Below are 57,671 nucleotides of genomic sequence, written 5' to 3' on the forward strand. Positions count from 1 at the left end.
TACGGGTCGTTCAATGCAATACGCTCAAGTTCCATAGCAAGCGCTAATTGAGGATCATTGATATTTAATGCTTCAAGAACTTCGTCACAAGTTTGTTTCATGACTTTTGCACGTGGGTCGAAGTTTTTGTACACACGATGACCGAAGCCCATGAGTTTAACTTCTTTACGTTTTACTTTTTCCATGAACTCGGCAACGTTTTCTACACTACCGATTTCATCAAGCATTTTAAGTACAGCTTCGTTTGCACCACCGTGAGCAGGTCCCCAAAGCGCAGAAATACCTGAAGAGATACATGCATAAGGGTTTGCACCAGTAGAGCCAGCAAGACGTACTGTAGATGTTGAAGCATTTTGTTCGTGATCAGCATGAAGCGTGAAGATACGATCCATTGCGCGAGCAAGAACTGGATTTACTTTGTAATCACGGTCAGCAGGGGTAGCAAACATCATGTGTAAGAAGTTTTCCGCGTAATTTAAGTCATTACGTGGATAGATGAATGGTTGACCTACTGTGTATTTGTAACTCCAAGCAGCAAGTGTTGGAATTTTTGCAATGAGACGAATCGCAGTGATTTCACGGTGATTGATGTCTTCAATGTCAAGGTTGTTGTGATAGAACGCAGATAATGCACCAACAACACCAACCATGATTGCCATTGGGTGAGCATCACGACGGAAACCATTGAAGAAACGGCTAACTTGATCGTGAACCATAGTGTGAGCACGAACTTTGGCATCAAATTCTGTTTTTTGTTCAGCAGTTGGAAGCTCGCCATTTAATAGCAAGTAGCAAGTTTCAAGGTAGTCTGCTTGAGTTGCTAACTGATCAATTGGGTAACCGCGGTGTAATAAAATACCTTTGTCACCATCAATGAACGTAATTTTAGACTCGCATGCAGCTGTCGCCATAAAACCAGGATCGAAAGTAAAATGACCTTCTTTCAATATGCTGCTGACATCAATTACATCTGGACCTAAAGTGCCACTGTAGATTGGTAATCCAATTTCTTTGCCATCAAGATGTAATACGGCTTTTTTGCCATTTGCTTCAGACATTCAATAGATCTCCTGTCCTGGTGAATGTTGATCTGACCCGAAATCCTAATGTTCTCATGTGCGAATCAGACGCTGTCAAAATTTGCTATAAGATTAGTGAGTACTGAAATTTTGTCAATTATACTTATGGATAAAAAATGACGATCCCACAGAGGGTTAGTCATCAAGACCCGAGCAAAAAAAGTCAGTAAAATCACTGCATCGGGATCGTATAATAAGTCAATTCAACAAGAACGTGCAGAAAAAAAATGAAGGATGAGTACAATTGTAAGCAAATTTTTAAATTAAGATTAAAAATGACAAGTCGGTAGAAAATGCCAATCCAATTAAAAAAATCATAAAACTCATGGTGTAATTTCAAATTGCTAATCAAAAAAAACTCTATTTTTATTGAGTTGTAACAAAGAATATTGGTGTTTTTTTAAGTTTAATTGTATAAAAAATAGCTAATTGAACTGCATTAAAATAATAAAAACTCTTATTTCTAGTAAAAATTGCTTTTTCAAATGTATTTTAGGTTGACTGATTTGGGTTGAATATAAGTACGTTTACTTATTTGAATTGTAGCTTTTATTGAAAATATGAGGAGTTACTAACATTTTTCTATTTATATGATGAATTTATAACTTTATCTTTAGTCTAAAACTTACTTATTTAAAAGAAATTTCAGAAAAAATGAAATTAAATAAAAAGTTATTTTAAACAATAACATGATGGAACTATGTATACCTTTTTAATAGGGTGAATAGGGTGATATCATTGTGAATGATTCTTATTTAATTGTTTTTTGCTTAAATGGGAAAGTTGATTGTTTGTATTTTGATACTTCGCGTTTTATAATTCAGTGTCGTTTATAGGTTAGGCATGAGCTGTGCTTGCCTAACAATGCCAGCTTTCCTTGGAATTAATTCAACAAACTCCGGTCGGAGTTTCTACCTACAGGATGCCCGCTGTGAAAAGCAACAGACCTGTCAATTTGTCCATGGGTCAGGTGTTAGCGGTAAATTTACGCTCACCCGTGGCTATTGCATCAATTTTACACCGTTTATCAGGTGTCATCGTTTTCTTATTAGTACCAGTTCTATTATGGATTTTAGATAAATCATTATCTTCACCAGAAGGATTTGACTACGTTAAAAATGTCGTGTTTGGAAATATCCTTGTACGTTTTATCGTTTGGGTATTTGTAGCCGGCTTATTATTCCACTTTATTGCTGGAGTGAAGCACTTACTTGCAGATTTAGGTTTTGCTGAAGAACTGCAAAGTGGTCGTATTGCAGCGACAATTTCATTGATCTTATCTGTGGTAGCCATTATCGCAGCCTTTGTATGGATTATGTTCTAATGAAAAGTGCTACAGGTTTAACTGGTTCAGGTTCTCGTGATTGGTTTATCCAGCGTGTAAGTGCGGTTGTACTAGCTGCCTATACTGTTGTTCTTTTGGGTTGGATTCTCTGCAAAGGCGGATTTGACTATCAACAATGGGCTGGTTTCATGATGACATTACCAATGAAGATTTTTTCTTTATTGGCAATTTTATCGCTTATCGCACACGCATGGATTGGTATGTGGCAAGTTTTTACTGACTATGTCACTACTCGTCAAATGGGTCCTTCAGCGAAAGGTTTACGCCTTGTACTGACGACGGCTGTCATTATTGCAGTGTTTGTGTACGCAATCTGGGGTATCCAGATTTTCTGGGCGAATTGATAGGAAGACATCATGGGCGCGATAACCCCTAAAGAAGATTATTCAAATATTCAAAACCTCACTTTCGATGCAGTTATCGTTGGTGGTGGTGGTTCTGGTATGCGTGCATCTTACCAACTCGCTCAAGCGGGTTTGAAAGTTGCAGTACTGACTAAAGTTTTCCCGACACGTTCGCACACTGTAGCTGCTCAAGGTGGTATCGGTGCGTCGCTAGGTAATATGCAAGAAGATAACTGGCATTTCCATTTTTACGATACAGTAAAAGGTTCTGACTGGTTAGGTGACCAAGACGCAATTGAATTTATGTGTCGTGAAGCACCAAAAGTTGTGTATGAACTTGAACACATGGGTATGCCGTTTGACCGTAACGCTGATGGTACAATTTACCAACGTCCGTTCGGTGGTCACTCTGCTAACTATGGTGATAAACCAGTTCCACGTGCTTGTGCAGCTGCCGACCGTACAGGTCATGCATTATTGCACACGCTTTATCAAAGCAACGTGAAAATGGGCACTCAATTCTTCGTTGAGTGGATCGCTCTTGATTTGATCCGTAACGAAGCTGGTGATGTTCTTGGTGTAACAGCGATTGATCAAGAAACTGGTAACATTTCAGTATTCCAAGCAAAAGCGACATTATTTGCTACAGGTGGTGCTGGTCGTGTTTACCGTGCATCAACAAATGCTTATATCAACACTGGTGACGGTCTTGGTATGGCTGCTCGTGCTGGTATTCCATTGCAAGATATGGAGTTCTGGCAATTCCACCCAACGGGTGTTGCGGGCGCTGGTGTATTGTTGACCGAAGGTTGTCGTGGTGAAGGTGCAATCCTTCGTAATAAAGACGGCGAACCGTTCATGGAACGTTATGCACCGACTTTAAAAGACTTGGCTCCACGTGACTTCGTTTCACGTTCTATGGACCAAGAAATTAAAGAAGGTCGTGGTTGTGGTCCAAAAGGTGATTATATCTTACTTGATATGACTCACTTGGGTGCTGAAACAATCATGAAGCGTTTACCATCTGTATTTGAGATTGGTAAAAAATTCGCGAACGTTGATATCACAAAAGAAGCGATTCCTGTAGTACCAACAATCCATTATCAAATGGGTGGTATTCCTACGAATATGCATGGTCAGGTGTGTTTACCTGAAGTGGGTACAGACAACTACACTAAACCTGTAAAAGGTTTCTATGCAATTGGCGAATGTTCTTGTGTATCAGTACATGGTGCAAACCGTTTAGGTACGAACTCACTTCTTGACTTGGTTGTATTTGGTAAAGCTGCTGGTGAGCACATTATCGATTACGTAACTAAGCATCATGGTGATGAATACGCACCACTTCCAACAGATGTATTGGGGCAAACATTAGCTCGTGTACGTAAGTTGGATGACTCAACTGCCGGTGAAAATGCTCAAGAAGTTGCTGATGCAATTCGTGATATCGTTCAAGATCACGCTGGTGTATTCCGTACTCAAGCATTGCTTGATAAGGGTGTAAAAGAGATTCTTGCTCTTGAGCCACGTGTGCGTAATATCCACTTGAAAGATAAATCTAGAGTATTTAACACTGCGCGTGTTGAAGCACTTGAAGTTGAAAACTTGTATGAAGTTGCAAAAGCAACTCTGATTTCAGCTGCTGCGCGTAAAGAGTGTCGTGGTGCGCATACTGTAGTTGATTATGAATTACCCGCTGATCACCCAACTTATTCATACGGTCGCCGTGATGATGAGTGGATGAAACATACGTTGTGGTATTCATCAGATAACCGTTTGGAATATAAGCCAGTGCGCTTCAAACCGTTGACTGTTGATGCAATTCCGCCAGCACCACGTACATTCTAATCGGGAGTATAAAGATGAGTAGAGGTACTCGTACATTCGAAATCTACCGCTATGATCCTGATAAGGATAAAGCGCCGTACATGCAAACTTTCAAGCTTGAATTGACTGATAAGCACCGTATGTTGCTTGATGCATTACTTGCATTGAAAGTTCAAGACGAAACGTTAACATTCCGTCGCTCTTGCCGTGAAGGTATTTGTGGTTCAGATGGTGTGAATATCAATGGTAAAAATGGTTTGGCTTGTTTAGAAAACCTGAATGATTTACCAGAGAAAATCGTAATTCGTCCATTACCAGGTTTGCCGGTAGTTAAAGATTTGGTTGTTGATATGAACCAATTCTATGATCAATATGACAAGATTCAGCCATTCTTGATCAATAACCAGCCAGCTCCACCTAAAGAGCGTTTACAATCTCCAGAAGAGCGTGAACATTTAAATGGTTTGTATGAATGTATTCTTTGTGCATGTTGTTCAACTTCATGCCCATCATTCTGGTGGAACCCTGACAAGTTCTTGGGTCCTTCAGCATTGTTGAATGCATACCGTTTTATTATTGATTCTCGTGATACTGCTACTGCAGACCGTTTGTCTCGTCTTGACGATCCATTCAGTTTGTTCCGTTGTAAAGGTATTATGAACTGTGTGTCAGTATGTCCTAAAGGTCTAAATCCTACAAAAGCAATCGGTCATATCCGTAATATGCTATTAGATCAAGCGGGTTAATTCTGCACAAATAGAAAGCGCACATCCTTGATGTGCGTTTTTTTTTAACTTTATAATGTAAACTTTAGACTTTGGTCGAAAAAGATGAGGTTTTTATATATTGCACCATATATTAAAAGATAAAATCGCATATGTATTTCGCCAGTTTATAGGTGGTATGTGTCAAAAAAATCAATCGTTCGTTAAGAACATGATACGATTTGCCACAAAGTTATAGGTGAAAAAAGCGTATACTAGTGAAATTAATTTAAGTAGCACGATCTTAGATCTGTGCTTAATTTTTATGGTTAAAGTCATTTTAGAAAAGTTAATTTTAAAGTTAATTTTTCTAAAAAGATTTGCAAAAAATTGCTCGGTTTTAATCGAGTATAAGGTGAGTGATGATGCCATTGAGGGTGTTGTGATTCATTAATTACCTATGGAGTTTCCTCTCTAGGTAGTATGACGCCCCATGGTCTTAAAGACCTGTTGGGTAAGTAATGCCTTTTTTACCAATTTGGCATTATGCATCATGGGTGTGCTTAAAAGGCAGCCTGTAATATTTTTTGCAATAGGAAATGGGTCCACAAATGCAAGAAGTTGCTGACGCATTGCGTCTTGACACTGAACTTTCCGCTGATAGTGCAGCGTATATTGAAGAACTTTACGAGCAGTACCTGTCTTCCCCAACCTCTGTAGCTGAGGACTGGCGCCAATATTTCGATAAATATCCAAAGGGTGACCAACCACACGGCGCTGTGCGTGAGCAATTCCTATTACTAGGACGTAATGCTAATCGTGTTCAACCTGTTGTACAAAGTACGGTAAGTACTGAGCATGAACGTCGTCAAATTGGCGTTTTACAACTTATTGCTGCTTATCGTAATCGTGGACATCAAAAAGCTAAATTAGATCCATTAGGTCTTGCTAAGCGTGAAGATATTCCTGATTTAGATCTTTCAGCACATGGTTTAACCAAATCAGATTTAGACACAGTATTCAACACAGGCAATCTTGAGATTGGCAAAAGCGAAGCAACGCTTGCTGAAATGATTGAAGCAATGGAAGCAATCTATTGTGGTTCAATCGGTGTTGAATATATGCATATCGTGGACACAAAAGAAAAGCGTTGGATTCAACAACGTCTTGAAAGTGTTCGTGGTCAGCTTAATTTTACAAATGATCAAAAGAAAGGGTTCTTGGAGCGTTTAACCGCTGCAGAAGGGCTTGAAAAATTCCTAGGTAATAAATACGTTGGTGCTAAACGCTTTGGTGTAGAAGGTGGTGAATCTTTTATTCCTATGGTGAATGAAATCATTCAACGTGCTGGTGCTGTTGGTTGTAAAGAAGTTGTTATTGGTATGCCACACCGTGGCCGTTTAAATCTTCTTGTTAATATTATGGGTAAAAACCCTGCAGACTTGTTTGGCGAGTTTGAAGGTAAGGCTATTCATAAGAAAGGTTCTGGCGACGTTAAATACCATCAAGGTTTCTCAAGTAATGTAATGACTCCAGGTGGCGAAGTTCACTTGGCATTAGCATTTAACCCATCTCACTTGGAAATCGTTGGTCCTGTAGTTGAAGGTTCTGTGCGCGCACGTCAAGTGCGTCGTAGAGACATCGGCGGTGATGATGTATTGCCAGTAATTGTTCATGGTGATGCTGCATTTGCAGGTCAAGGTGTGAACATGGAAACCTTCCAGATGTCACAAACTCGTGGCTATACGGTTGGTGGTACTGTACACATTATCGTGAACAACCAAGTTGGTTTTACAACTTCTGATCCACGTGATGCGCGTTCTACTGAATATTGTACTGACGTTGCAAAAATGATTCAGACGCCAATCTTCCATGTGAATGGCGATGATCCTGAAGCAGTAATCTTTGCTACTCAATTAGCACATGATTTCCGTCACGAATTCCGTAAAGATGTTGTGCTTGACTTGTTCTGTTACCGTCGTCGTGGTCATAACGAAGCAGATGAGCCATCTGGTACACAACCATTGATGTATCAAGTGATTGCTAAAAAAGCAACAACTCGTACACTCTATTCAGATCAGCTTGTTCAACAAAAAGTAATTGATCGTGCTGAAGCAGACCAAATGGTTGAAGATTACCGTGCAGATTTAGAAGCCGGAAACCATGTGGCAAACGCTTTGGTACTTGAACCAAATACGAAAATGTTCGTTGATTGGACGCCTTATTTGGGCCATGACTACACAGACGATTGGGATACTTCATTTGACTTAAATCGCTTAAAAGAATTAGGCGAAGGCATGAGCAAACTTCCGGAAGGATTTGTTATGCAGCGTCAAGTGCAAAAAGTAATTGAAGATCGTGTGAAAATGCAAACTGGTGAAATTGCATTGAACTGGGGCGCTGCTGAAACTTTAGCGTACGCAACCTTGATCGATGAAGATTACCTTGTTCGTATTACTGGTGAAGACGTTGGGCGTGGTACATTCTCACACCGTCATGCAAAATTGCATAACCAAGTTGATGGTTCAACATATATTCCACTTTGCAATGTCAAAGAGAACCAACCTCGTTTTGCAATTTACGATTCTTTATTGTCTGAAGAAGCTGTTCTTGCATTTGAATATGGTTATGCAACTACAATTCCTAAGAGCTTAATCATTTGGGAAGCGCAATTTGGTGACTTCGTAAACTGTGCTCAAGTTGTAATTGACCAGTTTATTGCTTCTGGCGAGACTAAATGGGAGCGAGTTTGTGGTTTAACAATGTTGTTACCACACGGTTTCGAAGGTCAAGGTCCAGAGCATTCATCAGCTCGTTTAGAACGTTTCTTACAGTTATGTGCTGAAGACAACATGCAAGTGATCACTCCAACGACACCTGCACAGATTTTCCATGCATTACGTCGTCAAGCTGTACGCCCAATTCGTAAGCCATTGATCGTAATGTCACCGAAATCTTTACTTCGTCATAAACTTGCTACTTCTACTTTAGAAGAGCTTGCAAATGGTTCATTCCAGACTGTAATTGACGAAATCGATCAAATTAACAAGTCAGATGTAACTCGTCTTGTACTTTGTGGTGGTAAAGTTTATTACGACTTACTTGAAAAACGTCGTGAACAAAACTTAACAAACGTCGCAATTGTACGTATTGAACAGTTATATCCATACCCAGAACAACGTCTTGCGGAAATCTTGGCTGCATATCCAAACGTGAAAGAACTTGTTTGGACACAAGAAGAGCCGAAAAACCAAGGCGCTTGGTTATTTATCGCACCGCGTTTATACGACGATATCTTAAAATCTGGCAAACAAATCCGTATCAGTTTTGCAGGTCGTGAAGCTTCTGCTGCACCAGCTTGTGGCTCACCGTACTTGCATGCAAAACAACAAGCTCAGCTAATTAATGATGCATTGGCAATCGAAGCTGAACAATCAGGAGATTCTCAATAATGGCAACCGAAATTAAAGCACCGGTATTCCCAGAGTCTGTTGCAGATGGAACCATCGCAACTTGGCACAAAAAGGTGGGTGAACCTGTATCACGTGATGAAGTAATCTGTGATATTGAAACCGACAAAGTTGTTTTAGAAGTGGTTGCTCCTGCAGATGGTAGCTTAGTTGCAATCATTAAAGGTGAAGGCGATACAGTTCTTTCTGACGAAGTGATTGCTCAGTTTGAAGCTGGTGCTGGTGCAGCGGCTGCTCCTGCAGTAGAGCAAGCAGTTGCTCAAACTCAAGCTGGTGCGGCTCCTGTTGTTGAGCGCACTGAAGCTGTATCTGGTCAAGCTCCTGCAGTTCGTAAAGCTTTGTCTGAAACTGGTATTGCTGCTGCTGACGTACAAGGTACTGGTCGCGGTGGTCGTATTACTAAAGAAGATGTGGCAAACCATCAAACTAAACCAGCTGCTAACGTTACTCCGTTAAGCGTAGCTGTTGGTGAGCGTATCGAAAAACGTGTTCCAATGACTCGTTTACGTAAGCGTGTAGCTGAGCGTCTTCTTTCTGCAACTCAAGAAACTGCAATGTTAACTACATTTAACGAAGTTAACATGAAGCCAATCATGGAATTGCGTAAGCAATATAAAGATGCGTTTGAAAAACGCCATGGTGCTCGTTTAGGCTTCATGTCATTCTTTGTTAAAGCTGTAACTGAAGCACTTAAGCGCTATCCTGCGGTAAATGCTTCAATTGATGGCGATGATATTGTTTATCACGGTTACTATGACATCGGTGTTGCAGTATCTTCTGATCGTGGTCTTGTTGTTCCAGTATTACGTGATACTGATCGTATGAGCTATGCAGAAGTTGAAGCAGGTATTGGTGCTTATGCTGCTAAAGCGCGCGATGGTAAATTATCTATCGAAGAAATGACTGGTGGTACTTTCACTATCACTAACGGTGGTACTTTCGGTTCATTACTTTCAACTCCAATTTTGAATCAGCCGCAAACTGGTATCTTGGGTATGCACAAAATCCAAGAGCGTCCTATGGCTGTAAATGGTCAAGTTGAAATCTTGCCAATGATGTATTTAGCGCTTTCTTATGACCACCGTATGATCGATGGTAAAGAAGCAGTAGGTTTCTTGGTAGCAATCAAAGAATTGTTAGAAGAACCAGCTAAACTCATCCTTGATCTTTAATTTCTTCGAATAATATTACCGAGATAGAGTGATCCTCTATCTCGGACCATGGAGATAAACAATGTCTCAACAATTTGATCTTGTTGTTATTGGCGGTGGTCCTGGTGGTTATGAAGCTGCAATTCGTGCTGCTCAACTAGGCTTTAAAGTCGCTTGTATCGAAAAACGTATTCACAACGGTAAGCCATCTTTAGGTGGTACATGCTTAAACGTAGGTTGTATTCCTTCTAAAGCATTACTTGATTCTTCTCATCGTTATGAAGATACAGTGCATCATTTAGCTGATCACGGTATTACTACAGGTGAAGTGAATTTTGATCTTGCTAAGCTTCTTGCTCGTAAAGATAAAGTTGTTGACCAATTAACTGGCGGTGTCGATCAATTGCTTAAAGGCAATGGTATTGAGTGGTTAAAAGGTACTGGTAAATTACTTGCTGGTAAAAAAGTTGAGTTTGTTTCGCACGAAGGTGAAACTCAAGTTTTAGAACCTAAATACGTGATTCTTGCGTCTGGTTCTGTACCTGTAAATATTCCAGTAGCTCCTGTAGATCAAGATATTATTGTTGATTCAACTGGCGCATTAAACTTCCAAGAAGTACCTAAACGTTTAGGTGTTATTGGTGCTGGTGTAATCGGTTTAGAGCTTGGTTCTGTTTGGCGTCGTCTTGGTGCTGAAGTTGTTGTATTTGAAGCAATGGATGCATTTTTACCAATGGCTGATAAAGCTTTGGCAAAAGACTACCAAAAACTTTTAACTAAGCAAGGTCTTGATATTCGTATTGGCGCTAAAGTTGCTGGTACTGAAATCAATGGTCGCGAAGTGACTGTTAAATACACCCAAGGTGGCGAAGAAAAAACTCAAACTTTTGACAAATTAATCGTTTGTGTAGGCCGTAAAGCTTATGCAGAAGGTTTATTGGCAGATGATTCAGGCATTAAATTGACTGAACGTGGTTTAGTTGAAGTAAACGATTACTGTGCAACTTCTGTAGAAGGTGTATATGCAATTGGTGACTTGGTTCGTGGTCCAATGCTTGCTCATAAAGCAATGGAAGAAGGTGTAATGGCTGTTGAGCGTATTCACGGTCATGCAGCTCAAGTGAACTATGACACAATCATTTCTGTTATCTATACACATCCGGAAGCGGCATGGGTTGGTTTAACTGAAGAACAAGCTAAAGAAAAAGGTCATGAAGTTAAAACTGGTCAATTCGGTTTTGCTGTAAATGGTCGTGCTTTAGCTGCGGGTGAAGGTGCTGGTTTTGTTAAGTTCGTTGCTGATGCAAAAACTGACCGTTTATTAGGTATGCATGTCATTGGACCTGCTGCATCTGATATCGTACACCAAGGTATGATCGCACTTGAATTTGTATCTTCTGTTGAAGATCTTCAGTTAATGACATTTGGTCATCCAACATTCTCTGAAGTTGTTCATGAAGCTGCACTTGCTGTAGATGGTCGTGCAATTCACGCGATTCAACGTAAGCGTAAATAAAATAAAGAGCGGTTCTCCGCTCTTTTTCACATTTGATGGTGTGATTAAAAAAACATCAAGGTGATAGAGTAGACAGCAATTTGCATATACAACATGAGAATGTTGCGCAAATTGAAGACAACAAACAAAGTTAAGTAGGTAACTAAATGAACTTACATGAGTATCAAGCTAAAGCGTTATTGAAAGAATATGGTATGCCGGTACAAGAAGGTATCTTGGCAACCAATGCAGACGAAGCAGTTGCTGCATTCGAACAGCTTGGTGGTAAATTCGCGGTAATGAAAGCGCAAGTTCATGCTGGTGGTCGCGGTAAGGCTGGTGGCGTTAAAGTTGCAAAATCTAAAGAAGATGTTATCGAATTTGCAAATAACATTATTGGTACTCGTCTTGTAACGTATCAAACTGATGCAAATGGTCAACCAGTAAACAGCATTATTGTTGCTGAAGACGTATACCCAGTTGAGCGTGAGCTTTACTTGGGCGCGGTTGTAGACCGTTCTAGCCGTCGTATTACTTTCATGGCTTCTACAGAAGGTGGTGTAGAAATCGAGAAAGTTGCAGAAGAAACTCCAGAAAAAATTATCAAAGTTGAAGTTGATCCATTAGTTGGCTTACAACCATTCCAAGCGCGTGAAGTTGCGTTTGCTTTAGGTTTGAAAGACAAGCAAATCAGCCAATTTGTTAAAATTATGGCTGCTGCTTACCAAGCATTTGTTGAAAATGACTTTGCATTATTCGAAATTAACCCACTTTCAGTTCGTGAAAATGGCGATATTTTATGTGTAGATGCAAAAGTTGGTATCGACTCTAACGCACTTTACCGTTTACCTAAAGTTGCTGCTTTACGTGACAAGTCTCAAGAGAATGAGCGGGAGTTAAAAGCATCTGAATTTGATCTTAACTATGTTGCTTTAGAGGGTAACATTGGTTGTATGGTTAACGGTGCTGGTCTTGCAATGGCAACAATGGACATCATTAAACTTTATGGTGGTCAGCCTGCAAACTTCCTTGACGTTGGTGGCGGTGCAACTAAAGAACGTGTAATCGAAGCGTTCAAAATCATCCTTGCTGATACATCTGTACAAGGTGTTTTAATCAACATCTTCGGTGGTATCGTACGTTGTGACATGATTGCTGAAGCGATTATTGCAGCGGTTCAAGAAGTAAACGTAACTGTTCCAGTTGTTGTTCGTTTAGAAGGTAACAACGCTGAATTAGGTGCTAAATTACTTGATGAATCTGGTTTGAAATTAATTTCTGCGAACGGCTTGTCTGATGCCGCAGAAAAAGTTGTAGCTGCAGTTAAAGCGTAAGGGGAGTATCAATCATGAGCGTATTAATTAATAAAGACACTAAAGTATTGGTACAAGGTTTTACTGGTAAAAACGGTACTTTCCACTCTGCACAAGCTTTAGACTACGGTACAAAAGTTGTTGGTGGTGTTACTCCAGGTAAAGGTGGTACTACTCACCTTGACTTGCCAGTATTCAACACAATGAAAGAAGCTGTACGTGAAACAAATGCAGATGCATCTGTAATCTATGTACCAGCTCCATTCGTTTTAGACTCTATCGTTGAAGCGGTTGATTCAGGTGTTGGCCTAATCGTTGTGATCACTGAAGGTGTTCCAACAATTGACATGCTTAAAGCAAAACGCTACTTAGAAACTAACGGTAACGGTACTCGTTTAGTTGGTCCTAACTGCCCAGGCGTGATCACTCCGGGTGAATGTAAGATCGGTATTATGCCTGGTCACATCCACCAACCAGGTCGTATTGGTATCATTTCACGTTCAGGTACATTGACTTATGAAGCTGTTGCTCAAACAACTAAGCTTGGTTTAGGTCAATCTACTTGTATCGGTATTGGTGGTGATCCAATCCCAGGTATGAACCAAATCGAAGCTCTTCAATTGTTCCAAGACGATCCAGATACTGATGCTATCATCATGATCGGTGAGATCGGTGGTACAGCGGAAGAAGAAGCTGCTGAATTCATCAAATCTAACGTGACTAAGCCTGTAGTAGGTTACATTGCTGGTGTAACTGCACCTAAAGGTAAGCGTATGGGTCACGCTGGTGCGATCATTTCTGGTGGTCAAGGTACTGCTGAAGAGAAATTCGCTGCATTTGAACGCGCGGGAATGGCTTACACTCGTAGCCCAGCTGAGCTTGGTTCAACAATGTTGCAAGTTTTAAAAGAGAAAGGTTTAGCTTAATCGCTTTACCCTAAATCTTAAAAAACACCGCATCTGAAAATGATGCGGTGTTTTTTTATCTATAAATCAAAAATAAAATTTCTAAAGAAGACAAAATAAAATGTTTAAGCAAAAAAATACGCAATGATTGGGGTGATCATTGCGTAGAACAACGAATCTGTAAAAACAGTTTCGGTTTAAGGAGAAATGTCGTGAGGTTCATATGATGTAACCTACATTACAAATAATAGAGATAGTTAAGAAATTCTTCATCGCTATTAGCGTTAATAAGTGTTACTTCACGTTAATAGGGTAAAAGCATGTGAATGAGAAGGAATATATTAGGAATTCTAAAAAATTGAGTCTGATGAGCCAAAAAAAGCCCCGAAGGGCTTTTAGTTTTTAAAGGAATTAGAATTTAAATAATCCTAAACCGTCTTTAACTTCATCTAATGTTTGTTGAGTAATAAGACGACATTTATCTGTACCTTGACGTAAAACATCCATAATGTAATCTGGATCTTTAGCAAGTTCTTCACGACGTTCACGGATAGGGGTGATCAATTCTTTCAAAACACCTTCAAGGCGTTTTTTAACAGTTCCATCACCTAGACCGCCGCGACGATAATGCGTTTTTAATTCTTCAACTTCTTCTTTATTTGGATCAAATGCATCTAAGTAAGTAAATACAATGTTTCCTTCAACCTGACCTGGATCTTCAATACGAAGATGATTTGGATCGGTATACATTGCATTTACAGCTTTTTTAATGTCTTTATCAGAAGCATTTAAAACAATGGTATTGCCTAATGATTTAGACATTTTTGCCTTGCCATCAAAACCAGGTAAACGTGCCATATTTGAAAGCAAAGCTTTACATTCAGGCAAAAGGTCTTGGCCGATTTGACGGTTTATTCGACGTACAATTTCATTGGTTTGTTCAATCATTGGAATCTGATCTTCACCCACTGGAACCACAGTCGCTTTGAAAGCAGTAATGTCAGCAGCTTGTGCAACAGGGTAGCAGAGGAAACCAGCCGGAATGTCACGCTCGAAACCGCGCATTTGAATTTCAGACTTAATGGTCGGGTTACGTTCTAAGCGTGCAACCGTCACGAAGTTAAGATAGAGCATGGTGAGCTCATTCAGTGCTGGCAAGCATGATTGTACGCAAATCGTGGTTTTTGTTGGATCAATGCCTACAGCTAAATAATCTAGAGCAACTTCCAAAATATTGCGACGGACTTTATCTGGATTATCTGCATTGTCTGTTAATGCTTGAGCATCTGCTAATAAGAGATGTTGATGATGGCTATCCTGTAAACCTACACGAGAACGCAAAGAACCGACAAAATGCCCAAGATGAAGTTGTCCGGTTGGGCGGTCGCCTGTCAAAATAATTGGACGCTGATCAACATTACTCATTATTTATTCCACTGTCTTATTGGCTTAATCAGGGGTAGTAAGCCCTGCAATATAAAAGATTGGCATTATTGTACGGGAAATAAAAAAAATTCGTCAGCGATTGGGTAAACTTTTCTTAAAATAATATTGTGAATTTATTCAGTAAAATTACAGAAATTCAAAAAAATCATCTTACAATAGCGTAATAAATACAAACTTGGATAAGAAATGGCAAGTGGCTTACTTTTATTACTAGATGATATTGCAACAATTTTAGATGACGTTGCTTTAATGAGCAAAATGGCAGCAAAGAAAACTGCCGGAGTTTTAGGTGACGATTTAGCCTTGAATGCTCAGCAAGTCACAGGAGTTCGTGCAGATCGTGAGCTTCCTATTGTTTGGAAAGTGGCTAAAGGCTCATTTGTTAATAAACTTATTTTAGTTCCTTTAGCATTATTAATTAGTGTGGTTGCACCTTGGCTCATTAACCCTTTGTTAATGCTAGGTGGCTTATTTTTATGTTATGAGGGAGTGGAAAAAGTTCTTCATACCATTATGCATAAAAAGTCCTCTACTCCTGAGGAGGCCAAAGCAGAGCTTGAAAACGAAGAATTAGATTTAGCAACATTTGAAAAAGATAAAATCAAAGGTGCTGTTCGCACAGACTTTATTTTATCTGCAGAAATTGTTGTGATCTCTCTGGGTACCGTTGCTACTGCTACCTTAATGACTAAAGTAAGTGTACTCAGCATTATTGCAGTTGTGATGACAATTGGTGTTTATGGCTTGGTTGCCATGATTGTTAAGATTGATGATCTTGGATTATATCTAACAGATCAAACGGCATCTTTTAAGCAGACTTTAGGTCGTGGCTTGCTCGCATTTGCACCTATTTTGATGAAGTTACTTTCTATTGTCGGCACTATTGCAATGTTTTTGGTAGGGGGAGGGATCATTAATCATACTATTCCTTTCCTACATCATTTAACTGAAAATACAGTGGACCATGTTGAGACTATACCAGCGGTAGGAAATATCATTGGTGCTTTAACACCGACACTGGTTAACTTTGTAATAGGACTGGTTGCTGGTGCAATTGTTTTATTAATTGTGAGCTTAATACAAAAAATGTGGCCAAAAAAAGCATCGGGTTCATGATGCCATTCTAAAATAAGAGGGAAATTATGCGCTGGAAAGGTCGTCGAATTAGTACCAATGTTGAAGATCGTCGAGGTGGTGGCGGTGTTAGAGCAGGTGGTATCAGCATTATTGGTTTGGTTGTTGCATTTGTTGCGTGGAAGTTTTTTGGGGTTGATCCCCAACAGGCTTATCAGGCAACTCAGCAGGTCACTGCATCACAACAGTCAAATGCAACTGCACCAGAAAGTTTAACAGCCGAGCAAAAAGAAGCCTCTGATTTTGTTGGAACTGTTTTGGCTGATATAGAAGATACGTGGACTCCTATATTTAAACAGTTAGGTAAAACCTATACGCCGCCAAGATTGGTGTTGTTTAGTGGAATGATTCAGTCAGGGTGTGGTACTGCCCAATCTGCAATGGGGCCATTTTATTGTCCGGCAGACCAGAAGGTTTATATCGATACAGAATTCTTTAAAGATATGCGTCAGCAAATGGGAATTTCTGGTGAGCAAAACCAATCTGAACTTTCCAGACAAGATCAGGCAGGCGATTTTGCTCAAGCTTATGTTGTTGCACATGAGGTAGGGCATCATGTTCAAACCTTGCTTGGTATTTCTTCACAAGTACAACAAGCGCGTGCACAAGTGAGCCAAAGAGAAGGTAATCAATTATCTGTTCGCCAAGAGTTGCAAGCTGATTGTTTGGCTGGTATTTGGGCGAGTCATAATCAGCAACGTACACAATTTTTAGAGCAAGGTGATATTGAAGAAGCGATGGATGCTGCTCAAAAAATTGGAGATGATTATTTACAGAAGCGCTCTACTGGTCAGGTTGTTCCAGATAGCTTTACTCATGGGAGTAGTGAACAACGAATGCATTGGTTTCAGGTCGGTTTAAAAACTGGCGATATCAACCAGTGTGATACCTTTAATAATGCAATCTAGGCCTAAACGGATGGGTCTTGTTAAAAGTATTTTATAAGCTCATCCATTTTTTTAGATCATAACTATAAATAATGTTAAGAAATTTAACAGAGTGATAGATTGTTCAATCAATTCGTTAAACTTGTGTCTTAGTTTTTGTTTTTTAAATTATGGCATTGTTAATGCCAGCTTTTTTGTTCAGTTTGGTCGATCTAGCAAAGTTTCTTTTATTTGGTCGTTGACCCGAAGAAGGGTATTCATGGGTAATTTTTTTCTACTACAAGCACTTACAGTGGTTTTTGCGCTCTCAATAGCCACCACGATTTTTAATAAGCGTATTTTGGGCTTTCCACAGGCTATTGGTGTACCTCTGGTTTCGGCAATTTTTGTCTTTATTTTGCAATGGGGGGCTAGTCTGTTAAATGGTAACGAATTTATTACCATCAATATTCACCATATTGAGGAAGTAGTACGTCATATCGACTTCTACGATTTTTTAATTAATGGTGTGATCTGTTTTATTCTAACTTCTTCAGCACTTAAATTTAAAATTTCTGATTTAAGAAGTTACTGGAAGCAAATCAGTATTTTGGCCACCATTGCATTAGTCATTTGCGCTGTTTTATTTGGTGGATTGCTCTATGGGTTCCAACTACTGGTTGGATATCATGTGCCAATTCTGGTGCTTTTACTTTTAGGCGCCGCTTTAGGGGCAACAGACCCAATTGGAATTAAAGGTGTACTTAGTTCGATTCGTGCGCCGCATCATTTGATTGTTAAACTAGAAGGTGAGTCACTGTTTAATGATGCAATGTGTATTGCATTATTTATGACTTTGCTCAATGTTTTACAAGGTGAACATTTTTCGTTGATAGCGACACTAGAAGCTTTACTCTATGAAATCGTTGTTGCGGTCGGAATTGGTTGGGCATTTGGGGTAGGGGTATTGCGTCTATTACGTGGTAAACACGAAATGGAATCTCTGATTCTCACAACAGCTTTGCTCGCGAGTGGAGCATATTTGGTTGCTTTGTTTGCTCATGCATCAGCACCAATTGCTTGTGTAATTGGCGGTTTAATTGTTGGAAACAAATGGAAAGAAATACGCGAAGAGCGAGAGATTCAAGAAATTAATCATTTTTGGCATACCGTAGAAGGAATTATCAACTCATTCCTGTTTACTTTAATTGGCTTAGAGTTATTTATTCTTGATTTAAACTTTAGCCTAATTTTAGGTGGTATTGTTGCATTCTTTATACTTCATATCTCTCGTTTTGCTGCCAACTTTATGGCTTTTGCCTTTTTCCCGAACATGCGGAAAATGAAAAGTTATAATGGTAGTTTAACCATTTTATCTTGGGGTGGGGTACGAGGCGGAATTTCACTTGCATTGATTTTGGCAGTTGCCAATATTCCGGCATTAAGTCCATATAGCAGTATCCTGATTGGCTATACTTTTATTAGTGTGTTGTTGTCAGGCATTGTATGTGGTCTAGGCCTACCAGCTGTGATGAATGCTTTCTATTACAATCCCAATGAAGAAACCGAAGGACTAAAAGGTCTATATCAAAGATTGTGTCATAAGATGAATCGGAGAGGCTTTCAATATATTGTTGGAGAGGATGCACTGGGTAGAGAAACGATTACCGTTTTTAATCCGGATATTTTGGTGGACCAAAAAACTGAAGATGGAATTGCAACAATGCACGACCCAAATAAGTTACAAGAAGTAAAACGATTTGAGAGTCCTGATAATTTCTAAATATTTTCAGTTTTAAATTTTATAAGATATTTAAAAATTAGGTTTTAGTGTAATAGTAAAATATTACCTAAAGCCTTTTTTTTCTATATATATAATTAATAATATATTTTATTTTATTAAGATATTAATAATTGTTATATGAATATTTTAATTAAGTGATATTTCAACAAATGGTAAATAATAAAATATTAAATTTGTTTTATATATAAAACGTTTAATGCAATTTTTAGTTAAATTAACACAAGAAAAACTTAAAGAAGACTTATATATAATTTGTATTAATTAAAATTTTTTCTATAGGTACTTTAGTATTTGTTTTTTTTATTTTAAAGTGTTTAATGTAAAAATGATCACATTACTTAATGTTTTTAAGTTGTAGGTCAAAAACTTGAAAACATTAAGTAAAAAGAATTATACATAAAATCATTTAAATCAATAATATAAAAGGAATACAGATATGCCTGAAATACAAATTATTGCCAAGGATAGTCACGACACCTTGTCAACCATCAAGGGAACTTCCGCATCGCTTACAGAAGCGTCGGTGGTATTAGTAAAAGTGGCTGCCAGTGATGTATTGGTAGTGAATAGGGAGGGAACCAATGCAGTCATTCGCCTTAAAAATGGCGAGACAATTGTTATTGAAGGCTTTTTTAGTGGAACAGCTGAGCCTAAAGATAACAGCCTTGTTTTTCAAGACGAAAATGGACAGTTAATCTGGGCAAAATTTAAAGATGCTGAAAATGATGCAGACGCGGATGCTGATGCCGATGCTGATGCTGACAGTGATGTTGAACCACAAGCACTCGTAGCTGAAGATTTACCAGCCGCTTTACCTGCAGAGGCACCACAAGAGTTGGTGTCTGATGTTATTTATCAGCCTATTTCTTCAATTGAACCATTGCTTTATCACGATGCGGGCATAAATCCATGGTTATGGGCTATCCCATTAGTTGCGGGTGGTATCATTGCAGCAGCATCAAACAGTGATAGTAATAATGACGACTCTTCAACACCTACCGACACAACACCACCAAATACGGACGGGGTAACTTTCTCTGTTAATTCCGTTACATCTGATAATGTACTTAATGCCTCAGAAGCAGCAGGTAATGTCACCATTACTGGTATTTTGAAAAATATTCCAGCAGATGCGGCCACTACTGCCGTTACAGTTGTTATTAATGGGGTAACTTATACTGCAACTGTTGATAAAGCAGCAGGTACATGGACAGTAAGTGTGCCGGGCAGTGGTTTAAAAGCAGATTCAGATCAAACAATAGATGCTACTGTGACGTTTACAGATGCAGCAGGTAATAGCAGCACTGTTAAAGATACGCAAAGCTATACAGTAGATACCACTGCACCGAATGTGCCAGTGATTGACCCGGTGAACGGGACAGACCCGATTACAGGTACAGCAGAACCTGGTTCAACAGTAACAGTAACTTATCCGGACGGTAGCACAGTAAGTGTTGTAGCTGGACCGGATGGTAACTGGACTGTACCGAACCCAGGTCTGAATGATGGCGATGAAGTTGAAGCAGTAGCAACAGATCCAGCTGGAAATACATCAGGACCAGGTACAGCTATTGTTGATGCAGTAGCACCAACAGTCGCTCTGAATGATGTATTGACCAACGACAGCACACCACCTTTGACAGGTACGGTAAGTGACCCAACAGCAACTGTGGTGGTGACTGTCGATGGTGTGAACTATCCAGCGACCAACAATGGTGATGGCACCTGGACACTTGCAGACAATAGCTTGCCTGCACTGACTGATGGACCACACACGATTACCGTGACTGCAACAGATGCAGCAGGTAATGCCGGTACAGACACGGGTGTCGTGACAGTAGATACGACCGCTCCGAATGTGCCAGTGATTGACCCGGTGAACGGGACAGATCCAATTACAGGTACAGCAGAACCTGGTTCAACAGTAACAGTAACTTATCCAGACGGTAGTACAGCAAGTGTTGTAGCAGGACCGGATGGTAGTTGGTCAGTAGATAACCCTGGTCTGAATGATGGCGATGAAGTTGAAGCAGTAGCAACAGATCCAGCTGGAAATACATCAGGACCAGGTACAGCTATTGTTGATGCAGTTGGGCCAAATACAGATGGTGTTAACTTTGCAGTTGACTCTGTCACAGCGGACAACGTGATTAATGCGTCAGAAGCATCAGGCAATGTCACAATTACAGGCGTTCTCAAAAATGTTCCGGCAGATGCGACGAATACAGTCGTTACTGTTGTTATTAATGGTCAAACGTATACTGCAACAGTAGATAAAGTTGCAGGCACTTGGAGTGTAAGTGTACCAGGTAGTGGCTTAACGGCAGATGCAGATAAAACCATTGATGCGAAAGTAACGTTTACAGATGCAGCAGGTAATAGCAGTACTGTTAACGACACACAAACATATACAGTTGATACTACAGCCCCAGCAGCCCCAGTGATTGACCCGGTTAACGGGACAGATCCAATTACAGGTACAGCAGAACCTGGTTCAACAGTGACAGTAACTTATCCAGACGGCAGTACAGCAAGTGTTGTAGCAGGACCGGATGGTAGTTGGTCAGTAGATAACCCTGGTCTGAATGATGGCGATGAAGTTGAAGCAGTAGCAACAGATCCAGCTGGAAATACATCAGGACCAGGTACAGCTATTGTTGATGCAGTTGGGCCAAATACAGATGGTGTTAACTTTGCAGTTGACTCTGTCACAGCGGACAACGTGATTAATGCGTCAGAAGCATCAGGCAATGTCACAATTACAGGCGTTCTCAAAAATGTTCCGGCAGATGCGACGAATACAGCCGTTACAGTTGTTATTAATGGGGTAACTTATACCGCAACTGTAGACAGCGTAGCGGGTACATGGACAGTAAGTGTACCGGGTAGCGGCTTAACGGCAGATGTAGATAAAACCATTGATGCGAAAGTAACGTTTACAGATGCAGCTGGTAATAGCAGTACTGTTAACGACACACAAACATATACAGTAGATACCACAGCACCGAATGTGCCAGTGATTGACCCGGTGAACGGGACAGACCCGATTACAGGTACAGCAGAACCTGGTTCAACAGTAACAGTAACTTATCCAGACGGTAGTACAGCAAGTGTTGTAGCAGGACCGGATGGTAACTGGACTGTACCGAACCCAGGTCTGAATGATGGCGATGAAGTTGAAGCAGTAGCAACAGATCCAGCTGGAAATACATCAGGACCAGGTACAGCTATTGTTGATGCAGTTGGGCCAAATACAGATGGCGTTAACTTTGCAGTTGACTCTGTCACAGCGGACAACGTGATTAATGCGTCAGAAGCATCAGGCAATGTCACCATTACAGGTGTATTGAAAAATGTTCCGGCAGATGCGACGAATACAGCCGTTACAGTTGTTATTAATGGGGTAACTTATACCGCAACTGTAGACAGCGTAGCGGGTACATGGACAGTAAGTGTACCGGGTAGCGGCTTAACGGCAGATGTAGATAAAACCATTGATGCGAAAGTAACGTTTACAGATGCAGCTGGTAATAGCAGTACTGTTAACGACACACAAACATATACAGTAGATACGACCGCTCCGAATGTGCCAGTGATTGACCCGGTGAACGGGACAGATCCAATTACAGGTACAGCAGAACCTGGTTCAACAGTAACAGTAACTTATCCGGACGGTAGCACAGCAAGTGTTGTAGCTGGCCCGGATGGTACTTGGACTGTACCGAACCCAGGTCTCAATGATGGCGATGAAGTTACAGCAGTAGCAACAGATCCAGCTGGAAATACATCAGGACCTGCAACAGGCGTTGTTGATGCAGTAGCACCAACAGTCGCTCTGAATGATGTATTGACCAACGACAGCACACCACCTTTGACAGGTACGGTAAGTGACCCAACAGCAACTGTGGTGGTGACTGTCGATGGTGTGAACTATCCAGCGACCAACAATGGTGATGGCACCTGGACACTTGCAGACAATAGCTTGCCTGCACTGACTGATGGACCACACACGATTACCGTGACTGCAACAGATGCAGCAGGTAATGCCGGTACAGACACGGGTGTCGTGACAGTAGATACGACCGCTCCGAATGTGCCAGTGATTGACCCGGTGAACGGGACAGATCCAATTACAGGTACAGCAGAACCTGGTTCAACAGTAACAGTAACTTATCCGGACGGTAGCACAGCAAGTGTTGTAGCTGGCCCGGATGGTACTTGGACTGTACCGAACCCAGGTCTCAATGATGGCGATGAAGTTACAGCTGTTACAACAGATCCAGCTGGAAATACATCAGGACCTGCAACAGGCGTTGTTGATGCAGTAGCACCAACAGTCGCTCTGAATGATGTATTGACCAACGACAGCACACCATCGCTCACCGGTACAGTCAACGATCCAACAGCAACAGTTGTTGTGAATGTGGATGGCACTGACTACCCGGCAGTAAACAATGGTGATGGCACCTGGACACTTGCAGACAATAGCTTGCCTGCACTGACTGATGGACCACACACGATTACCGTGACTGCAACAGATGCAGCAGGTAATGTGGGTACAGACACGGGTGTCGTGACAGTAGATACGACCGCTCCGAATGTGCCAGTGATTGACCCGGTGAACGGGACAGATCCAATTACAGGTACAGCAGAACCTGGTTCAACAGTAACAGTAACTTATCCGGACGGTAGCACAGCAAGTGTTGTAGCTGGCCCGGATGGTACTTGGACTGTACCGAACCCAGGTCTCAATGATGGCGATGAAGTTACAGCTGTTACAACAGATCCAGCTGGAAATACATCAGGACCTGCAACAGGCGTTGTTGATGCAGTAGCACCAACAGTCGCTCTGAATGATGTATTGACCAACGACAGCACACCAGCGCTCACCGGTACAGTCAACGATCCAACAGCAACAGTTGTTGTGAATGTGGATGGCACTGACTACCCGGCAGTAAACAATGGTGATGGCACCTGGACGCTTGCAGACAATAGCTTGCCTGCACTGACTGATGGTCCACACACGATTACCGTGACTGCAACAGATGCAGCAGGTAATGCCGGTACAGACACGGGTGTCGTGACAGTAGATACGACCGCTCCGAATGTGCCAGTGATTGACCCGGTGAACGGGACAGATCCAATTACAGGTACAGCAGAACCTGGTTCAACAGTAACAGTAACTTATCCGGACGGTAGCACAGCAAGTGTTGTAGCTGGCCCGGATGGTACTTGGACTGTACCGAACCCAGGTCTCAATGATGGCGATGAAGTTACAGCTGTTACAACAGATCCAGCTGGAAATACATCAGGACCTGCAACAGGCGTTGTTGATGCAGTAGCACCAACAGTCGCTCTGAATGATGTATTGACCAACGACAGCACACCAGCGCTCACCGGTACAGTCAACGATCCAACAGCAACAGTTGTTGTGAATGTGGATGGCACTGACTACCCGGCAGTAAACAATGGTGATGGCACCTGGACGCTTGCAGACAATACCTTGCCTGCACTGACTGATGGTCCACACACGATTACCGTGACTGCAACAGATGCAGCAGGTAATGCCGGTACAGATACTGCAGTGGTGACAATTGATACCACTGCACCAAATGCACCGGTACTTGATCCAATCAATGCAACAGATCCAGTCAGCGGTACAGCAGAACCTGGTTCAACAGTGACTGTAAGCTTCCCGGACGGTACCACTGCAACAGTCGTTGCAGGTACAGATGGTAGCTGGTCAGTACCAAACCCAGGTACTCTGGTGGATGGCGATACAGTGACTGCAACAGCGACTGACCCTGCAGGCAATACCTCATTGCCAGGCACAGGAACAGTCTCTGCAGACATCACGCCACCAGTGGTTGCGCTTGATGATGTCCTCACCAATGACAGCACACCAGCGTTAACTGGTACAGTCAACGATCCAACAGCAACAGTTGTTGTGAATGTGGATGGCACTGACTACCCGGCAGTAAACAATGGTGATGGCACCTGGACACTTGCAGACAATACCTTGCCTGCACTGACTGATGGTCCACACACCATTACCGTGACGGCAACTGACCCTGCAGGCAATGCAGGAACAGATACTGCAGTGGTGACGATTGATACCACGGCACCAAATGCGCCGGTACTTGATCCAATCAATGCAACAGATCCAGTCAGCGGTACAGCAGAAGCGGGTTCAACCGTGACTGTGACATATCCTGATGGCACGACTGCAACCGTAGTCGCAGGCACAGATGGCAGCTGGTCAGTACCAAACCCAGGTAACCTGGTGGATGGCGATACAGTAACGGCAACAGCGACTGACCCTGCAGGCAATACCTCATTGCCAGGCACAGGAACAGTCTCTGCAGACATCACGCCACCAGTGGTAGCGCTTGATGATGTGCTCACCAACGACAGCACACCAGCGCTCACCGGTACAGTCAACGATCCAACAGCAACAGTTGTTGTGAATGTGGATGGCACTGACTACCCGGCAGTAAACAATGGTGATGGCACCTGGACGCTTGCAGACAATACCTTGCCTGCACTGACTGATGGTCCACACACGATTACCGTGACTGCAACAGATGCAGCAGGTAATGCCGGTACAGATACTGCAGTGGTGACAATTGATACCACTGCACCAAATGCACCGGTACTTGATCCAATCAATGCAACAGATCCAGTCAGCGGTACAGCAGAACCTGGTTCAACAGTGACTGTAAGCTTCCCGGACGGTACCACTGCAACAGTCGTTGCAGGTACAGATGGTAGCTGGTCAGTACCAAACCCAGGTACTCTGGTGGATGGCGATACAGTGACTGCAACAGCGACTGACCCTGCAGGCAATACCTCATTGCCAGGCACAGGAACAGTCTCTGCAGACATCACGCCACCAGTGGTTGCGCTTGATGATGTCCTCACCAATGACAGCACACCAGCGTTAACTGGTACAGTCAACGATCCAACAGCAACAGTTGTTGTGAATGTGGATGGCACTGACTACCCGGCAGTAAACAATGGTGATGGCACCTGGACACTTGCAGACAATACCTTGCCTGCACTGACTGATGGTCCACACACCATTACCGTGACGGCAACTGACCCTGCAGGCAATGCAGGAACAGATACTGCAGTGGTGACGATTGATACCACGGCACCAAATGCGCCGGTACTTGATCCAATCAATGCAACAGATCCAGTCAGCGGTACAGCAGAAGCGGGTTCAACCGTGACTGTGACATATCCTGATGGCACGACTGCAACCGTAGTCGCAGGCACAGATGGCAGCTGGTCAGTACCAAACCCAGGTAACCTGGTGGATGGCGATACAGTAACGGCAACAGCGACTGACCCTGCAGGCAATACCTCATTGCCAGGCACAGGAACAGTCTCTGCAGACATCACGCCACCAGTGGTAGCGCTTGATGATGTGCTCACCAACGACAGCACACCTGCGCTCACCGGTACAGTCAACGATCCAACAGCAACAGTTGTTGTGAATGTGGATGGTGTTGACTACCCGGCGACGAACAATGGCGATGGCACCTGGACACTTGCAGACAATACCTTGCCTGCACTGACTGATGGTCCACACACCATTACCGTGACTGCAACAGATGCAGCAGGTAATGCCGGTACAGATACTGCAGTGGTGACAATTGATACCACTGCACCAAATGCACCGGTACTTGATCCAATCAATGCAACAGATCCAGTCAGCGGTACAGCAGAACCTGGTTCAACAGTGACTGTAAGCTTCCCGGACGGTACCACTGCAACAGTCGTTGCAGGTACAGATGGTAGTTGGTCAGTGCCAAACCCAGGTACTCTGGTGGATGGCGATACAGTGACTGCAACAGCGACTGACCCTGCAGGCAATACCTCATTGCCAGGCACAGGAACAGTCTCTGCAGACATCACGCCACCAGTGGTTGCGCTTGATGATGTCCTCACCAATGACAGCACACCAGCGTTAACTGGTACAGTCAACGATCCAACAGCAACAGTTGTTGTGAATGTGGATGGCACTGACTACCCGGCAGTAAACAATGGTGATGGCACCTGGACACTTGCAGACAATACCTTGCCTGCACTGACTGATGGTCCACACACCATTACCGTGACGGCAACTGACCCTGCAGGCAATGCAGGAACAGATACTGCAGTGGTGACGATTGATACCACGGCACCAAATGCGCCGGTACTTGATCCAATCAATGCAACAGATCCAGTCAGCGGTACAGCAGAAGCGGGTTCAACCGTGACTGTGACATATCCTGATGGCACGACTGCAACCGTAGTCGCAGGCACAGATGGCAGCTGGTCAGTACCAAACCCAGGTAACCTGGTGGATGGCGATACAGTAACGGCAACAGCGACTGACCCTGCAGGCAATACCTCATTGCCAGGCACAGGAACAGTCTCTGCAGACATCACGCCACCAGTGGTAGCGCTTGATGATGTGCTCACCAACGACAGCACACCTGCGCTCACCGGTACAGTCAACGATCCAACAGCAACAGTTGTTGTGAATGTGGATGGTGTTGACTACCCGGCGACGAACAATGGCGATGGCACCTGGACGCTTGCAGACAATACCTTGCCTGCACTGACTGATGGTCCACACACCATTACCGTGACTGCAACAGATGCAGCAGGTAATGCCGGTACAGATACTGCAGTGGTGACAATTGATACCACTGCACCAAATGCACCGGTACTTGATCCAATCAATGCAACAGATCCAGTCAGCGGTACAGCAGAAGCAGGTTCAACTGTAACTGTGAGCTTCCCGGATGGTACGACTGCAACAGTCGTTGCAGGTACAGACGGTAGCTGGTCAGTGCCAAACCCAGGTACTCTGGTGGATGGCGATACAGTAACGGCAACAGCGACTGACCCTGCAGGCAATACCTCATTGCCAGGCACAGGAACAGTCTCTGCAGACATCACGCCACCAGTGGTAGCGCTTGATGATGTGCTCACCAACGACAGCACACCTGCGCTCACCGGTACAGTCAACGATCCAACAGCAACAGTTGTTGTGAATGTGGATGGTGTTGACTACCCGGCGACGAACAATGGCGATGGCACCTGGACGCTTGCAGACAATACCTTGCCTGCACTGACTGATGGTCCACACACCATTACCGTGACGGCAACTGACCCTGCAGGCAATGCAGGAACAGATACTGCAGTGGTGACGATTGATACCACGGCACCAAATGCGCCGGTACTTGATCCAATCAATGCAACAGATCCAGTCAGCGGTACAGCAGAAGCGGGTTCAACCGTGACTGTGACATATCCTGATGGCACGACTGCAACAGTCGTTGCAGGTACAGATGGTAGCTGGTCAGTACCAAACCCAGGTAACCTGGTGGATGGCGATACAGTAACGGCAACAGCGACTGACCCTGCAGGCAATACCTCATTGCCAGGCACAGGAATAGTCTCTGCCGACATCACAGCCCCTGTGGTTGCGCTTGATGATGTGCTCACCAACGACAGCACACCAGCGTTAACTGGTACAGTCAATGATCCAACAGCAACAGTTGTTGTGAATGTGGATGGTGTTGACTACCCGGCGACGAACAATGGCGATGGCACCTGGACACTTGCAGACAATACCTTGCCTGCACTGACTGATGGTCCACACACCATTACCGTGACTGCAACAGATGCAGCAGGTAATGCCGGTACAGATACTGCAGTGGTGACAATTGATACCACTGCACCAAATGCACCGGTACTTGATCCAATCAATGCAACAGATCCAGTCAGCGGTACAGCAGAAGCAGGTTCAACTGTAACTGTGAGCTTCCCGGATGGTACGACTGCAACAGTCGTTGCAGGTACAGACGGTAGCTGGTCAGTGCCAAACCCAGGTACTCTGGTGGATGGCGATACAGTGACTGCAACAGCGACTGACCCTGCAGGCAATACCTCATTGCCAGGCACAGGAACAGTCTCTGCAGACATCACGCCACCAGTGGTAGCGCTTGATGATGTGCTCACCAACGACAGCACACCTGCGCTCACCGGTACAGTCAACGATCCAACAGCAACAGTTGTTGTGAATGTGGATGGTGTTGACTACCCGGCGACGAACAATGGCGATGGCACCTGGACGCTTGCAGACAATACCTTGCCTGCACTGACTGATGGTCCACACACCATTACCGTGACTGCAACAGATGCAGCAGGTAATGCCGGTACAGATACTGCAGTGGTGACAATTGATACCACTGCACCAAATGCACCGGTACTTGATCCAATCAATGCAACAGATCCAGTCAGCGGTACAGCAGAAGCAGGTTCAACTGTAACTGTGACATATCCTGATGGTACGACTGCAACAGTCGTTGCAGGTACAGACGGTAGCTGGTCAGTGCCAAACCCAGGTACTCTGGTGGATGGCGATACAGTAACGGCAACAGCGACTGACCCTGCAGGCAATACCTCATTGCCAGGCACAGGAACAGTCTCTGCAGACATCACGCCACCAGTGGTAGCGCTTGATGATGTGCTCACCAACGACAGCACACCTGCGCTCACCGGTACAGTCAACGATCCAACAGCAACAGTTGTTGTGAATGTGGATGGTGTTGACTACCCGGCGACGAACAATGGCGATGGCACCTGGACGCTTGCAGACAATACCTTGCCTGCACTGACTGATGGTCCACACACCATTACCGTGACGGCAACTGACCCTGCAGGCAATGCAGGAACAGATACTGCAGTGGTGACGATTGATACCACGGCACCAAATGCGCCGGTACTTGATCCAATCAATGCAACAGATCCAGTCAGCGGTACAGCAGAAGCGGGTTCAACCGTGACTGTGACATATCCTGATGGCACGACTGCAACCGTAGTCGCAGGCACAGATGGCAGCTGGTCAGTACCAAACCCAGGTAACCTGGTGGATGGCGATACAGTAACGGCAACAGCGACTGACCCTGCAGGCAATACCTCATTGCCAGGCACAGGAATAGTCTCTGCCGACATCACAGCCCCTGTGGTTGCGCTTGATGATGTGCTCACCAACGACAGCACACCAGCGCTCACCGGTACAGTCAATGATCCAACAGCAACAGTTGTTGTGAATGTGGATGGCACTGACTACCCGGCAGTAAACAATGGTGATGGCACCTGGACGCTTGCAGACAATACCTTGCCTGCACTGACTGATGGTCCACACACGATTACCGTGACTGCAACAGATGCAGCAGGTAATGCCGGTACAGATACTGCAGTGGTGACAATTGATACCACTGCACCAAATGCACCGGTACTTGATCCAATCAATGCAACAGATCCAGTCAGCGGTACAGCAGAACCTGGTTCAACAGTGACTGTAAGCTTCCCGGACGGTACCACTGCAACAGTCGTTGCAGGTACAGATGGTAGCTGGTCAGTACCAAACCCAGGTACTCTGGTGGATGGCGATACAGTGACTGCAACAGCGACTGACCCTGCAGGCAATACCTCATTGCCAGGCACAGGAACAGTCTCTGCAGACATCACGCCACCAGTGGTTGCGCTTGATGATGTCCTCACCAATGACAGCACACCAGCGTTAACTGGTACAGTCAACGATCCAACAGCAACAGTTGTTGTGAATGTGGATGGCACTGACTACCCGGCAGTAAACAATGGTGATGGCACCTGGACACTTGCAGACAATACCTTGCCTGCACTGACTGATGGTCCACACACCATTACCGTGACGGCAACTGACCCTGCAGGCAATGCAGGAACAGATACTGCAGTGGTGACGATTGATACCACGGCACCAAATGCGCCGGTACTTGATCCAATCAATGCAACAGATCCAGTCAGCGGTACAGCAGAAGCGGGTTCAACCGTGACTGTGACATATCCTGATGGCACGACTGCAACCGTAGTCGCAGGCACAGATGGCAGCTGGTCAGTACCAAACCCAGGTAACCTGGTGGATGGCGATACAGTAACGGCAACAGCGACTGACCCTGCAGGCAATACCTCATTGCCAGGCACAGGAACAGTCTCTGCAGACATCACGCCACCAGTGGTAGCGCTTGATGATGTGCTCACCAACGACAGCACACCTGCGCTCACCGGTACAGTCAATGATCCAACAGCAACAGTTGTTGTGAATGTGGATGGTGTTGACTACCCGGCGACGAACAATGGCGATGGCACCTGGACACTTGCAGACAATACCTTGCCTGCACTGACTGATGGTCCACACACCATTACCGTGACTGCAACAGATGCAGCAGGTAATGCCGGTACAGATACTGCAGTGGTGACAATTGATACCACTGCACCAAATGCACCGGTACTTGATCCAATCAATGCAACAGATCCAGTCAGCGGTACAGCAGAACCTGGTTCAACAGTGACTGTAAGCTTCCCGGACGGTACCACTGCAACAGTCGTTGCAGGTACAGATGGTAGCTGGTCAGTACCAAACCCAGGTACTCTGGTGGATGGCGATACAGTGACTGCAACAGCGACTGACCCTGCAGGCAATACCTCATTGCCAGGCACAGGAACAGTCTCTGCAGACATCACGCCACCAGTGGTTGCGCTTGATGATGTCCTCACCAATGACAGCACACCAGCGTTAACTGGTACAGTCAACGATCCAACAGCAACAGTTGTTGTGAATGTGGATGGCACTGACTACCCGGCAGTAAACAATGGTGATGGCACCTGGACACTTGCAGACAATACCTTGCCTGCACTGACTGATGGTCCACACACCATTACCGTGACTGCAACAGATGCAGCAGGTAATGCAGGAACAGATACTGCAGTGGTGACGATTGATACCACGGCACCAAATGCGCCGGTACTTGATCCAATCAATGCAACAGATCCAGTCAGCGGTACAGCAGAAGCGGGTTCAACCGTGACTGTGACATATCCTGATGGCACGACTGCAACCGTAGTCGCAGGCACAGATGGCAGCTGGTCAGTACCAAACCCAGGTAACCTGGTGGATGGCGATACAGTAACGGCAACAGCGACTGACCCTGCAGGCAATACCTCATTGCCAGGCACAGGAACAGTCTCTGCAGACATCACGCCACCAGTGGTAGCGCTTGATGATGTGCTCACCAACGACAGCACACCTGCGCTCACCGGTACAGTCAACGATCCAACAGCAACAGTTGTTGTGAATGTGGATGGTGTTGACTACCCGGCGACGAACAATGGCGATGGCACCTGGACGCTTGCAGACAATACCTTGCCTGCACTGACTGATGGTCCACACACCATTACCGTGACTGCAACAGATGCAGCAGGTAATGCCGGTACAGATACTGCAGTGGTGACAATTGATACCACTGCACCAAATGCACCGGTACTTGATCCAATCAATGCAACAGATCCAGTCAGCGGTACAGCAGAAGCAGGTTCAACTGTAACTGTGAGCTTCCCGGATGGTACGACTGCAACAGTCGTTGCAGGTACAGACGGTAGCTGGTCAGTGCCAAACCCAGGTACTCTGGTGGATGGCGATACAGTAACGGCAACAGCGACTGACCCTGCAGGCAATACCTCATTGCCAGGCACAGGAACAGTCTCTGCAGACATCACGCCACCAGTGGTAGCGCTTGATGATGTGCTCACCAACGACAGCACACCTGCGCTCACCGGTACAGTCAACGATCCAACAGCAACAGTTGTTGTGAATGTGGATGGTGTTGACTACCCGGCGACGAACAATGGCGATGGCACCTGGACGCTTGCAGACAATACCTTGCCTGCACTGACTGATGGTCCACACACCATTACCGTGACGGCAACTGACCCTGCAGGCAATGCAGGAACAGATACTGCAGTGGTGACGATTGATACCACGGCACCAAATGCGCCGGTACTTGATCCAATCAATGCAACAGATCCAGTCAGCGGTACAGCAGAAGCGGGTTCAACCGTGACTGTGACATATCCTGATGGCACGACTGCAACCGTAGTCGCAGGCACAGATGGCAGCTGGTCAGTACCAAACCCAGGTAACCTGGTGGATGGCGATACAGTAACGGCAACAGCGACTGACCCTGCAGGCAATACCTCATTGCCAGGCACAGGAATAGTCTCTGCCGACATCACAGCCCCTGTGGTTGCGCTTGATGATGTGCTCACCAACGACAGCACACCAGCGCTCACCGGTACAGTCAATGATCCAACAGCAACAGTTGTTGTGAATGTGGATGGTGTTGACTACCCGGCGACGAACAATGGCGATGGCACCTGGACACTTGCAGACAATACCTTGCCTGCACTGACTGATGGTCCACACACCATTACCGTGACTGCAACAGATGCAACAGGTAATGCCGGTACAGATACTGCAGTGGTGACAATTGATACCACTGCACCAAATGCGCCGGTACTTGATCCAATCAATGCAACAGATCCAGTCAGCGGTACAGCAGAAGCGGGTTCAACCGTGACTGTGACATATCCTGATGGCACGACTGCAACAGTCGTTGCAGGTACAGATGGTAGCTGGTCAGTACCAAACCCAGGTAACCTGGTGGATGGCGATACAGTAACGGCAACAGCGACTGACCCTGCAGGCAATACCTCATTGCCAGGCACAGGAACAGTCTCTGCCGACATCACAGCCCCTGTGGTTGCGCTTGATGATGTGCTCACCAACGACAGCACACCAGCGCTCACCGGTACAGTCAATGATCCAACAGCAACAGTTGTTGTGAATGTGGATGGTGTTGACTACCCGGCGACGAACAATGGCGATGGCACCTGGACACTTGCAGACAATACCTTGCCTGCACTGACTGATGGTCCACACACCATTACCGTGACGGCAACTGACCCTGTAGGCAATGCAGGAACAGATACTGCAGTGGTGACGATTGATACTAGTGTTCCAGTTGTATCTTTAGATGATGTGACTACCAACGACACCACTCCAGCTTTAACAGGGGCAATCAACGACCCAACAGCAACAATAGTTGTGAATGTTGATGGCACTGACTATCCGGCAGTGAACAATGGTGATGGTACTTGGGCACTTGCAGACAATACATTGCCTGCATTAACAGATGGTCCACATACAGTCACCGTAACTGCGACAGATCCAGCTGGAAATATTGCAACTGATACAGCAACACTCACTATTGATACTGTACCGGCAGACCTGATCGGTGCGATCACGATCCCTGAAGACTTAAATGGCGACGGAATCCTGAATGCAGACGAGTTAGGCACAGATGGCAGCTTCAATGCACAAGTGGCATTGGGACCAGATGCACTTGACGGCACAGTGGTGAATGTCAATGGTGTGAACTACACCGTGACTGCAGCTGACCTGACCAACGGCTTCATCACCGCAGCGATTCCTGTGACAGGCGAAGGCCCAGTCGCAATCCATGCCGAGGCAGTTGATGCGCAAGGTAACGTGGATGTTGCAGATGCAGACGTCACCGTCACTATAGATACCTTACCGGCAGACCTGATCGGTGCGATCACGATCCCTGAAGACTTAAATGGCGACGGAATCCTGAATGCAGACGAGTTAGGCACAGATGGCAGCTTCAATGCACAAGTGGCATTGGGACCAGATGCACTTGACGGCACAGTGGTGAATGTCAATGGTGTGAACTACACCGTGACTGCAGCTGACCTGACCAACGGCTTCATCACCGCAGCGATTCCTGTGACAGGCGAAGGCCCAGTCGCAATCCATGCCGAGGCAGTTGATGCGCAAGGTAACGTGGATGTTGCAGATGCAGACGTCACCGTCACTGTAGATACCTTACCGGCAGACCTGATCGGTGCGATCACGATCCCTGAAGACTTAAATGGCGACGGAATCCTGAATGCAGACGAGTTAGGCACAGATGGTAGCTTCAATGCACAAGTGGCATTGGGACCAGATGCACTTGACGGCACAGTGGTGAATGTCAATGGTGTGAACTACACCGTGACTGCAGCTGACCTGACCAACGGCTTCATCACCGCAGCGATTCCTGTGACAGGCGAAGGCCCAGTCGCAATCCATGCCGAGGCAGTTGATGCGCAAGGTAACGTGGATGTTGCAGATGCAGACGTCACCGTCACTGTAGATACCTTACCGGCAGACCTGATCGGTGCGATCACGATCCCTGAAGACTTAAATGGCGACGGAATCCTGAATGCAGACGAGCTAGGCACAGATGGCAGCTTCAATGCACAAGTGGCATTGGGACCAGATGCAATCGATGGCACAGTGGTGAATGTCAATGGTGTGAACTACACCGTGACTGCAGCTGACCTGACCAACGGCTTCATCACCGCAGCGATTCCTGTGACAGGCGAAGGCCCAGTCGCAATCCATGCCGAGGCAGTTGATGCGCAAGGTAACGTGGATGTTGCAGATGCAGACGTCACCGTCACTGTAGATACCTTACCGGCAGACCTGATCGGTGCGATCACGATCCCTGAAGACTTAAATGGCGACGGAATCCTGAATGCAGACGAGTTAGGCACAGATGGCAGCTTCAATGCACAAGTGGCATTGGGACCAGATGCACTTGACGGCACAGTGGTGAATGTCAATGGTGTGAACTACACCGTGACTGCAGCTGACCTGACCAACGGCTTCATCACCGCAGCGATTCCTGTGACAGGCGAAGGCCCAGTCGCAATCCATGCCGAGGCAGTTGATGCGCAAGGTAACGTGGATGTTGCAGATGCAGACGTCACCGTCACTGTAGATACCTTACCGGCAGACCTGATCGGTGCGATCACGATCCCTGAAGACTTAAATGGCGACGGAATCCTGAATGCAGACGAGTTAGGCACAGATGGCAGCTTCAATGCACAAGTGGCATTGGGACCAGATGCACTTGACGGCACAGTGGTGAATGTCAATGGTGTGAACTACACCGTGACTGCAGCTGACCTGACCAACGGCTTCATCACCGCAGCGATTCCTGTGACAGGCGAAGGCCCAGTCGCAATCCATGCCGAGGCAGTTGATGCGCAAGGTAACGTGGATGTTGCAGATGCAGACGTAACCGTCACTGTAGATACCTTACCGGCAGACCTGATCGGTGCGATCACGATCCCTGAAGACTTAAATGGCGACGGAATCCTGAATGCAGACGAGTTAGGCACAGATGGCAGCTTCAATGCACAAGTGGCATTGGGACCAGATGCAATCGATGGCACAGTGGTGAATGTCAATGGTGTGAACTACACCGTGACTGCAGCTGACCTGACCAACGGCTTCATCACCGCAGCGATTCCTGTGACAGGCGAAGGCCCAGTCGCAATCCATGCCGAGGCAGTTGATGCGCAAGGTAACGTGGATGTTGCAGATGCAGACGTAACCGTCACTGTAGATACCTTACCGGCAGACCTGATCGGTGCGATCACGATCCCTGAAGACTTAAATGGCGACGGAATCCTGAATGCAGACGAGTTAGGCACAGATGGCAGCTTCAATGCACAAGTGGCATTGGGACCAGATGCACTTGACGGCACAGTGGTGAATGTCAATGGTGTGAACTACACCGTGACTGCAGCTGACCTGACCAACGGCTTCATCACCGCAGCGATTCCTGTGACAGGCGAAGGCCCAGTCGCAATCCATGCCGAGGCAGTTGATGCGCAAGGTAACGTGGATGTTGCAGATGCAGACGTAACCGTCACTGTAGATACCTTACCGGCAGACCTGATCGGTGCGATCACGATCCCTGAAGACTTAAATGGCGACGGAATCCTGAATGCAGACGAGTTAGGCACAGATGGCAGCTTCAATGCACAAGTGGCATTGGGACCAGATGCAATCGATGGCACAGTGGTGAATGTCAATGGTGTGAACTACACCGTGACTGCAGCTGACCTGACCAACGGCTTCATCACCGCAGCGATTCCTGTGACAGGCGAAGGCCCAGTCGCAATCCATGCCGAGGCAGTTGATGCGCAAGGTAACGTGGATGTTGCAGATGCAGACGTCACCGTCACTGTAGATACCTTACCGGCAGACCTGATCGGTGCGATCACGATCCCTGAAGACTTAAATGGCGACGGAATCCTGAATGCAGACGAGCTAGGCACAGATGGCAGCTTCAATGCACAAGTGGCATTGGGACCAGATGCAATCGATGGCACAGTGGTGAATGTCAATGGTGTGAACTACACCGTGACTGCAGCTGACCTGACCAACGGCTTCATCACCGCAGCGATTCCTGTGACAGGCGAAGGCCCAGTCGCCATCCATGCCGAGGCAGTTGATGCGCAAGGTAACGTGGATGTTGCAGATGCAGACGTCACCGTCACTGTAGATACCTTACCGGCAGACCTGATCGGTGCGATCACGATCCCTGAAGACTTAAATGGCGACGGAATCCTGAATGCAGACGAGCTAGGCACAGATGGCAGCTTCAATGCACAAGTGGCATTGGGACCAGATGCAATCGATGGCACAGTGGTGAATGTCAATGGTGTGAACTACACCGTGACTGCAGCTGACCTGACCAACGGCTTCATCACCGCAGCGATTCCTGTGACAGGCGAAGGCCCAGTCGCAATCCATGCCGAGGCAGTTGATGCGCAAGGTAACGTGGATGTTGCAGATGCAGACGTCACCGTCACTATAGATACCTTACCGGCAGACCTGATCGGTGCGATCACGATCCCTGAAGACTTAAATGGCGACGGAATCCTGAATGCAGACGAGCTAGGCACAGATGGCAGCTTCAATGCACAAGTGGCATTGGGACCAGATGCAATCGATGGCACAGTGGTGAATGTCAATGGTGTGAACTACACCGTGACTGCAGCTGACCTGACCAACGGCTTCATCACCGCAGCGATTCCTGTGACAGGCGAAGGCCCAGTCGCAATCCATGCCGAGGCAGTTGATGCGCAAGGTAACGTGGATGTTGCAGATGCAGACGTCACCGTCACTGTAGATACCTTACCGGCAGACCTGATCGGTGCGATCACGATCCCTGAAGACTTAAATGGCGACGGAATCCTGAATGCAGACGAGTTAGGCACAGATGGCAGCTTCAATGCACAAGTGGCATTGGGACCAGATGCAATCGATGGCACAGTGGTGAATGTCAATGGTGTGAACTACACCGTGACTGCAGCTGACCTGACCAACGGCTTCATCACCGCAGCGATTCCTGTGACAGGCGAAGGCCCAGTCGCAATCCATGCCGAGGCAGTTGATGCGCAAGGTAACGTGGATGTTGCAGATGCAGACGTCACCGTCACTGTAGATACCTTACCGGCAGACCTGATCGGTGCGATCACGATCCCTGAAGACTTAAATGGCGACGGAATCCTGAATGCAGACGAGTTAGGCACAGATGGCAGCTTCAATGCACAAGTGGCATTGGGACCAGATGCAATCGATGGCACAGTGGTGAATGTCAATGGTGTGAACTACACCGTGACTGCAGCTGACCTGACCAACGGCTTCATCACCGCAGCGATTCCTGTGACAGGCGAAGGCCCAGTCGCAATCCATGCCGAGGCAGTTGATGCGCAAGGTAACGTGGATGTTGCAGATGCAGACGTCACCGTCACTATAGATACCTTACCGGCAGACCTGATCGGTGCGATCACGATCCCTGAAGACTTAAATGGCGACGGAATCCTGAATGCAGACGAGTTAGGCACAGATGGTAGCTTCAATGCACAAGTGGCATTGGGACCAGATGCACTTGACGGCACAGTGGTGAATGTCAATGGTGTGAACTACACCGTGACTGCAGCTGACCTGACCAACGGCTTCATCACCGCAGCGATTCCTGTGACAGGCGAAGGCCCAGTCGCAATCCATGCCGAGGCAGTTGATGCGCAAGGTAACGTGGATGTTGCAGATGCAGACGTCACCGTCACTATAGATACCTTACCGGCAGACCTGATCGGTGCGATCACGATCCCTGAAGACTTAAATGGCGACGGAATCCTGAATGCAGACGAGTTAGGCACAGATGGCAGCTTCAATGCACAAGTGGCATTGGGACCAGATGCACTTGACGGCACAGTGGTGAATGTCAATGGTGTGAACTACGCCGTGACTGCAGCTGACCTGACCAACGGCTTCATCACCGCAGCGATTCCTGTGACAGGCGAAGGCCCAGTCGCAATCCATGCCGAGGCAGTTGATGCGCAAGGTAACGTGGATGTTGCAGATGCAGACGTCACCGTCACTATAGATACCTTACCGGCAGACCTGATCGGTGCGATCACGATCCCTGAAGACTTAAATGGCGACGGAATCCTGAATGCAGACGAGTTAGGCACAGATGGCAGCTTCAATGCACAAGTGGCATTGGGACCAGATGCACTTGACGGCACAGTGGTGAATGTCAATGGTGTGAACTACACCGTGACTGCAGCTGACCTGACCAACGGCTTCATCACCGCAGCGATTCCTGTGACAGGCGAAGGCCCAGTCGCAATCCATGCCGAGGCAGTTGATGCGCAAGGTAACGTGGATGTTGCAGATGCAGACGTCACCGTCACTATAGATACCTTACCGGCAGACCTGATCGGTGCGATCACGATCCCTGAAGACTTAAATGGCGACGGAATCCTGAATGCAGACGAGTTAGGCACAGATGGCAGCTTCAATGCACAAGTGGCATTGGGACCAGATGCACTTGACGGCACAGTGGTGAATGTCAATGGTGTGAACTACACCGTGACTGCAGCTGACCTGACCAACGGCTTCATCACCGCAGCGATTCCTGTGACAGGCGAAGGCCCAGTCGCAATCCATGCCGAGGCAGTTGATGCGCAAGGTAACGTGGATGTTGCAGATGCAGACGTAACCGTCACTGTAGATACCTTACCGGCAGACCTGATCGGTGCGATCACGATCCCTGAAGACTTAAATGGCGACGGAATCCTGAATGCAGACGAGTTAGGCACAGATGGCAGCTTCAATGCACAAGTGGCATTGGGACCAGATGCACTTGACGGCACAGTGGTGAATGTCAATGGTGTGAACTACACCGTGACTGCAGCTGACCTGACCAACGGCTTCATCACCGCAGCGATTCCTGTGACAGGCGAAGGCCCAGTCGCAATCCATGCCGAGGCAGTTGATGCGCAAGGTAACGTGGATGTTGCAGATGCAGACGTCACCGTCACTATAGATACCTTACCGGCAGACCTGATCGGTGCGATCACGATCCCTGAAGACTTAAATGGCGACGGAATCCTGAATGCAGACGAGCTAGGCACAGATGGCAGCTTCAATGCACAAGTGGCATTGGGACCAGATGCAATCGATGGCACAGTGGTGAATGTCAATGGTGTGAACTACACCGTGACTGCAGCTGACCTGACCAACGGCTTCATCACCGCAGCGATTCCTGTGACAGGCGAAGGCCCAGTCGCCATCCATGCCGAGGCAGTTGATGCGCAAGGTAACGTGGATGTTGCAGATGCAGACGTAACCGTCACTGTAGATACCTTACCGGCAGACCTGATCGGTGCGATCACGATCCCTGAAGACTTAAATGGCGACGGAATCCTGAATGCAGACGAGCTAGGCACAGATGGCAGCTTCAATGCACAAGTGGCATTGGGACCAGATGCAATCGATGGCACAGTGGTGAATGTCAATGGTGTGAACTACACCGTGACTGCAGCTGACCTGACCAACGGCTTCATCACCGCAGCGATTCCTGTGACAGGCGAAGGCCCAGTCGCCATCCATGCCGAGGCAGTTGATGCGCAAGGTAACGTGGATGTTGCAGATGCAGACGTCACCGTCACTGTAGATACCTTACCGGCAGACCTGATCGGTGCGATCACGATCCCTGAAGACTTAAATGGCGACGGAATCCTGAATGTAGACGAGCTAGGCACAGATGGCAGCTTCAATGCACAAGTGGCATTGGGACCAGATGCAATCGATGGCACAGTGGTGAATGTCAATGGTGTGAACTACACCGTGACTGCAGCTGACCTGACCAACGGCTTCATCACCGCAGCGATTCCTGTGACAGGCGAAGGCCCAGTCGCCATCCATGCCGAGGCAGTTGATGCGCAAGGTAACATGGATGTTGCAGATGCAGACGTCACCGTCACTGTAGATACCTTACCGGCAGACCTGATCGGTGCGATCACGATCCCTGAAGACTTAAATGGCGACGGAATCCTGAATGCAGACGAGCTAGGCACAGATGGCAGCTTCAATGCACAAGTGGCATTGGGACCAGATGCAATCGATGGCACAGTGGTGAATGTCAATGGTGTGAACTACACCGTGACTGCAGCTGACCTGACCAACGGCTTCATCACCGCAGCGATTCCTGTGACAGGCGAAGGCCCAGTCGCAATCCATGCCGAGGCAGTTGATGCGCAAGGTAACGTGGATGTTGCAGATGCAGACGTCACCGTCACTATAGATACCTTACCGGCAGACCTGATCGGTGCGATCACGATCCCTGAAGACTTAAATGGCGACGGAATCCTGAATGCAGACGAGCTAGGCACAGATGGCAGCTTCAATGCACAAGTGGCATTGGGACCAGATGCAATCGATGGCACAGTGGTGAATGTCAATGGTGTGAACTACACCGTGACTGCAGCTGACCTGACCAACGGCTTCATCACCGCAGCGATTCCTGTGACAGGCGAAGGCCCAGTCGCAATCCATGCCGAGGCAGTTGATGCGCAAGGTAACGTGGATGTTGCAGATGCAGACGTAACCGTCACTGTAGATACCTTACCGGCAGACCTGATCGGTGCGATCACGATCCCTGAAGACTTAAATGGCGACGGAATCCTGAATGCAGACGAGTTAGGCACAGATGGTAGCTTCAATGCACAAGTGGCATTGGGACCAGATGCACTTGACGGCACAGTGGTGAATGTCAATGGTGTGAACTACACCGTGACTGCAGCTGACCTGACCAACGGCTTCATCACCGCAGCGATTCCTGTGACAGGCGAAGGCCCAGTCGCAATCCATGCCGAGGCAGTTGATGCGCAAGGTAACGTGGATGTTGCAGATGCAGACGTAACCGTCACTGTAGATACCTTACCGGCAGACCTGATCGGTGCGATCACGATCCCTGAAGACTTAAATGGCGACGGAATCCTGAATGCAGACGAGTTAGGCACAGATGGCAGCTTCAATGCACAAGTGGCATTGGGACCAGATGCAATCGATGGCACAGTGGTGAATGTTAACGGTACTAACTACACCGTAACTGCAGCTGACCTTACAAATGGCTTTATCACAGCAACTCTTGCGGCAACAGCGGCAGATCCTGTGACTGGTCAGATTGTGATTCACGCTGAGGCAGTTGATGCGCAAGGTAACGTGGATGTTGCAGATGCAGACGTAACAGTAACACTTGATGTTACTCCACCAGATATCACTACAACAGTGTTAGCAATTGACCCAGTTACTGCTGATAACATCCTGGATGCCACCGAAGCTGGTGGAACTGTGACCTTAACGGGTACGTTGACCAACATCCCTACAGATGCGGCCACAACAGGTGTTGTAGTGACTGTAAACGGAGTGAACTACGTTGCGACAGTAGATGCAGCAGCGGGTACTTGGACCGTTGATGTAGCTGGTAGTGGCCTTGCAGCGGATACAGACTTAACTGTTGATGCTACAGCTACTTTCACAGACCTTGCTGGAAACAGCAGTACTCTGCAAGATACGCAAACTTATACTCTTGCAGGTTCTATCGTTGCCTTTGACAACTTTGATACAGCAGTACTCGCACCTCAACCATTGCTTGTACAAGATGATGCAGCACTAGGAAGTAATACTTACTTGGCGCTTGTATCGCTTGCTGGACTTGATTTGCAGTTAGGATCAGAGTCAATCGGCTTTACAGTTGGTGCAGGTGAAGAAGGTAATGCGACATTTACTTACAGTGCCTTAATTGGTGTAGATGCATTATCTGACTACTCGCTAGTTGTTCAGAAATTTGACACCGCAACAGGCCAATGGACTTCGGTCTATGGCGGTGGTGAAGCTGATATCCTTGATCTTACTTTACTAGGCTCAACTCCTGGTGTGGTTCTTGAAGGTCTAGAAGAAGGTCAATACCGTGCATTCATGACTTATAACGGTCTTCTAGGTATCGGTTTACTTGGTACCTTAACAGGCACAATGGATGTTTATGACACTACACAAGTAGGCGGCTACTACACTGAAGTTGCTGATGGTAACGTCATAACAGAAATAAATGATGCTGGTGAAGTAGACGTTGTGACTCCAACAACAGTTGTAAGTGCAGTTAACGGTCAACCTGTTGTAGCAGATGGCACGATCATTAATGGTGCTTACGGTACATTGGAAATCAACCTTGACGGTTCATACACTTATACGCCTACTGCAAGTGCGGCAGGTGTTGGTCAAACAGATGTGTTTGTCTACACATTAACTGATCCTCTAACTGGTGATACGGCTCAAGCAAATCTCAATATTCAATTGAGCTCTGTGAAAGCGGTAGACAATGTAGTAACGGCAGAAATTAACCCAGAGCCGTTGCTTGTTGCAGATGATGTAGCTCTTGGAGATGCGTCTTACCTTGCAGCCGTATCGTTGGCTGGTCTGGATTTACAATTGCTTGGTAACGAGGCAATTGAATTTACTGTTGATCCAAACCGTGAAGGTACAGCAACGTTCACATTCGATGCTTTACTCACTGTCGATTTACTCAGTGATTATGCGATTGTTGTTCAGAAGTTTGATGAAGCAACAGGACAATGGGTATCGATTGGTGGAACTAATCCAGAAGCTTCTCTCATTGATCTATCACTCATCGGCGGTACACCAACAGCCGTGCTTGAAGGATTGGATGCTGGTCAGTACCGTGCATTTATCGGATATGAAGGTTTGCTAGGCATAGGCTTAGGCGGAACATTAACTGGTACGATGGATGTCTATAATCCATACATCGTGGCTGGTTACTCTGTTGAACCGATCTCTGGTAATGTCATCAAAGATGCAAGCCTCACTGGTGAAGTTGATGCGGCAAGCAGCAGTGCTGTCATCTCTGAAGTGAATGGTATTGCTGTTGATCCAACAGCTGGTGCAACAATTGTTGGTACTTACGGTACCTTGGTGATCGATCAAGATGGTAACTACACATATACACCAACTGTGAATGGGGCAAACCTCGGTCAGGTAGATCAATTTACCTACACCTTGCTTGATCCTGTAACAGGTAACACTTCTGAGGCAACACTTTATGTTCGTCTCGATAGTGACAGTGTAGATATGACTTGGAACGATGCAGATCCATCTCAACCAGCTGTAATTACTAGTCCGCTTCCAGTAGATGCGATGGATAACGTTGCTTCAGCTGAAATAGACATGGTGTATCCAGTAACAACTGAGGTACTTGATAATGCGATCAGCTATAACTGGTTACTCGGTGTAGGTGGAATCGTTATCGGTTCTAGAGAAGGTACAGCTACATTTACAGTTGACCCAGGTAACCTTACTGATGCCATTATTGCAGTGAACTTCGGTTCGGTTGCAACAGTTATTGATGGTTTACATGTGGTATTAACACGAGTAAATCCAGACGGCACTCGTACAGTAGTTGCTGACAGTTCTGATACTGGTGTGATTGATTTGTTAGGTATCTTTGGTTCGGAAGTTCAATTCAAGATTGATAACTTAAGTGCTGGTACTTATGAATTGTTCATGGAAAGCAACACACTTCTAACAGCTCTAGGTAGTGTTACAGCAGATATCACACTAAATCATGGTGATATTACTCAGCCTCCAGTACTAGTTGTTGATCCTGTCACTGGTAATGTACTCGCTGATGATAACTCGGCAGTTTACGGTACAAACTATGTACCAGACTACATTACGACAACTTCAGTAGTAACTACAGTTACAGCTGAAAATGGTAATACAGAGGCGGTTGTAGTTGGTACTCCGACAGCGATCGTAGGTGCATATGGCAGCTTGATTATCAATTCAGACGGCAGCTATAGCTATCAAGCAACTGCAAATATGGCGAATGTAGGTAAAGTTGATAGCTTCACTTACACAGTCACAGACCCAGTTACTGGTAGAACTGATACAGCCACATTACATGTTCAAGTGGGTTCACCAGATGTTGATGTAACTTGGAATACAGCAGATCCATCGGCAGACGCTACACTTCCGACACCTGCTGTAACAGCTGATATAGATGATGCAACGATCAGCATGAAACCAGTCGTGGATCCTGCTGCTTCAGTGGCGAGTAATGATCTGCAATTTGCTCAGATTGGTACAGTTCCTATTATTGGAACACCTATCTACGGTACTACAGGTACAGTTACTTCTAGCCAATTTATAGTAGGTGCGAATACTGTTAGTGATGTACACGTACAGTTGAACTACACTGCATCATTAAGCTTGTCGGCATTGCCAACTGTAGCTTATAAGATCCAGCAGTTTGTAGGCGGTGTATGGGTAGATACGGTTTATTCAGGTTCAGCGACGGCTTTAGCAGGCGTGTTGGGTGCTCCAGCCTACTCGACAGATGTACCACATCTGTCTGCAGGTACATACCAAATCGTATTCAACATCAGTGCCCTTATTGCGATAGGCCAAGTGACCTTGGATACAGTAATTTCGACAACTACTACTCATCTAGACCAATACACACCAGATGGTCAAACAGACTGGATTACTGGCAACGTACTTACTAATGATGTCGTAGAAGGTACTCAGCTCTATGTAATGAACTCAACAACTGGCACATATGAGCTAGCTGCTGGTCAAGGAGTGAATACAGGTGAAGGCACATTGTATCTATACAATGATGGCTCTTACTTCTACAAACCATTAGACAGTGCTGCGAATGCGACAATCGATGTGGTTGATTACAAGTTAGTTTCGGTGATTGATGGCAGTGAATATGTTTCTTCATTGACGATTAACTTGAGTCAAGAGTTGAATAGCCTTGCAGTAAGTACTGCGGCAAATGATACATTTGCTCTTGGTAATGGCTCTGATACCTTGATCTACAACACATTAACAGCTGCAAGTGTCACTAACGCAACTGGTGGTAACACAACAGGTGGTGGTGTAGATACATGGACTGACTTCCATGTAGGTAATACTGCAACTGATGATCAGGCCGATAAGATTGACTTGAGTAACTTGTTAATTGGTTCTCAATCTAACTTAACAATCGGTCAATATGTGTCAGTAAGCTACGATGCGGGTACGCAAACTGCGACAATCAGCGTAGACCGTGATGGTGGAGTACTTATCGAAGGCACTTACACTGAAACACCATTGCTTCAATTGACTAACCTCACAGGTCCAGTCACATTGAATGACTTGATCAACAATGGTCAAATCATTTTCTAATCTGACAATCGACTTATAGAAAAAAGAGCCTTCGGGCTCTTTTTTTATGTTTAAACAATACGTTAACTTAGCTTTTAGCGTGTTCATGCTATGATGTATTCAAAATTTTATATAACAACAAACAATTAGGGACTGAATTCGAGTGACGGCATTTTTAAATTTCCAAAGACAACTTAACCTTTGGTTAGAACAAGTTGTTCAGCACGTTCCGAGTCTTAAACAGGATATTATTTTATTTTTATCTTATGGCCCCAAAGACCAAAGATGTAGCGTATGGCACAGTGAGAAAACAGATTTAGAGTCTGCTAAAAAACAATTATTAGATTTTATTAATGACCAGTTTGCACAGGCATCACTTGCTGATTATATAAAAATCGATATCGCATATAATTTAGCGAAACAAGCTTGGAAGGAAATAGAGCAGCAGGTCCACCATCAATTTCACAACAACCATTATCGTAAAGGCATTGGCTTTGATGAACACTGTTCAGTGGCTTTTCTTGAACAAGAGATCTATGGAAAAGCAATTATTCGAGGCTTGAGCTACGACAAGCCGAACTTCTTTGATGAAATCAATCTGAATTATGCAATTAAGCAAAAATATAACGCTACAAAACCACAGATTAAACTACAAGAGTTACAAGACATTTGGACTTTTGATACCTACGGAGCATTTTATGAAAATGGGCAATTCATTAATTTAGCAAGTCGCTATGATGTAAATGGTATTAGAGGAATTTCAAACAATAAGAAACAGCATTTTAAGCTGCTAATTGAACAAAATTCGGGATTCCTGCATAGCCAGATTCAAGAAAATGGCAAATTTATTTATGGTTATTTTTCTGCCTATGATCGAGACATTCGTAACTATAATACGGTACGTCACTGTACCTCGGTGTATGCCTTACTAGAAACATTTGAGATGCAAAATAAGCCTGAATATTGGTCTAAAATTCATGCCGCGATTCACTATGCACTGACCAACTTTTATAAAGAAAAGGATTCATCAACCGCTTTTATGATTGATGGTAAAGAAGGGGAGTTGGAAATTAAATTAGGTGCCAATGCGGCAGCTATTTTAATGCTAACAAAATATCAAGAAATTACTCAAAAAACTGATTATCAAAAATATGCAGAGAAACTCGCAAATGGTATTTTGAAATTAATAGATTCAAATGGATCAACAACTCATGTTTTAAATTTTCCAGATTATGATTTAAAAGAAAAATTTAGAATTATTTATTATGATGGGGAAGCTGCTTTAGCTTTATTACGTTTATACCAAATTAACCAAGATTCTAGATTATTAGAAACAGTTAAGTTAATGTTTGAATGTTTTATTGAAAAAAGATATGAAAAATATCATGATCATTGGTTAAGTTATTGTACCAATGAACTCACTAAAATATGCCCAGAAGATAAATATTTTATTTTTGGTCTAAATAATTATTTAAAACATTTTATTTTTATTCGAAATCGAAAAACAACATATGCAACTTTGTTAGAGATGTTAATGGCTGCTTATAAAATGGTGAGTCGTTTAAAAGAGCAGGGACGCACAGCACTTTTTGAGCAATCTTATATGTCTGAGCTTCAAAAACTAATTGAGTTTAGAGCAGATTTTCAAACTACAGGATTTTTTTATCCGGAAATGGCCATGTATATGGCACGGCCAGATAAAATCTTGCATGCATTTTATATTCGACATGACCGTTTTCGAGTAAGGATTGATGACCAAGAACATAATTTGTCGGGTTATATCGCCTATGTAAAAGATTACAAGGGTGATGAGCCATGAAATATCAACCCGTTGAGATCAAGTTATTAGCACATGTCGATACGACAAGTTTTGATGAAGCTTTATGGCAATTCGAATTTGACGATGATATTTCAACACTACTGCTAATCGACTACGCATTAGAGCAATTTCAGAAAAAAAATTTACAAGCTCAGGACGTCTATGTTGTGCCTGAACACATATTTGAGAAAGTTGGTCAGCAGAATCTAGGCTTAAAACCATCTGAACATTACACCTTTACCGAGTTATTACAATTTTTAATTTTTACTCAAGCTGCAGATGTAAAAAATGCTTTAAGCAATATGCTTTGCGGTACAAATGAGCAAGCATATTTAGCTTTATTAAAAAGAGCTGATATCTATCACTTAAATTTTAAAAAAGAGGGTACACGAAATCAGCTAAAGCATTTGTTTTTATTAGTCAAAAATATTTATACCTATCCAGTTGAAATCAGAAATCTGTTCTTTGTAAAGGAGCTAGATTTTAAAGGGAAGGCTTATCATCCTCAGACGCCATTAATGGCTCAATCAGTCGTAACGGTCTTATACCTATCTAATTCGTTTAGAAAAACTTATCTCACGTTTTTTGAAGAAAACCAGACCGTCGGTTTCTTTTCATTTTTAGATGATATTCATCGAATTGAACATTTGGTTCCTTACTATCACTGCTTTCAAGAGCAGAACGTAAAACCTAAAGTTTGCTCTACTCAAAGTGGCATGATCAACATTTTGGGAGATACTTATTTTGGGGAGATCTATACAGAAAAGCGCAAGTCTAAGGGGCAAAAAGATGCTCTACAACAATATGGATACAGCTATTCATTCGAAAAAATAAAAGCTTTTTTAGGTAAAAATGACTTAAATATCGCTAACTTTGAAGCGGTATTTTCTTTAGAAGATCAATCACCATTAGCGCATAAAAAGCCATTTATTCTTAAAGCTGAGGCTGAAAAAACATTAGCAGAATTTAAGAATATTCACCTTAATCATGTTGTGCTGGCTAATAATCATCTAAAAGATCATGGCGATAGCGGATTAGCTTATACATTACAACAACTTGATCAGGCCAATATTTCTTATATTGGCGCAGGATTGAACCAAAAAGATGCCCATAGCTACTTTGAAATCACGTTTAATAACAAGCACTACGCTATTTTTAATGGCTATTGGCACAGAGATACAGCCTATTTAGATTATGATTTTTACGCTTTAGCGTACAAGAGTGGAGTGGCTTGTCTAAATGGAGTTTTAATTGAACAAATAAGCCGTTATAAGTTGGCTCATCCTCACCATAAAGTCATTGTTATTTGTCATTGGGGCGTTGATTTTAAACCTATTACAAAAGAACAAACTAAACTTGCCAATATTTTAACCCAAGCTGGGGCCGACCTTGTAATTGGGCATGGCGCGCACACTGTTCAACCCATTCAATCTATTCATCAAAAGCCTGTAGTATTTGGTATTGGCAATGCAGTTTTTAATAGTAACGGTGAGTATGCAGAGCACAATGCTCTACCATATGGATGTATAGCACGGTTAGATTTGTCAAAAGATCGACTGCGTTTATATCCGATCTATACCAATAATTTGAAAACATTTTGGCAGCCGTATCCAGTCAATGAGGAAGATTTTTCAAAGGCCAGCAGTTATATGACTTCATTACTTGCCCAAGAAAATTATAGTTTGGCTCAAGATAAATTAGGTTTTTATGTGGAGCTTGGTTTTTAAAATATTTTAAGGATAACTTTGATAATTCGATAAAATTGTTTGAAGTTGTACAGGTGTAAAGCCTAAATTCCTTAATCCACCACTACCGCGTTTACATTCAGCACTTGCCATAATATTCGTTGGAGTCCGTTTTGTAGCATCCGGCGCGCAAACATGTTTTAGACCAAATACATGCCCCATTTCATGCACGCTTCCTGCCTGAATATTATAATTTAAACGATTCCAGTCTAATAAAATAAAGGGTTCGCCATTGTTGCGAAAAGCTCTGCTTGTAACGTCTTCAAATTTCCATTTAGGTGAGTATGCATCGTAAATAAAAATAATGACTTCTTTACTTGCTGTGCGTTTTGGAAAACAGGTCTTTATGCTTGTCGGCATCGTTTCGAGGGAAATAGGATAGGGCTGATTAATTTGCTGCTTTAAATCGCAATGTAATTTTGAAAAATCTTCGTAAGAGATATAACGGTTTAATTTGAACTTAAAGATTTTATTGTTTTTATCATCTACATAATATTTATTTAATATTTTAATTTCTTTGCGCATTTGTTGGTAATTATCAAACTTTACAGCTTCCGGAGAATTAGTGGTAAAAACGAAAGTGACTGGAACAATAGGGCGACCATCTATAGATACTTTAGGTACTTCTCTTGAAGGAAGAATTGGGGGGCGAGTAGTACAAGAAACACATAGTAAAGTCCCAGTCACTACCAGTATGGTTTTTTTCATGCAGATCTCCCTCAAACCTACCTTGGATTACATTTAATTTTAGTCAAATTTTTTTATATGATATGAAGAATGTCAATTTTTATGGAGTCCATTTTGACAACTCAGTATGAACTACATCGGCAGATTTTAGAAGTCATTGCTTTGATTCCTTACGGAAAAGTTGCAACTTATGGGCAGGTGGCTCGTATGGTAGGGTTACCTAAACATGCGAGGCTGGTAGGCTATGTTTTGAAACATCTTGAAGCAGATCATCAAGTCCCTTGGTATCGCGTTATTAACTCTCAAGGCAAAATTAGCCTAAGTAAATTTAATGAAAAGGGTGAAAATGTTCAACAGTTAAAGCTAGAAGCTGAAGGCATCTATTTGTTAAATGGTAAAGTAAACTTAAAGCAATTTGCTTGGCAGCCTTAAATTGACTTAAGGGCTATTTGTTTAAAAATAATTGCCTAAATTATTAAGATCAACAAGATAGGCAATATGGAAGTTATCGAACAATCAAAACAGGAATATGACTTTCGCCTAAGACTTTTTGTGCAACGCTACCCAGCACCAGTTTTCGGACACCAGTACGACCATGTGAACCCATCACAATGAGATCAACATTTAAGTCTTGAGCAGCCTGAATAATTTCTTCATGCACCACAAAACCTTCCAATAACTTAGTTTCAACCGTAATGCCTTCATTAGTAAATTCTTGTTTTGCTTGTTCTAAAATATCGAGTAAATAGGTTCTTGTGCGTTCAATCAACTCATTAGTTTGACCCGTTTTTACATATACATCTGCAATAAACGGGTCAAGTGCCATAACTTGTACAACCGTAATTTTGCTATTTAGCGCTTTTCCCAGTTTGATCGCCTCTTTCATGGCGATCATAGAAGTTTCAGAACCGTCAATTGGTACAAGAATATGTTGATATAACATGAGTGTTTTCCTTATTGTAATGATGTTTATTTATTCAATACTTTATACTTATTTTTTGACGATTTAAATTCAAGCGCGTAATCATTTGTGACTTTATAACAATAAATTTTTTCTAGATAAACTTTTATAGATTCGGCAAATTTTCTATATGTGTAGATAAAGCATCTATATCTTCAGTTTGTAAATAATCACGTATTTTCAAAATTTGCTTCTCATCTAAATCATAAAGTTTTAAAGCAAGCAGTTTATCGATTTGTTCTTGAGGAAAGCGATATTTAATAATTTTCGCAGGCACACCACCTACAATTGCATAGGGTGGAACATCTTTAGTCACTACAGCGCCCGTCGCAACCACTGCACCTTCACCAAGTTTGACACCTTGCATGATCATTGCACGACTACCAATCCAGCAACCATCAGAAATAACAGTGTCACCAGCAGCTAAAAAGCTACGCGTATCAAAAGGAAAAGTCGAAATCCAGTCTGGTCTATGAAGTTGGTTACCACCCATCATAATTACGCATTCAGCGCCAAAACAAACAAAATTACCAATATAAAGTTGGTCAATCGGTTTGTCAGATGTCGAGGCTTTGTCATGTAAATAACGTACGACACAACGTTCAAAACCTTGGTCCCAATAGGCAGAATAATATGAATAATGACCTTTAATATGGATATTTGGGTTTTTAACAGTTTTGGAAATAAACTCAAATTCACACCAATGACGAACTGGGGTGTTAATTAAAGAAGCATCCATTTGTGATTTCCCAAAAATATATCAATGGTATTGAATAAAAACCCCTCATAAAGAGGGGCTAGTTGTGTATTATCTTAGAGATATTCTACACTTACGATTTCATATTCGACTTCACCTTGAGGAGTCACGATTTTTACTTCATCGCCTTCACTCTTACTCAAAAGACCACGTGCGATTGGTGAGTTCACAGAGATTTTATTAATTTTAAAATCTGCTTCGTCATCGCCTACAATTTTATAAGTCTTACGTTCTTCGGTATCCAGGTTTTCAATGGTGACAGTCACACCAAATACAACACGACCATTTTGCTCAAGTGTTTTGACATCAATTTCTTGAACTGCACCGAGTTTACCTTCGATATCCTGAATACGGCCTTCACAGAAACCTTGCTGTTCACGAGCAGCATGATATTCAGCATTTTCCTTTAAATCACCGTGCTCACGTGCTTCAGCAATCGCCTGGATAATACGTGGGCGTTCAACAGATTTTAAATGTTGTAATTCTTTCTCTAAGGCAATTTTACCTTCAGGGGTCATTGGATAGCGTTGCATTTTGGTCCCTCTTAATTTGAGAAAACACAGTTAAAAAAAATGAAAAAATCCCGCCACCGATAAGGTGACGGGACTTATCGGTAACAAATTAACCTACAGTTAAATCTTGCAAGCGGTATACATCCATTGGCAATTTCACAGCAAAGGCTTGGCAAACAGCTTCTGCACCATTGATAGTCGTTGTGTAATACACTTTGCCTTGTAGGGCAGCACGACGAATCATTGCAGAGTCATATTGAGCCTGTTTACCTTCAGTGGTATTGACAATAAGGTGTATTTCACCATTTTTCAAGCGGTCAACAATATGTGGACGACCTTCAGTTACTTTATTCACAGATTCACATTCTAAACCTGCTTCTTTAAGCACTTGGTATGTACCACCTGTTGCAATAAGCTTGAAGCCATATGCAGCTAATTTCTTAGCGATATCTGCAATATATTTCTTGTCAGATTCACGTACTGATAAGAAAGCATGTTTTACTTCGCCTTCAGTTGGTAAACCTGGTAAGCGTTCATTTGAGCCTAAAACAGCTTTATAGAATGCTTCACCAAATGTTTTACCTACGCCCATTACTTCACCTGTAGATTTCATCTCAGGTCCAAGCATTGGATCTACGCCTTGGAATTTAGCGAATGGGAAAACAGCTTCTTTCACAGCAAAGTGTGTTGGAATGATTTCTTTAGTAAATCCTTGAGATTCAAGTGATTGACCAGCCATACAGCGTGCAGCTACTTTTGCTAAAGAATCACCAATACATTTCGATACGAATGGAACTGTACGTGAAGCACGTGGGTTAACTTCAAGAATGTAAACATCATCGCCTTTAACTGCGAACTGAACATTCATCAAACCAACCACACCAAGTTCTTTTGCCATCGCAACAGTTTGACGACGCATTTCATCCTGAATTTCTTTTGATAAAGAATAAGGAGGAATTGAACATGCTGAGTCACCTGAGTGAATACCAGCTTGTTCAATGTGCTGCATAATACCGCCGATCACAACGTCTTTACCGTCAGATACACAGTCAACATCAACTTCAGTTGCATCATCTAGGAAACGGTCAAGAAGGACAGGGGCTTCATTAGATGCCTGAACTGCTTCACGAAGGTAACGTTTAAGTTCTTCTTCGTTATATACGATTTCCATTGCACGACCACCTAATACATAAGATGGGCGAACAACTAACGGATAACCTACTTTCGCAGCTTCAGAGATACCTTCTTCAGCAGATTTTACAATGCTGTTGTTTGGTTGACGAAGCTGTAAACGTTGGATCATTTGCTGGAAACGTTCACGGTCTTCTGCGCGGTCAATTGCATCTGGTGATGTACCAATAATTGGTGTACCAGCTTCTTCTAAAGCACGCGCTAATTTAAGAGGAGTTTGACCACCGTACTGTACGATTACACCTTTAGGCTTCTCTGTACGTACAATTTCAAGCACATCTTCAAGTGTTACAGGTTCGAAGTATAGACGGTCAGATGTGTCATAGTCGGTAGAAACAGTTTCAGGGTTACAGTTAACCATGATTGTTTCATAACCATCTTCACGCATCGCTAATGCAGCGTGTACACAGCAGTAGTCAAATTCGATACCTTGACCAATACGGTTTGGACCACCACCAATCACCATGATCTTGTCACGATTTGATGGGTTTGCCTCACACTCTTCATCGTAAGTTGAATACATATATGCAGTACCAGATTCAAACTCGGCAGCACATGTATCAACACGTTTGTAAACTGGGTAAACACCCAAATTCCAACGTTGTTTACGGAATTGCTTTTGTGAAATACCCATGAGGTCAGCAATACGCAGGTCAGATAAACCTTTGCGTTTGAAAGCACGGATATTGTCAGCGTTTAAGTCACCAAAACCTAAAGCTTTTACTTCAGCTTCAGTTTTAACGATGTCTTGAATTTGGATGAGGAACCAACGGTCAATTTTGGTTGCTTCAAACACTTCATCTAAAGAGAAGCCATGACGGAAAGCATCTGCTACATACCAGATACGCTCAGGGCCTGGAACTTTAAGCTCTTTTAAGATGGTTTCTTTTGCATTTGTTGCACCAGCTTCGATTTTTTCATCAAAACCGCTTACACCAACTTCAAGACCACGTAATGCTTTTTGTACAGATTCCTGGAAGTTACGGCCAATAGCCATTACTTCACCAACAGATTTCATCTGAGTGGTTAATACAGGTTCTGCTTGTGGGAATTTCTCGAAGTTAAAACGAGGAATCTTCGTTACAACATAGTCAATCGATGGTTCGAAGCTTGCAGGAGTCACGCCACCAGTGATGTCATTTTTCAATTCATCAAGGGTATAACCAACAGCAAGTTTTGCTGCGATTTTTGCGATTGGGAAACCTGTTGCTTTAGAAGCAAGAGCAGATGAACGAGATACACGAGGGTTCATCTCGATGACAACCATACGTCCATCTTTCGGGTTAATACCGAATTGAACGTTAGAACCACCTGTTTCAACACCAATTTCACGAAGAACTGCAACCGAAGCATTACGCATCAATTGATATTCTTTGTCTGTTAATGTCTGAGCAGGAGCAACGGTAATTGAGTCACCAGTGTGAACGCCCATTGGATCGAAGTTTTCGATAGCACATACGATAATACAGTTGTCGTTTTTGTCACGAACAACTTCCATTTCGTACTCTTTCCAGCCAATTAAAGATTCATCGATCAATAATTGGTGAGTAGGAGAGAGGTCAAAACCACGTTCACAAATTTCAAGGAATTCTTCGCGGTTATATGCAATACCACCGCCCGAACCACCCATTGTAAATGATGGACGAATAATTACAGGAAAACCAAAGCGCGACTGGATTGTTAAAGCTTCTTCCATTGTTTCAGCAATGGCAGCTTTTGGACATTCCAAGCCAATTTTACGCATAGCGATATCGAAGAGTTTACGATCTTCGGCTTTCTCAATCGCTTCTTTGCTTGCACCAATTAATTCAACATTATATTTAGCAAGAACGCCGTGCTCATCAAGTGCGAGGGCACAGTTCAATGCAGTTTGACCACCCATAGTTGGTAATACTGCATCTGGACGTTCTTTTTCAATAATCTGTGCAACTGTTTGCCAAGTAATCGGCTCAATATAAGTTGCATCAGCCATTGAAGGATCTGTCATGATGGTTGCTGGATTAGAGTTAACCAAAATAACACGATAGCCTTCTTCACGAAGTGCTTTACACGCTTGAGCACCTGAGTAGTCAAACTCACATGCTTGTCCAATCACAATCGGGCCAGCACCAATAATTAAGATGCTTTTAATATCCGTACGTTTAGGCATTATTCGCTCCGTAATTACTGTTTAGATGCTTCGATAAGTTCGATGAAATGATCGAACAAAGGTGCACAATCATGTGGACCAGGGCTTGCTTCAGGGTGACCTTGGAAGCTGAAAGCTGGTTTGTCTGTACGGTGGATACCTTGTAGGGTGCCATCGAACAATGATTTATGCGTTGCTTTTAAGTTAGCCGGTAAAGTTTCTGCATCTACAGCAAAACCATGGTTCTGTGAAGTAATCATCACTGTACCATCTTCAAGATTTTGTACAGGATGGTTAGCACCGTGGTGACCATGGTTCATTTTTACAGTTTTTGCACCAGAAGCGAGTGCCAGAATTTGGTGACCTAAGCAGATACCAAATACAGGTAATGTTGTGGTTTCAACAATAGTTTTTACAGATTCGATCGCGTAATCACAAGCAGCTGGATCGCCAGGACCATTTGAGAGGAATACGCCATCCGGATTAAGTGCTAATACTTTTTCAGCCGGAGTTTCTGCAGGAACAACGGTTAGTTTGCAACCGCGGTCTGCAAGCATACGCAAGATGTTGGTTTTGACACCGTAATCGTATGCAACTACATGGTATTTTAATTCAGGTTGAGAGAAGCCTTTGCCTAAGGTCCATGAACCTTCAGACCATTCAAAACCTGTTGGATCACAACATTCTTTTGCAAGGTCTAAACCGTTTAAGCCACCAAAAGCACGTGCTTTTGCAATTGCTTCTTCTTCTGTAATATTTTCGCCAGCAAGGATACATCCGTTTTGGGCGCCAGTCTGACGTAAAATACGAGTCAGTTTACGAGTATCGATATCTGCGATAGCAACAACATTATGCGCTTGCAAATATTCACTCAATGACTGCTCAGCACGGAAATTACTGTGTAGTAGTGGAAGGTCACGAATAATTAAACCATTCGCCCATACTTTATGGATACGGCCAGATTCAACGTCTTCCGAGTTGCAACCAGTGTTACCAATATGAGGGTAAGTTAATGTCACAATTTGTTGTGCATAACTTGGGTCAGTCAAAATTTCTTGATAGCCTGTCATGGCTGTGTTAAAAACGACTTCACCAGTCGTACTTCCCGGTGCGCCGATTGACGTTCCTTTAAAGATCGTTCCATCTGCGAGGGCTAAAATGGCGGGGATGCTCAAACCAAAGCTCCTGAATTTCGGCTGTAAAAAAGCGAGTAGACCCAAAAAAGATCGGCGATGTTTTGGTAAAACATGCCCTCCCTATCGGTCTGCCCGCTTGTAACTTAACAGCGCATTATACGCATGGAACCCTCTAAAGTCTATTTCTTTTTTGCTAAAAAATATAATTCATTGCTTGCTTTTTACAAAAAATATCCGCTTATCTGAATTAGATACTTTTGATAAATTGTCTAACAATTTGCAAGGCGAATTCTTGGAACTAGATTTATTGTATTGCTAGTTAAAAAATAAACAATATGAGGAAATAGTATGAGCAATAATGAAGTTTCAAAAGATGTGAGCGAAAAAGCTCAAGCGGTAGTTGAGTCGGTAAAAGCTGAGGTTAATGAAGTGAAAGAAACCATAGCTGCTACTACAACTAAGGCTAAAAAAACAGTAACTGCTAAAACTGCACAGGTAAAAGAAGCTGTTGCCGAAAAAACTGAGCAAGTTAA

General features: G+C 44.3%; 26 protein-coding genes and 2 pseudogenes (2 of these 28 only partly in view). 19 read left to right on the forward strand and 9 right to left on the reverse strand.

The features are described from left to right. Together gltA and ACB088_RS01450 are read right to left on the reverse strand one after the other, a co-directional pair. On the reverse strand, positions 1–1,058 hold the 5' portion of the coding sequence (gene gltA / locus ACB088_RS01445; protein WP_004789414.1) for a citrate synthase. The gene continues 217 nt to the left of window position 1, outside the view; the window shows 1,058 of its 1,275 coding nt (coding positions 1–1,058); it begins with the start codon at positions 1,056–1,058; its stop codon lies beyond the left edge, outside the window. 365 nt (positions 1,059–1,423) lie between these two features. Next, positions 1,424–1,504: pseudogene (locus ACB088_RS01450) on the reverse strand (hypothetical protein); the annotation flags it as partial. Between the two features lie 497 nt (positions 1,505–2,001). Here ACB088_RS01450 and sdhC point away from each other — a divergent pair. The 10 genes from sdhC (at position 2,002) to sucD (ending at position 13,654) form a co-directional block, all read left to right on the forward strand. Further along, entirely contained in the window at positions 2,002–2,403 is a 402-nt protein-coding gene (sdhC, locus tag ACB088_RS01455; RefSeq protein ID WP_003655453.1) for a succinate dehydrogenase, cytochrome b556 subunit, read from the forward strand. Beyond that, positions 2,403–2,768: a succinate dehydrogenase, hydrophobic membrane anchor protein gene (gene sdhD / locus ACB088_RS01460; RefSeq protein ID WP_003655454.1), complete on the forward strand. Its 366-nt coding sequence runs from the start codon at positions 2,403–2,405 to the stop codon at positions 2,766–2,768. Before sdhC ends, sdhD begins: the two co-directional genes overlap by 1 nt. 12 nt (positions 2,769–2,780) lie before the next feature. Continuing rightward, a complete protein-coding gene (sdhA, locus tag ACB088_RS01465; protein ID WP_042897590.1) occupies positions 2,781–4,616 on the forward strand; it encodes a succinate dehydrogenase flavoprotein subunit in 1,836 nt (611 codons plus the stop codon). A 14-nt stretch (positions 4,617–4,630) separates the two neighbouring features. Further along, entirely contained in the window at positions 4,631–5,341 is a 711-nt protein-coding gene (locus ACB088_RS01470) for a succinate dehydrogenase iron-sulfur subunit (RefSeq protein ID WP_003655458.1), read from the forward strand. A 283-nt stretch (positions 5,342–5,624) separates the two neighbouring features. Beyond that, entirely contained in the window at positions 5,625–5,753 is a 129-nt protein-coding gene (locus ACB088_RS01475; RefSeq protein WP_002116082.1) for a hypothetical protein, read from the forward strand. Between the two features lie 157 nt (positions 5,754–5,910). Continuing rightward, positions 5,911–8,751 carry a 2-oxoglutarate dehydrogenase E1 component gene (locus tag ACB088_RS01480; protein ID WP_004639167.1) on the forward strand — a complete coding sequence of 947 codons (2,841 nt, stop codon included), beginning with the start codon at positions 5,911–5,913 and terminating at the stop codon, positions 8,749–8,751. After that, complete coding sequence (gene odhB, locus ACB088_RS01485; protein WP_003655463.1) at positions 8,751–9,941, forward strand: 2-oxoglutarate dehydrogenase complex dihydrolipoyllysine-residue succinyltransferase; 1,191 nt, start codon at positions 8,751–8,753, stop codon at positions 9,939–9,941. The genes ACB088_RS01480 and odhB overlap by 1 nt, the downstream gene beginning before the upstream one ends. Before the next feature lie 61 nt (positions 9,942–10,002). After that, the gene (lpdA, locus tag ACB088_RS01490) at positions 10,003–11,436 is read left to right on the forward strand and encodes a dihydrolipoyl dehydrogenase (RefSeq protein ID WP_005036509.1); all 1,434 of its coding nucleotides are present in this window, start codon (positions 10,003–10,005) and stop codon (positions 11,434–11,436) included. A gap of 146 nt (positions 11,437–11,582) precedes the next feature. Beyond that, positions 11,583–12,749, forward strand: coding sequence for an ADP-forming succinate--CoA ligase subunit beta (gene sucC / locus ACB088_RS01495; protein ID WP_003655470.1), 1,167 nt, complete (start codon positions 11,583–11,585; stop codon positions 12,747–12,749). A 14-nt stretch (positions 12,750–12,763) separates the two neighbouring features. After that, a complete protein-coding gene (gene sucD, locus ACB088_RS01500; protein ID WP_003655479.1) occupies positions 12,764–13,654 on the forward strand; it encodes a succinate--CoA ligase subunit alpha in 891 nt (296 codons plus the stop codon). A gap of 390 nt (positions 13,655–14,044) precedes the next feature. Here the strand turns inward: sucD and trpS are convergent, their stop codons facing one another. Further along, the gene (gene trpS / locus ACB088_RS01505) at positions 14,045–15,058 is read right to left on the reverse strand and encodes a tryptophan--tRNA ligase (protein ID WP_375037807.1); all 1,014 of its coding nucleotides are present in this window, start codon (positions 15,056–15,058) and stop codon (positions 14,045–14,047) included. Positions 15,059–15,265: 207 nt separating this feature from the next. Here trpS and ACB088_RS01510 point away from each other — a divergent pair, with 207 nt between their 5' ends. The 6 genes from ACB088_RS01510 to ACB088_RS01535 all read left to right on the forward strand — a co-directional run bounded on the left by ACB088_RS01510 (position 15,266) and on the right by ACB088_RS01535 (position 49,748). Beyond that, on the forward strand, positions 15,266–16,195 hold the full coding sequence (locus ACB088_RS01510; RefSeq protein WP_375037808.1) for a DUF808 domain-containing protein: 930 nt from the start codon (positions 15,266–15,268) through the stop codon (positions 16,193–16,195). A gap of 26 nt (positions 16,196–16,221) precedes the next feature. Beyond that, the gene (locus tag ACB088_RS01515; protein WP_375037809.1) at positions 16,222–17,121 is read left to right on the forward strand and encodes a neutral zinc metallopeptidase; all 900 of its coding nucleotides are present in this window, start codon (positions 16,222–16,224) and stop codon (positions 17,119–17,121) included. Between the two features lie 238 nt (positions 17,122–17,359). Next, positions 17,360–18,862 (forward strand): sodium:proton antiporter, encoded by a 1,503-nt coding sequence (locus tag ACB088_RS01520; protein WP_092708989.1) that lies wholly within the window; start codon positions 17,360–17,362, stop codon positions 18,860–18,862. Positions 18,863–19,319: 457 nt separating this feature from the next. Further along, on the forward strand, positions 19,320–46,223 hold the full coding sequence (locus ACB088_RS01525; RefSeq protein WP_375037810.1) for a BapA/Bap/LapF family large adhesin: 26,904 nt from the start codon (positions 19,320–19,322) through the stop codon (positions 46,221–46,223). A 142-nt stretch (positions 46,224–46,365) separates the two neighbouring features. Further along, a complete protein-coding gene (locus ACB088_RS01530; protein ID WP_375037811.1) occupies positions 46,366–48,021 on the forward strand; it encodes a poly alpha-glucosyltransferase in 1,656 nt (551 codons plus the stop codon). Continuing rightward, positions 48,018–49,748 (forward strand): CapA family protein, encoded by a 1,731-nt coding sequence (locus ACB088_RS01535; RefSeq protein ID WP_375037812.1) that lies wholly within the window; start codon positions 48,018–48,020, stop codon positions 49,746–49,748. The genes ACB088_RS01530 and ACB088_RS01535 overlap by 4 nt, the downstream gene beginning before the upstream one ends. Before the next feature lie 6 nt (positions 49,749–49,754). Here ACB088_RS01535 and ACB088_RS01540 read toward each other — a convergent pair whose 3' ends face one another. Beyond that, on the reverse strand, positions 49,755–50,474 hold the full coding sequence (locus ACB088_RS01540; RefSeq protein WP_375037813.1) for a metalloprotease: 720 nt from the start codon (positions 50,472–50,474) through the stop codon (positions 49,755–49,757). An 81-nt stretch (positions 50,475–50,555) separates the two neighbouring features. Here ACB088_RS01540 and ACB088_RS01545 point away from each other — a divergent pair, with 81 nt between their 5' ends. Further along, positions 50,556–50,885: an MGMT family protein gene (locus ACB088_RS01545; protein ID WP_375038758.1), complete on the forward strand. Its 330-nt coding sequence runs from the start codon at positions 50,556–50,558 to the stop codon at positions 50,883–50,885. A 73-nt stretch (positions 50,886–50,958) separates the two neighbouring features. Here the strand turns inward: ACB088_RS01545 and ACB088_RS01550 are convergent, their stop codons facing one another. From ACB088_RS01550 to carA, 5 genes are all read right to left on the reverse strand, one after another. Next, complete coding sequence (locus ACB088_RS01550) at positions 50,959–51,396, reverse strand: universal stress protein (protein ID WP_375037814.1); 438 nt, start codon at positions 51,394–51,396, stop codon at positions 50,959–50,961. Between the two features lie 124 nt (positions 51,397–51,520). After that, positions 51,521–52,153: a CatB-related O-acetyltransferase gene (locus ACB088_RS01555; RefSeq protein WP_375037815.1), complete on the reverse strand. Its 633-nt coding sequence runs from the start codon at positions 52,151–52,153 to the stop codon at positions 51,521–51,523. 74 nt (positions 52,154–52,227) lie between these two features. Next, positions 52,228–52,704: a transcription elongation factor GreA gene (greA, locus tag ACB088_RS01560; protein WP_003650066.1), complete on the reverse strand. Its 477-nt coding sequence runs from the start codon at positions 52,702–52,704 to the stop codon at positions 52,228–52,230. Between the two features lie 88 nt (positions 52,705–52,792). Further along, a complete protein-coding gene (gene carB / locus ACB088_RS01565; RefSeq protein ID WP_005038712.1) occupies positions 52,793–56,023 on the reverse strand; it encodes a carbamoyl-phosphate synthase large subunit in 3,231 nt (1,076 codons plus the stop codon). A 14-nt stretch (positions 56,024–56,037) separates the two neighbouring features. Then, positions 56,038–57,177 (reverse strand): glutamine-hydrolyzing carbamoyl-phosphate synthase small subunit, encoded by a 1,140-nt coding sequence (gene carA / locus ACB088_RS01570; RefSeq protein ID WP_045429218.1) that lies wholly within the window; start codon positions 57,175–57,177, stop codon positions 56,038–56,040. A 123-nt stretch (positions 57,178–57,300) separates the two neighbouring features. Between carA and ACB088_RS01575 the strand changes: the two are divergent. Next, positions 57,301–57,457 (forward strand): annotated as a pseudogene (locus ACB088_RS01575) (hypothetical protein). 29 nt (positions 57,458–57,486) lie between these two features. After that, on the forward strand, positions 57,487–57,671 hold the 5' portion of the coding sequence (locus ACB088_RS01580; protein WP_056481669.1) for a hypothetical protein. 403 nt of this gene lie beyond the right edge of the window; only the first 185 of its 588 coding nucleotides appear in the window; the start codon lies at positions 57,487–57,489; its stop codon lies off the right edge, out of view.

Source organism: Acinetobacter sp. RW6 (genome assembly GCF_041956835.1).
In the GTDB taxonomy this organism is placed as follows: Bacteria; Pseudomonadota; Gammaproteobacteria; order Pseudomonadales; family Moraxellaceae; genus Acinetobacter; species Acinetobacter calcoaceticus.

Coding starts and splice junctions, on each gene's coding strand:
- sdhC (WP_003655453.1), top strand. CDS start 2,002: ATGCCCGCTGTGAAAAGCAACAGACCTGTCAATTTGTCCATGGGTCAG.
- sdhD (WP_003655454.1), top strand. CDS start 2,403: ATGAAAAGTGCTACAGGTTTAACTGGTTCAGGTTCTCGTGATTGGTTT.
- sdhA (WP_042897590.1), top strand. CDS start 2,781: ATGGGCGCGATAACCCCTAAAGAAGATTATTCAAATATTCAAAACCTC.
- ACB088_RS01470 (WP_003655458.1), top strand. CDS start 4,631: ATGAGTAGAGGTACTCGTACATTCGAAATCTACCGCTATGATCCTGAT.
- ACB088_RS01475 (WP_002116082.1), top strand. CDS start 5,625: ATGGTTAAAGTCATTTTAGAAAAGTTAATTTTAAAGTTAATTTTTCTA.
- ACB088_RS01480 (WP_004639167.1), top strand. CDS start 5,911: ATGCAAGAAGTTGCTGACGCATTGCGTCTTGACACTGAACTTTCCGCT.
- odhB (WP_003655463.1), top strand. CDS start 8,751: ATGGCAACCGAAATTAAAGCACCGGTATTCCCAGAGTCTGTTGCAGAT.
- lpdA (WP_005036509.1), top strand. CDS start 10,003: ATGTCTCAACAATTTGATCTTGTTGTTATTGGCGGTGGTCCTGGTGGT.
- sucC (WP_003655470.1), top strand. CDS start 11,583: ATGAACTTACATGAGTATCAAGCTAAAGCGTTATTGAAAGAATATGGT.
- sucD (WP_003655479.1), top strand. CDS start 12,764: ATGAGCGTATTAATTAATAAAGACACTAAAGTATTGGTACAAGGTTTT.
- trpS (WP_375037807.1), bottom strand. CDS start 15,058: ATGAGTAATGTTGATCAGCGTCCAATTATTTTGACAGGCGACCGCCCA.
- ACB088_RS01510 (WP_375037808.1), top strand. CDS start 15,266: ATGGCAAGTGGCTTACTTTTATTACTAGATGATATTGCAACAATTTTA.
- ACB088_RS01515 (WP_375037809.1), top strand. CDS start 16,222: ATGCGCTGGAAAGGTCGTCGAATTAGTACCAATGTTGAAGATCGTCGA.
- ACB088_RS01520 (WP_092708989.1), top strand. CDS start 17,360: ATGGGTAATTTTTTTCTACTACAAGCACTTACAGTGGTTTTTGCGCTC.
- ACB088_RS01525 (WP_375037810.1), top strand. CDS start 19,320: ATGCCTGAAATACAAATTATTGCCAAGGATAGTCACGACACCTTGTCA.
- ACB088_RS01535 (WP_375037812.1), top strand. CDS start 48,018: ATGAAATATCAACCCGTTGAGATCAAGTTATTAGCACATGTCGATACG.
- ACB088_RS01540 (WP_375037813.1), bottom strand. CDS start 50,474: ATGAAAAAAACCATACTGGTAGTGACTGGGACTTTACTATGTGTTTCT.
- ACB088_RS01545 (WP_375038758.1), top strand. CDS start 50,556: ATGGAGTCCATTTTGACAACTCAGTATGAACTACATCGGCAGATTTTA.
- ACB088_RS01550 (WP_375037814.1), bottom strand. CDS start 51,396: ATGTTATATCAACATATTCTTGTACCAATTGACGGTTCTGAAACTTCT.
- ACB088_RS01555 (WP_375037815.1), bottom strand. CDS start 52,153: ATGGATGCTTCTTTAATTAACACCCCAGTTCGTCATTGGTGTGAATTT.
- greA (WP_003650066.1), bottom strand. CDS start 52,704: ATGCAACGCTATCCAATGACCCCTGAAGGTAAAATTGCCTTAGAGAAA.
- carB (WP_005038712.1), bottom strand. CDS start 56,023: ATGCCTAAACGTACGGATATTAAAAGCATCTTAATTATTGGTGCTGGC.